This is a genomic window from Chryseobacterium rhizoplanae (assembly GCF_900182655.1).
GTDB classification, from domain to species: domain Bacteria; phylum Bacteroidota; class Bacteroidia; order Flavobacteriales; family Weeksellaceae; genus Chryseobacterium; species Chryseobacterium rhizoplanae.
This window is the reverse complement of the sequence record NZ_FXTC01000011.1, coordinates 1-57,671: the sequence shown is the minus strand read 5'-3', so window position 1 is coordinate 57,671 and position 57,671 is coordinate 1. Positions and strand designations below refer to the sequence as shown.

At 37.0% G+C, this 57,671-nt stretch carries 39 protein-coding genes (1 of these 39 running past the window's edge); 27 read left to right on the top strand and 12 right to left on the bottom strand.

The features are described 5' to 3' along the window. Nucleotides 1-891, top strand: the 3' portion of a protein-coding gene (locus tag FN817_RS19510; RefSeq protein WP_142719392.1) for a glycosyltransferase. Its footprint begins 114 nt before the window's first position; only the last 891 of its 1,005 coding nucleotides appear in the window; its start codon lies off the left edge, out of view; its stop codon occupies nt 889-891. A gap of 374 nt (nt 892-1,265) precedes the next feature. Here the strand turns inward: FN817_RS19510 and FN817_RS19505 are convergent, their stop codons facing one another. Beyond that, nucleotides 1,266-2,495, bottom strand: coding sequence for an aminotransferase class I/II-fold pyridoxal phosphate-dependent enzyme (locus FN817_RS19505; protein WP_142719391.1), 1,230 nt, complete (start codon nt 2,493-2,495; stop codon nt 1,266-1,268). A gap of 157 nt (nt 2,496-2,652) precedes the next feature. Between FN817_RS19505 and FN817_RS19500 the strand changes: the two genes are divergently transcribed. Next, nucleotides 2,653-3,111 (top strand): Lrp/AsnC family transcriptional regulator, encoded by a 459-nt coding sequence (locus FN817_RS19500; protein ID WP_142719390.1) that lies wholly within the window; start codon nt 2,653-2,655, stop codon nt 3,109-3,111. Nucleotides 3,112-3,135: 24 nt separating this feature from the next. Here the strand turns inward: FN817_RS19500 and FN817_RS19495 are convergent, their stop codons facing one another. The 4 genes from FN817_RS19495 to FN817_RS19480 all read right to left on the bottom strand — a co-directional run bounded on the left by FN817_RS19495 (nt 3,136) and on the right by FN817_RS19480 (nt 9,960). Next, a complete protein-coding gene (locus FN817_RS19495) occupies nt 3,136-4,221 on the bottom strand; it encodes a serine hydrolase domain-containing protein (protein ID WP_142719389.1) in 1,086 nt (361 codons plus the stop codon). Between the two features lie 214 nt (nt 4,222-4,435). Then, complete coding sequence (locus tag FN817_RS19490; RefSeq protein ID WP_142719388.1) at nt 4,436-5,464, bottom strand: bestrophin family protein; 1,029 nt, start codon at nt 5,462-5,464, stop codon at nt 4,436-4,438. A 206-nt stretch (nt 5,465-5,670) separates the two neighbouring features. Then, on the bottom strand, nt 5,671-7,743 hold the full coding sequence (locus FN817_RS19485; protein WP_142719387.1) for an alpha-ketoacid dehydrogenase subunit alpha/beta: 2,073 nt from the start codon (nt 7,741-7,743) through the stop codon (nt 5,671-5,673). Between the two features lie 75 nt (nt 7,744-7,818). Continuing rightward, nucleotides 7,819-9,960 carry a S8 family peptidase gene (locus tag FN817_RS19480; protein WP_142719386.1) on the bottom strand — a complete coding sequence of 714 codons (2,142 nt, stop codon included), beginning with the start codon at nt 9,958-9,960 and terminating at the stop codon, nt 7,819-7,821. Between the two features lie 264 nt (nt 9,961-10,224). Here FN817_RS19480 and dnaE point away from each other — a divergent pair, with 264 nt between their 5' ends. The 4 genes from dnaE to FN817_RS19460 all read left to right on the top strand — a co-directional run bounded on the left by dnaE (nt 10,225) and on the right by FN817_RS19460 (nt 24,212). Then, nucleotides 10,225-14,892, top strand: a complete 4,668-nt coding sequence (gene dnaE, locus FN817_RS19475) for a DNA polymerase III subunit alpha (protein ID WP_142719385.1) — start codon at nt 10,225-10,227, stop codon at nt 14,890-14,892. Between the two features lie 335 nt (nt 14,893-15,227). Continuing rightward, entirely contained in the window at nt 15,228-18,776 is a 3,549-nt protein-coding gene (locus FN817_RS19470) for a T9SS type A sorting domain-containing protein (protein WP_142719384.1), read from the top strand. A 127-nt stretch (nt 18,777-18,903) separates the two neighbouring features. Then, nucleotides 18,904-21,717, top strand: coding sequence for a T9SS type A sorting domain-containing protein (locus FN817_RS19465; protein ID WP_142719383.1), 2,814 nt, complete (start codon nt 18,904-18,906; stop codon nt 21,715-21,717). A gap of 170 nt (nt 21,718-21,887) precedes the next feature. Beyond that, nucleotides 21,888-24,212, top strand: coding sequence for a GEVED domain-containing protein (locus FN817_RS19460; protein WP_142719382.1), 2,325 nt, complete (start codon nt 21,888-21,890; stop codon nt 24,210-24,212). 200 nt (nt 24,213-24,412) lie between these two features. On the opposite strand, the gene FN817_RS23240 is transcribed toward FN817_RS19460, so the two are convergent. Continuing rightward, nucleotides 24,413-24,571, bottom strand: coding sequence for a hypothetical protein (locus tag FN817_RS23240; RefSeq protein ID WP_167498900.1), 159 nt, complete (start codon nt 24,569-24,571; stop codon nt 24,413-24,415). Nucleotides 24,572-24,614: 43 nt separating this feature from the next. Further along, nucleotides 24,615-25,442 carry an ion transporter gene (locus FN817_RS19455; protein WP_142719381.1) on the bottom strand — a complete coding sequence of 276 codons (828 nt, stop codon included), beginning with the start codon at nt 25,440-25,442 and terminating at the stop codon, nt 24,615-24,617. Between the two features lie 249 nt (nt 25,443-25,691). Between FN817_RS19455 and FN817_RS19450 the strand changes: the two genes are divergently transcribed. The 3 genes from FN817_RS19450 (at nt 25,692) to FN817_RS19440 (ending at nt 28,547) form a co-directional block, all read left to right on the top strand. Beyond that, a complete protein-coding gene (locus tag FN817_RS19450; RefSeq protein ID WP_228451613.1) occupies nt 25,692-26,540 on the top strand; it encodes a hypothetical protein in 849 nt (282 codons plus the stop codon). Between the two features lie 130 nt (nt 26,541-26,670). After that, nucleotides 26,671-27,768, top strand: a complete 1,098-nt coding sequence (locus FN817_RS19445; RefSeq protein WP_142719379.1) for a Nif3-like dinuclear metal center hexameric protein — start codon at nt 26,671-26,673, stop codon at nt 27,766-27,768. A 2-nt stretch (nt 27,769-27,770) separates the two neighbouring features. Continuing rightward, entirely contained in the window at nt 27,771-28,547 is a 777-nt protein-coding gene (locus FN817_RS19440) for a zinc ribbon domain-containing protein (protein WP_142719378.1), read from the top strand. A gap of 308 nt (nt 28,548-28,855) precedes the next feature. Here the strand turns inward: FN817_RS19440 and FN817_RS19435 are convergent, their stop codons facing one another. Then, nucleotides 28,856-30,637, bottom strand: coding sequence for an AMP-dependent synthetase/ligase (locus FN817_RS19435; protein WP_142719377.1), 1,782 nt, complete (start codon nt 30,635-30,637; stop codon nt 28,856-28,858). A 369-nt stretch (nt 30,638-31,006) separates the two neighbouring features. On the opposite strand from FN817_RS19435, the gene FN817_RS19430 reads away from it, so the two are divergent. Together FN817_RS19430 and FN817_RS19425 are read left to right on the top strand one after the other, a co-directional pair. Next, nucleotides 31,007-32,146 carry an acyl-CoA dehydrogenase family protein gene (locus tag FN817_RS19430; RefSeq protein ID WP_142719376.1) on the top strand — a complete coding sequence of 380 codons (1,140 nt, stop codon included), beginning with the start codon at nt 31,007-31,009 and terminating at the stop codon, nt 32,144-32,146. 22 nt (nt 32,147-32,168) lie between these two features. After that, the gene (locus FN817_RS19425; RefSeq protein ID WP_142719375.1) at nt 32,169-32,534 is read left to right on the top strand and encodes a hypothetical protein; all 366 of its coding nucleotides are present in this window, start codon (nt 32,169-32,171) and stop codon (nt 32,532-32,534) included. 268 nt (nt 32,535-32,802) lie between these two features. On the opposite strand, the gene FN817_RS19420 is transcribed toward FN817_RS19425, so the two are convergent. Next, a complete protein-coding gene (locus FN817_RS19420) occupies nt 32,803-33,747 on the bottom strand; it encodes a DUF4349 domain-containing protein (protein WP_142719374.1) in 945 nt (314 codons plus the stop codon). 338 nt (nt 33,748-34,085) lie between these two features. Next, on the bottom strand, nt 34,086-35,681 hold the full coding sequence (locus tag FN817_RS19415) for a peptide chain release factor 3 (RefSeq protein ID WP_142719373.1): 1,596 nt from the start codon (nt 35,679-35,681) through the stop codon (nt 34,086-34,088). Nucleotides 35,682-35,971: 290 nt separating this feature from the next. On the opposite strand from FN817_RS19415, the gene FN817_RS19410 reads away from it, so the two are divergent. From FN817_RS19410 to FN817_RS19375, 8 genes are all read left to right on the top strand, one after another. Further along, nucleotides 35,972-36,802: a CPBP family intramembrane glutamic endopeptidase gene (locus FN817_RS19410; RefSeq protein ID WP_142719372.1), complete on the top strand. Its 831-nt coding sequence runs from the start codon at nt 35,972-35,974 to the stop codon at nt 36,800-36,802. 41 nt (nt 36,803-36,843) lie between these two features. Next, on the top strand, nt 36,844-37,419 hold the full coding sequence (rdgB, locus tag FN817_RS19405) for an RdgB/HAM1 family non-canonical purine NTP pyrophosphatase (protein WP_394345053.1): 576 nt from the start codon (nt 36,844-36,846) through the stop codon (nt 37,417-37,419). Nucleotides 37,420-37,487: 68 nt separating this feature from the next. Then, nucleotides 37,488-38,402, top strand: a complete 915-nt coding sequence (locus FN817_RS19400; protein ID WP_047381393.1) for a ribonuclease Z — start codon at nt 37,488-37,490, stop codon at nt 38,400-38,402. Nucleotides 38,403-38,410: 8 nt separating this feature from the next. After that, nucleotides 38,411-39,181 carry a TIGR02757 family protein gene (locus tag FN817_RS19395; RefSeq protein WP_394345052.1) on the top strand — a complete coding sequence of 257 codons (771 nt, stop codon included), beginning with the start codon at nt 38,411-38,413 and terminating at the stop codon, nt 39,179-39,181. Nucleotides 39,182-39,192: 11 nt separating this feature from the next. Then, complete coding sequence (locus FN817_RS19390; RefSeq protein WP_142719371.1) at nt 39,193-39,747, top strand: DUF1003 domain-containing protein; 555 nt, start codon at nt 39,193-39,195, stop codon at nt 39,745-39,747. A 204-nt stretch (nt 39,748-39,951) separates the two neighbouring features. Then, complete coding sequence (locus tag FN817_RS19385; protein WP_142719370.1) at nt 39,952-42,312, top strand: choice-of-anchor L domain-containing protein; 2,361 nt, start codon at nt 39,952-39,954, stop codon at nt 42,310-42,312. A gap of 168 nt (nt 42,313-42,480) precedes the next feature. Next, nucleotides 42,481-46,065: a choice-of-anchor L domain-containing protein gene (locus FN817_RS19380; protein ID WP_142719369.1), complete on the top strand. Its 3,585-nt coding sequence runs from the start codon at nt 42,481-42,483 to the stop codon at nt 46,063-46,065. Between the two features lie 285 nt (nt 46,066-46,350). Continuing rightward, nucleotides 46,351-48,708: a choice-of-anchor L domain-containing protein gene (locus FN817_RS19375; protein WP_142719368.1), complete on the top strand. Its 2,358-nt coding sequence runs from the start codon at nt 46,351-46,353 to the stop codon at nt 48,706-48,708. Between the two features lie 131 nt (nt 48,709-48,839). Here the strand turns inward: FN817_RS19375 and rsmA are convergent, their stop codons facing one another. Continuing rightward, complete coding sequence (rsmA, locus tag FN817_RS19370) at nt 48,840-49,610, bottom strand: 16S rRNA (adenine(1518)-N(6)/adenine(1519)-N(6))-dimethyltransferase RsmA (protein ID WP_142719367.1); 771 nt, start codon at nt 49,608-49,610, stop codon at nt 48,840-48,842. Between the two features lie 91 nt (nt 49,611-49,701). On the opposite strand from rsmA, the gene FN817_RS19365 reads away from it, so the two are divergent. From FN817_RS19365 to FN817_RS19335, 7 genes are all read left to right on the top strand, one after another. Then, nucleotides 49,702-50,601 carry a cell division protein FtsX gene (locus tag FN817_RS19365; protein ID WP_047423638.1) on the top strand — a complete coding sequence of 300 codons (900 nt, stop codon included), beginning with the start codon at nt 49,702-49,704 and terminating at the stop codon, nt 50,599-50,601. A 2-nt stretch (nt 50,602-50,603) separates the two neighbouring features. Continuing rightward, nucleotides 50,604-50,900, top strand: a complete 297-nt coding sequence (locus FN817_RS19360) for a DUF3098 domain-containing protein (protein WP_142719366.1) — start codon at nt 50,604-50,606, stop codon at nt 50,898-50,900. A 96-nt stretch (nt 50,901-50,996) separates the two neighbouring features. Next, nucleotides 50,997-51,815: an undecaprenyl-diphosphate phosphatase gene (locus FN817_RS19355; RefSeq protein ID WP_142719365.1), complete on the top strand. Its 819-nt coding sequence runs from the start codon at nt 50,997-50,999 to the stop codon at nt 51,813-51,815. A 24-nt stretch (nt 51,816-51,839) separates the two neighbouring features. Beyond that, complete coding sequence (gene truB, locus FN817_RS19350) at nt 51,840-52,538, top strand: tRNA pseudouridine(55) synthase TruB (protein WP_142719364.1); 699 nt, start codon at nt 51,840-51,842, stop codon at nt 52,536-52,538. Between the two features lie 80 nt (nt 52,539-52,618). Further along, nucleotides 52,619-53,113 carry a hypothetical protein gene (locus FN817_RS19345; RefSeq protein WP_142719363.1) on the top strand — a complete coding sequence of 165 codons (495 nt, stop codon included), beginning with the start codon at nt 52,619-52,621 and terminating at the stop codon, nt 53,111-53,113. Next, nucleotides 53,113-53,835, top strand: coding sequence for a 23S rRNA pseudouridine(2604) synthase RluF (gene rluF, locus FN817_RS19340; RefSeq protein WP_142719362.1), 723 nt, complete (start codon nt 53,113-53,115; stop codon nt 53,833-53,835). Before FN817_RS19345 ends, rluF begins: the two co-directional genes overlap by 1 nt. Before the next feature lie 170 nt (nt 53,836-54,005). Next, complete coding sequence (locus FN817_RS19335) at nt 54,006-55,226, top strand: YncE family protein (RefSeq protein ID WP_142719361.1); 1,221 nt, start codon at nt 54,006-54,008, stop codon at nt 55,224-55,226. Between the two features lie 62 nt (nt 55,227-55,288). Here the strand turns inward: FN817_RS19335 and FN817_RS19330 are convergent, their stop codons facing one another. Next, complete coding sequence (locus tag FN817_RS19330; protein ID WP_142719360.1) at nt 55,289-56,551, bottom strand: helix-hairpin-helix domain-containing protein; 1,263 nt, start codon at nt 56,549-56,551, stop codon at nt 55,289-55,291. A 689-nt stretch (nt 56,552-57,240) separates the two neighbouring features. Here FN817_RS19330 and FN817_RS19325 point away from each other — a divergent pair. Continuing rightward, the gene (locus FN817_RS19325) at nt 57,241-57,465 is read left to right on the top strand and encodes a hypothetical protein (RefSeq protein ID WP_142719359.1); all 225 of its coding nucleotides are present in this window, start codon (nt 57,241-57,243) and stop codon (nt 57,463-57,465) included. Nucleotides 57,466-57,671 lie beyond the last annotated feature (206 nt).

Here is a 57,671-nt window from a genome sequence, read left to right as displayed (position 1 = left end):
GATGATGGTTCTCTGATCGATCTGAAACCTACCATCAGGAACTTTGAACAGGGATTGGATATTAAATATTTCAGAAAAGATAATTCAGGACCGGGACTGACAAGAAATTATGGGGCGGCAAGAGCAGCAAATGAATGGCTGGTATTTGTAGACAGTGATGTCATTGTTGAAAAAGATTATATTGAACATATTAAAAACGATATCCTTACCATTCCTTGTGATGCGTTTGGAGGAGCGGATAAGGCTCATAAAGGATTTAATCTGATGCAGAAGGCTATTTCCTATTCCATGACTTCTGTTTTTACAACCGGAGGAATCAGAGGAAGTAAAAAGGCAGTTTCCAAATTTCAACCCAGAAGTTTTAATATGGGCGTGAAAAAAGAGGTCTTTAGGAAAGTAGGCGGATTTTCTGAAATGAGAATAGGAGAGGATCCGGATCTATCCATGACCCTTTGGGAAAACGGATTTACCACTGCTTTTTTTGATGATATTGCAGTATATCATAAACGTAGAGTTGATTTTGGTAAATTCTCCAAGCAGGTCTATCAGTTTGGCTGTGCAAGACCGATCCTTAATCAGAGACATCCGAATTATGTGAAGATTTCTTTTGCGTTTCCTACCTTATTTATGTTGGGCTATATGATGGGCTTTCTGGAGTATTTTATAATGCATAGAGGGATCATACTGGCCTTCTATGGATTGTACACTTTTTTGGTGTTTTTTCATGCGTTATTATTGACTAAAAATATTAGTATTGCCGGTATGGCGGTTATCTCCACTTATATTCAGATGTTTTCCTACGGATATGGGTTTCTGAAATCCTGGATTTTGCTGAATGTTTTCAGAATGAAACCGGAAGAGGCTTTTCCGCATCATTATTATAAGAAATAATAGGAGCAGCCTGTACAGGTTTTGGCTAAAGCCGTTGAAAGGTTTATTTCTTTGATAAATGGGCTGAAGCCCATTCCTATTGAATTCTTTTATGGTATAAATTAAAACGGAAAATAATAAAACACAACGTTTGTCATTCCGCAGGAATCCAACTCCTTATTTATCATTAATTTATTATCCAAATTAAAAAAAATCAACCTAGATTTCTACGGAATGACAGACTGTATGGATAATCTAAGCGAATAATTTGTATTGAATAAGTGTACATATATACATTCCGCTTTTCATTCCGTAGGAATCTAGACAGGAATCTAGTGAGTTAAACTAAAAATAAAAAAAGGCTGTTTCAATTGGAACAGCCTTTTTACAATAAATTAGGATATGGAAATGTTTTCATGGTGGTTAAGAACACCTACTTTCAGCATACACTCCTTCATTTTATGGTACGTTCTTTTAATATCGTGGTCAAGGCCGATGGAGAATCTGATCAATCCGTCAGAAATCCCTATAGATGCTCGTTCTTCCTCTGGAATTTCAGATGAAGTAGACTTCCCTGAGCATGAGAATAGTGTTTTATAGAAGCCTAAACTTACTGCAAGATAGCCAAGGTTTTCTGCCTGCATCAGCTCCATCAGTTCATTGGCTTTTTCTGTGGTGCCTGCATCCAGAGTCAGTAATCCTCCGTAGCCGTATTCTTCATGAATCATGCTTTTCATTAACTCATGGTTTTTGTGCGATGATAATCCCGGATAAGATACCTTTAAGCCATCTGCCTCAAATCTTTCAGCAAGATACATGGCATTGTGGCTATGCTGTTTTATTCTGATATGTAATGTTCTCAGGTTTTTTAAGATACTTGAAGATCTTAAGCTGTCCATGGTAGGTCCAAGAAGCATACAGGCTCCGGAATTTACATTTTTAGTATCATCAATAAATGCCTGTGTTGCACAATATACACCTCCTACCGTATCACTGCTTCCGTTGATGAACTTTGTTAAACTATGGATCACAACATCTGCCCCGAATAACGTTGGAGAGATTGAAAGAGGAGAGAAGGTATTATCTACAATCAGTTTCAGATTGTGTTTTTTACAGATTTCAGAAAGTTTTCTAAGGTCTGCCACCTCAAGAAGCGGATTGCTTACACTTTCACAGTAGATTACTTTAGTATTGGGAGTGATAGCATTTTCTATAGACTCAAAATTGTTGATATCAACAAAGCTGGTTGCAACATTAAACTGAGGCATGAAGTTTTTAAGAAAAGCATACGTTCCTCCGTAGATGGTTCTGCTTGAAATAATATGGTCACCACTTTTGCACACCTGCATCAAAACCGAAGTAATAGCTCCCATTCCTGATGCTGTAACGTTGGCAGATTCCGTGTTTTCCAACTTGGCAAGAGCCTGCGCCAGATAAAGATTCATCGGGGATGAATGTCTGGAATACAGGTAGCATCCTTCTGCATTTCCTTCGAAAGTATCAAACATGGTCTTTGCAGAAAGGAATGTATAAGTAGAACTATCAGAGATAGAAGGATTTACTCCTCCGAATTCCCCAAAATACTGAAGATCCTGGATCTCGTTGGCTGCGTTAAAGTTTTCCATAAATATTGTTTTTATTTTATTGTTCCAATTTGCACTAATTTGCTAATTATTACAACATAAATTTGAATTTATAGAAAATAAAACTGTAAAATATTGTTTGTTTAGAAAAATTATTTAGTATCTTCGATATTGTTAAACTTTTACCAAAAAAATATCTATGGAACTTGACGAAATTGATAAGAAACTGTTACTTTTTTTGCAGGATGACTGTAAGCAAACCACCAAAGAGCTCTCCGGTAAGCTTGGATTATCTGTTACTGCAGTTTATGAGCGTGTGAAAAAGCTTGAAAATGCGGGTGTCATATCAAAATATGTAGCTTTGTTGGACAAGAGTAAAGTTAAGAAAAATTTTATCGTTTTGTGTCATGTAAAATTAAGCCAGCATAAAAAAGAATTTGTTCTGCAATTTGAAAAAGAAGTCATGGATTTACAGGAAGTTACTGAATGCTTTCATGTGAGCGGAGATTATGATTATATCCTTAAAATAGGGGTGAAAGATATTGAAGACTACCGTAATTTTATGCTGACAAAGCTTACAACGCTGCAGCACATCGCAAGCACACATAGCTCATTTATGATTTCTGAGGTTAAAAATACAACGGCGATTGTATTGTAGATTATTGAAAATTTTCCTGCTTAGCTATTGGTTTTCTTTCGTTATTTTATCAATAAAATAATGAAGTCTTTTAATGTCTGCTCTTCCTTTGTTTTTATCATTTAAAAAGCAGGTCGTCACAATAACCATTTTTAAATCCGGGATGACACAGATGAGCTGACCGCCATAGCCGGTTGCTACAATAGCCTGATGTCCGTTGGTTTTTCTTCGCCACCAATAATAGCCATATCCGTTGGCATTAGGCATTACATCCCATGAATCCAGCTTTACCTGTTCAGAAGTGGATTCCTGAATCCATTTTGGAGAGACAATCTGTTTGCCGCCAAGCTTTCCGTTGTTAAGGATCATGGATCCAAACTTCAGCATATCATCTGGTTTCATAAAAAGTTCTGAGCCAGCAAAATTTCTGTTCATGGAATCTGTGTCCCATCGGGTAACATTCATTTTTAAAGGCCTGAAAAGATTTTCTGTCGCAAATTGTTTCAGATTGGTCTTTACAATTTTTGCCAATGCAGCACCAAAAAGATGAGATTCCCCGCTGTTATAGTTGAATACAGTACCCGGATATTCTTCAAAAGGAAGATCCAGCACAAATTTTACAGGATCACCGGAAAATGACATGGCTGTTGAAATTTTTGAATTTTCAGTCCAGTCGAAACCGCCTTGCATGGTCAGGAGATTTTTTAACGTTAATGTATTTCTGATAGAATCATGAAGAACTTTCCCTTCAATATTGGAAATGTTTTTAAAACTGCTTCTTGAAATATTATATTCCGGAAGGATTTTTAAAACCGGAGTATTGAGATTGGGCAGTATGTTTTTATCTTTTGCTATCCCTGCCAAAACAGAGACGATGCTTTTGGTAACAGACTTTATACTGAAGACTGTTTCTTTATTCGCTCCGTGAAAATACTGCTCATAAATTACCTTGTCATTTTCAGAAACAACAAAAGATCCCAGAGACGGAATGCTGTCATTGATTTCTTTGGTGAATTGGTCTGTGAACTCTTTGGGTAATTCTTTGTTGAAGGCAGTCTGTGCTTTCAATTCAGAACAGAATAGGGTAAGACACAGCATTGTCATAACCTGCAGTATTTGCTTTGATCTCATTGTTTAAAAAAGAAGGGTACATTATTAGTTGGTGAAAAAATACATTAAAATCTGTCCGAAACAGAACTGTAATTCAATTTTGGACAGATTTTAGCTGATGTTTTCAATTCCTCTAAATTATGAAAAACAATGAAGTTTTAAATATGTTTTAAAGAATATTTTTAATTTTTTTAATGATTTCAGGGTGTGAAATAGTCTACTTTTAAGAAAGAAATTAAACCAACACTCCGTTTTTAGAAGAAATAGGATCCGGAAGATCGGTTTCTCCGCTCATCTGAAGGAGGTCAATTTCAATGGTTCTGCAGATGGAAAGCATGGGAACGTCAAACATCAATCCTGCAAAAGGGTTTTCAGAATAATCTCCCACCAGTTCCATAATAATGTAGATCCATCCGATAATGATACAAAATGGAATAGAAGTCCATATTCCCCAATCACCAAGCTTTGCAAACTCATTCACTAGTCCCAACGGGAGAAGCATGATAAAAAGAATATTGAAAACAAAGGCTGTACTGGCAAACTGCCTTGGAGAAGGGAATTTTTTGATTCTTTCGGCCTGTCCCTGGAAATTATAGAATTCATTCAGAGCGTTCTGCAGCTGAGTCTGGTTGAATTCTGTAATCGCACCCATGTTTTTAAGCTCATTGATGTCTTTAGCCTGTTGAGATACCAGGTAGGTGGCGAAGTTTTTGTAATCATCTTTAAGTTCATATTCTTCCTCCGAAAGGTATTTATGGAGGAAAATAGGAGCTCTTCCGTAATCCGGGAATCCAGCTTTGATCAGTCTGTTTCTTCGAAGGTTGATATTCCCGAATTTCTTTTCTGTACTGATATGTTCCCATTCTGTAGGCACCAAAAGCTGTTCACGGAAAGTATATAACCATGCAATATGTCGGAAGACGATTCTTTTTTTACGGTCTTCAAGATCAAAAACGCCAATTCCTTCATTTTTGGTATCAAAAGCATATACCATAGAAGCAAATGAACGGCTTGAATTCACAATACCGCCCCAGATTTTTCTGGCTTCCCAAAGCCTGTCATAAGCCTGGTTATTTTTAAAACCAACAAGGAATGCTTCTGCTGTACCAATCAGTGCCACAGGAACCCACGGAATTGTCATCCAGTGCCAGTTGAAGAAATAAAAGAAAACAGCAATCAATGTACACCAGATAGAGATTAAGACAAGATGTATACCTGCTAGATTGAGAACCTGTTTATAATTGACGTATTTGGTTGTGATCATAAAGATAGATGTGTTTTGCGTGTAGAGACAAAATAAATACCAAACTGTGATGGGTTTTGTTTTGTAATGCCTGTCAGGTAATGGATAATCGGGTTTTCTTGGTTGATAATAGTCTAGGATTGAGATTGATAATCTTAAATAAATGTAGTGAAAAAAATGCATAAAAAAACCTCTAAAAATTTTAGAGGTTTTAATTTTATGTAAAATTAATATTTCAGCAATTCTTCGATCTTACTGCTGAGCTTTTCAGCATTAGGAAGCATTTCTTTTTCCAGTATCAGGTTAATTGGGACAGCTGGAACATCCAGTGATCCCATGGTTTCTACCGGTGCATCAAGATATTTGAAGCAGTTTTTAGAGATACGGTGGGCAAAAGCTTCTGCAAAAGAGTTGTTAAGCTGTTCTTCTGTGAGAACGATACATTTTCCGTGAGCCTTTACTCTTTCAAAAACAAGTTCTTCATCCAGAGGAATTAATGTTCTTAAGTCAATCACTTCAACTCTTCCGTTGAAATTCTTAGCGGCTTCTTTAGCCCAGTAAACTCCCATTCCGTAAGTAACCACTAATAAGGTTCTGCCTTTTTCAGTTTCCTCCTTATCAGCTTCGATGATTACTTTACCTTTTCCAAACGGAAGAACATAATCTTCAGCTGGTTCTATCGTTTTAGCATCTTCGGTTCCCGGAACTTTACTCCAATATAATCCTTTGTGCTCCAGCATTACTACCGGGTTCGGATCGTAATAAGCTGCTTTTAACAGACCTTTAAAGTCTGCTGCATTACTTGGATATGCTATTTTGATTCCTTTAATATTAGCTAAGATACTTTCAACACTTCCGCTGTGGTAAGGACCACCACCGCCATATGCTCCGATAGGAACACGGATGATGTTGCTTACAGGGAATTTTCCGCCACTTAGATAGTTGGATTTTGAAATCTCTGTGATTAGCTGGTTGATTCCCGGATAAATATAGTCAGCAAACTGAACTTCGACAATTGGTTTTAAGCCCACAGCACTCATTCCCGCTGTAGATCCAATGATATAAGCTTCCTGAATGGCTGTGTTGAAAACTCTTTTGCTTCCGAATTTTTTTCCTAAAGTAACCGTTTCACGGAATACGCCACCAATTCTTTCACCTACATCCTGTCCGTAAAGAAGAGCTTCAGGGTGTTTCCACATCAGTTCCTGAATCGCGTGGATGGCAGCATCCACCATTACAATTTTTTCTCCGTTGGCTGGTTCACGTATTCCTGCTTCCTCAGTAATAGGAGTAGGAGCGAAAACGTGCTGCATAACGGTTTCAGGCTTTGGATCTTCTGCATTTTTAGCTTTTTCAAAAGCTTCTTCTGCTTCCAGGCGGGCCTTTTTTGTGATCTGCTTTAAAAGATCTTCATCAGTACCTGTTTCCAGTAAATGTTTTCTAAGGATTTCTCCCGGATCTTTAGCTCTATGTTTAGTTAAATCTTCTTCGTCTCTATAGAATTCTCTTCTTACTCCTGAAGTATGGTGGCCGATCAAAACTGTTTTTGCGCAAACGACTAAAGGTTTTCTTTCGGTTCTTACAAAATCTACGGCTTTCTTCATCGCTTCGAAACTTTCTACGAAATCTGTTCCGTCAACTCTCATTCTGCTCAATCCGGTGAATCCGGCAACAAAATCATAGGCATCACAGGTTCTCGCTTCGTCCTTCGTTACGGAAATTCCCCACTCGTTATCCTGTACAAGGAAGATGATAGGAAGCTGATGTAAAGCGGCAAACTGTAAAGCCTCACTCACTTCACCTTCTGTCACAGAATTGTCTCCAAGGCTGCAGACCACAACAGGATTATTTTCGAACTCCTGCATATTGAAGTCCTGAATGTATTTGATTCCCTGTGCTACTCCTGTAGTAGGGATCGTTTGCATTCCGGTTGCAGAACTCTGGTGAACAATCTTAGGTTTGTTTTCATCTCTGCTTGAAGGATGGGAATAATAAGATCTTCCTCCGGAAAAAGGATCATCGGCTTTAGCCAGTAATTGAAGCATCAACTGATAAGGTTCAAAACCAATTCCTAAAAGAATACTCTCGTCTCTGTAATAAGGAGAAACCCAGTCTTCTTTCTTTAGCTGATAGGCTGTTGCAAGCTGTATTGCTTCGTGGCCTCTTGAAGTACTATGAACGTATTTACAGATATTTCTGTTTTCTTCGTAAATATCAGCCATTGCTTTGGCCAGCATCATATGATTATACGCTTTGAGCAATATATCCTGAGAAACTTTTTCGTGAAGTGCATTTTCCATAGGAAGCAAATATACACAAAAAAACAAAATACTAACAACTGTTAGTATTTTGTATAAAATCTTTGTAGATATAGGTTATTCCTTGATCACTTTTTTAGAAATAACATCTTTGTCTGTTTTTACTTCAATGATGTATATCCCTTTTGTATAAGAAGATAAATCTACTGTTTCCTTCTCATTATTAATAGTACCACTTTGTAATTTCTTACCAGTAAGGTCATATACATTGAATGTAGATTTTTTAGGAGCTTTCAGAATGTTTGTAAAATCTTTCGTTACCGTAGGAGCAATGGCAAGACTGCCAAGAGAGTTTGCAGCATCCTTAGTTCCTAATAACTCAGTAAATCCGGTTACTATGACAGAATAGTTTTGAGGAACATTACCTCCTGTATTGTTTTTCAGTATTCCTTTATTGGTGATCTCTATTTTATAAGTTCTTCCGGCAACCGGAGCATCAATTACAACCTGTTCCACATTATCTACAGTATTGTCTCCTTTGGTAGCGGGAGTCATTGGATTGTTGGCATCCAGTTTCCATGGATAATAAACCGTATTGGTAGTAGTGTCTGTAATTTTCAGATCCAGATCATTAATCAGTTTGGAACTTCTGTTATTGTAAATATTACTCCATTGATTAGTAAAGTTGGTAAACTCAGGATCTATCCATGATATCGTAACTTTTAAGGGTTCAGAGCCGGATGCTTTTACTGTTTTTACATTGGCAACCCCGCTGTTTAATGTTTCATCATTAAAGATAATACTGTTGTTGGATTTCCCTACAAGAAGTTCAGCTCCTTTCTTTGCATCAATAAACCCCCAACCAAATTGTGGATCAGGGCCAATATTTCCTGCTTCTTTCGCTGAGTGTACCATTAAGGTTTTTGCTGATGCTGCATTCAATAAGTTTCCGGAAAACAGTTGTTTGTTAATCTGGGTCCAAAGTCCAACGATCCCTGTTACTACAGGTGCAGAATAAGAAGTCCCATCACCTATACTAATTGTACTGCCTCCAGTGGCGTTATTGTCTGTCCATGCACTGGCAACACTTGTTCCTACAGCGGTAATATCCGGTTTGATACCTCCGTCATCTCTTGGTCCTGCACTGCTATAAACGGAATGGATAACATCTGAAGAGTTTGTATATCTCCCATCATTAGTTGTAATTCTATCCGCTGCTGCTACAACGATAATATTTTTCCCTAAAGAGCCAATTCCTATACAGTCATACCCTTGAGCGCAATTATTGGGAGGTAAAACATCGGTTGCGGTGAATTCAACCAGATTTCCCGAACTATTTTTATAATATTTTTTATAAGTGCTTGTATCAGCACTAGGTCCTTCACCAAATGAATTCCCTGCGGACTTTACAATAATGTATGATGGATTGTTGTATACAATCTGATCATAATCACGGTCATTGGTATGATAAGTTCCCTGAGCATCAAATGTAGTATTGGGGCTTGAAAATGCTCCATTCCATACCCATGAAGGTTCATTATTAATCAGTTGAGGATCTGCCCATCCCTGATTGGTTCCATAGGAATGATTAGAAATATTGGGTTGGGCTGTTGTGATTTTTTGAAATACTGTTTTTTGGGTAGTTTCGCCGTCCAGAACAGAAGTTCCAAAAGCATAAGCATCTATAGTAGAGTTTGGTGCAATCCCTTTGAAATTAACCTGTCTTGTTGTACCATCTGTAAACGTTACAGTGTATGGGTAATCTTTTGCACCTATAAAGCTGGAAACAGCTGTTGCATGATCCCCATAGTTGACAGTGCTGCTTTCTTTGTTCGTTATTCTATTGGGTAAATTATTAAAAAAAACGTGACCAGCAAATACTCTTGCTACTCCGGATGAGGTGCTTCCGTCGAAAATGGTGAACTTAATACCCTCTCCATTAAAGGATCCTGTTAAACCTGTAATAGTTCCTCCCTGTAAAAAATCAGAATTGGAGTTTTTAATCTGGTCCATATCATGAGCTTGAAAAAAATAAGGTCTGTTATCGGGTAAAAATCCTGCCAGATTGGTTCTTTGCTGCTCAATCTCTTTTAAAACTTCAGTTGTTTTATTAGAGCCATATCGTTTAGATACATAAGAATCAAACCTCTCATTGTTGTCTATTCTTTGACGTTCTAATTTTCTAATTAATTCTTCATTATTTTGTGCACTTGTCAATGTAATGATCAATGTGCTGATTAAAAGTAATTGTTTCTTCATTTTTGAGTAATAAATTGTAAAAATTATAGTTGGTCAAATTTATAGCAAAAAGCTGATAACTAGTTGGTTTTGGTAAATAATTCTAATTTTTTTAATAATATTTTAATATTTTATTTTATACTTCTTTGAGTTGTTTATATTTTTAATAAAAACGTATTGATTTTGTTATTGGGAATTATGCTTTATTCTTAATGTTTGGTGTAAATTATTTGGAAAAAATGGAGTAACTTTACATTCTCTTTTATAAAAAAGTTAGAACATTATATGTATTTAATTTTTGACACAGAAACAACAGGTTTACCAAAAAATTTCAACGCTCCGCTTTCAGATTCGGAAAACTGGCCAAGAATGGTTCAGATTGCATGGCAGGTACATGATGATGACGGGAATTTGGTTGAAAACCAGGATTATATAATAAAACCTGAAGGATATGATATTCCCTTCAACGCAGCCCGTATTCACGGAATTACTACGAAAATTGCCAATGAAGAAGGTCGTGACCTTGAAGAAGTTTTAAAAGAATTTGCTGAAGTTTTAGATAGAGTAAGAGTCGTTTCCGGACACAATGTGGAATTCGATTACAATATCGTAGGAGCAGAATTTTACAGAAAAAACCTTAAAGATAATCTGCAGGAAAAACCCAAAGCAGATACCATGATTTTGGGAACCGACTTCTGCCAGTTAGGCGGAGGAAGGGGTGGAAAATACAAATCTCCAAAACTTGAAGAACTTTATGAAAAGCTTTATGGAAGTAAGTTTGATGAAGCCCATAATGCTGCAGCTGACGTAAATGCTACGGCAAGGGCTTTCTTTGAAATGATAAGAATTGGAGTGGTTCCCGCAGAAACATTAAAGATTTCTGAGGATCAGCTGGCGTATTTCAAAAGCCTTTATCCGGATCCGATAAAACCTTTCAATATTGTTATCAGAAGGCAGGTTGCAGATTTTCATAATAAGAAAAAGCAGCAGGATTTCGGAAGAGTTGATGAAATTGATCTGGGCAAATATTTCAATTTTGACAATCACAGTGTTTTCTCAACATTAATGGCAACTTCCAGCATTAATGATTTAATTAAAAAAGCTACGGATGACAATTTCCCTGCCGTTGGAATGGTGGATTTGGGAAATATGATGGGTGCTTTTAAATTTGTTTCAGCAATTGAAGGGGCAAATGCTGACCGTGCAAAAAAGCATAAAGAATATCTGGCGAAAAAGCAGGAAGCAGAGGAAAACGGAGAAGAATTTTATGAGGCTGAGCCTGTTTCAGAACCTTTGATTCCTGTTGTAGGCTGTGAATTTTATATTTCAGACCGTTACGAACAGAAGCAGTTTACCAAAGATGATCCTGACAGAAGAACGCAGGTGGTTTTGCTGGCGAAAGATTTTGAAGGATATAAAAACCTGGCAAAACTTTCAAGTATCGGTTTCTTAAAAGGATTCTATTTTGGAGTTCCTAGGATCAGCAGGGAATTGATTGCTGAGTATAAAAAAGGTTTAATTGCCCTTACTTCCGGAATTCTGGGAGATATTCCGGATGCTATTTTAAATACCGGTGAGCAAAAAGGGGAGGAGCTTTTCAAATGGTGGAAAGATACTTTTGAAGATGACTTTTATGTTCAGATTCAAAATCATAAACTGCCTGAAGAAGAGCATTTAAATGATGTTTTACTGCATTTTGCAGATAAATATAATGTTAAAATCTTAGCCCAAAACGAAACTTTTTATACCAATAAAGACGATTCTAATATTCAGGATATTGTAAGCTGTATCAAAGACGGGGAAAAATTGACAACTCCTGTCGGAAAAGGCTTTGGAAAGAGAAGAGGATTGGCTACCGGAGAATATTACATTAAAAATTCTGACGAAATAAAAGAAGCGTTTTTAGCTTATCCGGATGCTTTTGATGCTTATGAAGAATTCACTGCAAAATTTAAACCTTATACTTTAAAAAGAGACGTTTTACTTCCAAAATTCGATATTCCGGAAGAATTTATTCATCCCGAAGATGAGATTGATGGTGGAAAACGTGGTGAAATGGCATATTTGAGGCATTTAACATATGAAGGAGCGAAAATAAGATATGCAGATACCGGAATAACGGACGAAATTAAAGAACGTCTGGATTTTGAGCTGGAAGTAGTTGCTAATACAGGATATCCGGGTTACTTCCTGATTGTACAGGATTTTTGTAATGAAGCAAGGAAAATGGGTGTTTGGGTTGGCCCGGGCCGTGGTTCTGCTGCAGGTTCTGCTGTGGCATATTGTACAGGAATTACTAACGTAGATCCTATTAAATATGATTTGCTTTTTGAGAGATTTCTGAATCCGGAAAGGGTTTCCATGCCGGATATTGATATTGACTTTGATGATGAGGGACGTGATAAAATCATCAAATGGGTAGTTGAAAAATATGGTAAAAATCAGGTAGCACAGATTATTACGTACTCTGTTTTGGGGGGGAAATCTGCGATAAAAGATGCAGGAAGAGTATTAGATGTTCCTATTCCTGATACGAATAATATTGCAAAATTAATTCCGCCAAGCCCGGGGATGAACATTGCGAAAGCTTTATCCAAATATGATAAGTTAAAACCGGAAGAACAAATGCTTGTTGATGAAATGAGATATGTTCTGAATAGTCCGGATGATGCCCGCCATGATGTACTTGCGAGTGCGAAAAAAATGGAAGGCTGTATCAGAAATACCGGTATTCATGCCTGCGGGGTGATTATTACTCCGGAAGATGTAAGTAATCTTGTGCCCGTTACCATTGCTGCAAAAGATGCGGATATTCTGGTTTCACAGTTTGATAACTCCGTGGCGGAAAGTGCTGGTCTTCTGAAGATGGACTTCCTGGGGTTGAGAACTTTGACGATCATTAAGGATGCATTGAAGCTTGTAAAGGCAAGATATAATATAGATATTGATCCGGATCTTATTCCGCTTGATGATGCCAAAACATATCAGTTGTTTAAAGAAGGACGAACAGTAGGGATTTTTCAGTATGAAAGTCCCGGAATGCAAAAATACATGAGGGAGCTTAAGCCAACGGTTTTTGCTGACCTTATTGCCATGAATGCTTTGTATCGTCCGGGGCCAATCAAATATATTCCAAACTTCATTAACAGAAAGCACGGAATTGAAGAGATTGTTTATGACTTACCGGAAACAGAAGAATATTTAAAAGAAACCTACGGGATTACCGTTTATCAGGAGCAGGTAATGCTTTTGTCCCAGAAATTGGCCAATTTTACAAAAGGTGAAGCCGATACTTTGAGAAAAGCGATGGGTAAAAAGCAGATTGATGTCCTTAATAAAATGTACCCGAAATTCATTGAAGGAGGGAGAAAGAACAACCTGAATGAAGAAAGGCTGGAGAAAATCTGGAATGACTGGAAAGCCTTTGCAGAATATGCCTTCAACAAATCTCACTCTACCTGCTATGCATTTATTGCTTACCAGACAGCCTACCTGAAAGCCAATTATCCTGCAGAGTACATGGCGAGTGTAATGAGTAATAACATTAACAATACGGATTCAATTACCATGTTCATGGAGGATTGTAAAAGTATGGGTGTGGATGTATTAGGACCGGATGTAAATGAATCTCAATATAAATTCTCTGTAAACGAAAAAGGGCAGATCCGTTTCGGGTTGGGAGCAATCAAAGGGATTGGGGAAGGTCCGAGTGAAGGAATTACACGGGAAAGAGCGAATGGAAGATTCAAAAATATTTATGATTTCTTTGAAAGAATTCTGCCTTCGCAAATGAATAAAAGGGTAGCGGAAAGTTTGGTACTTGCGGGAGCTTTTGATGAATTGGATTCTTTCCACAGAGGTCAGTATTTTGATATTGATATGTCTGGAAGAACCAATCTTGAAAGATTGATCAGATACGGACAAAGCTTCCAGGAGAGTAAAAATGAGATGGAGCATTCTCTTTTTGCGGATTTTGCAGAAGAAGTTCAGATTGAGCAGCCGAAACTGCCACCCTGCCCGGAATGGCCAAATATGCATAAGCTTAATAAAGAGAAAGAAACGATTGGATTTTATCTCTCTGCGCATCCTTTGGATGAATTTAAATACCAATATCAATTTATGCAGGGGCAGCTTTCTAAAAAGTCTGTATTGGAAAAAGATGAGGAAAAAGTAGTCATAGATGAAGCGCCGATTCTGGAAAAAGACTCTACTGATGAGGTTGCAGATCTTATAGAAATTGTTTCTGATGACATTGTTGCCGGTGAAGAGGAAGAGATCATAGAAGAAGTTACAAAAAAAGCTGAACCGAAAGGCGTTTTTCATTTTTTGAATCTTGATGAAGTAGATGCTTATAAAGAACAGGCTTTTGCCAATAAACAGGAGGAACTTTTTGAAGAAAAGAAAAAAGACTGGAAAACCCTGCAAAAAGAAAGAGAAAACGGTGGCGGTGGAAAAGAATATACTGTTGCCGGTCTGATCACGGAATATGTGGTGAAAGATGGTTTCAGAAGTGGCGAGAAAGTAGCTTTTGTAACCCTGGAAGATTATTCGGGATCGTATTCATTCAGATTGGGAGACCGGGATTATATGAGGCTGAAGGAAAAGCTGGAAGTTCAGAGGTTTGTTATTTTCAAAATAAAATTCGCTCAGGTGAAAGATGGAAGAGTCTTTGTAAATGTAAATGATGTGATAGAACTTCAGGAAGCATTCGAACGATTTGCGAAGAGTATTTCCTTGGTTATGGATGTTATGGATGTACGGGCTGAAGATCTTGACTTTTTCAGAACGGTTCTTGATAGGAACAAAGGAAATCAAAAGCTGAAGTTTTTTATTAAAAATCTTGAAGATGATTCCCATATTGAAGTACAGTCAATGAAACATTCGGTGGATTTGAATGGGGATTTGATTAAAGAAATTCAGCTTCTTAATAAATATGAGTTTTATTTAAACTAGAAAAATAGACAATAAGTATAGAGAGTGACCAAAAGTCACTCTTTTTTTTGTTTGTGTATTATAAGTTTTGATGAAAATTTATAAATAGTTTTTTATAATAAATAGAAAAATTTTCTACAGTCTATTTTAATGATATACTATATTAATTATTTGATTGTTAGTGCTTTAATCATTTTTCAACAAATTGCGAAATAAATATTTAAATTAAATAAACGTTTGATTTTATTTGATTTTGTGAATGTAATTGGCTATTTATTATTAAAATTTTATGATAATTTTTAATATTTGAAATAATATTTATACATTTATCGCCCTAACTTTTATTATTACTATTTATGAAGAAATTATTACTATTAAGTCTATTTTTAATAGCTTCCATTACCAATGCCCAGATAATGCTGGGAAGCGGGACTACCCAGGGCGGGTATGTTCCTATTGATGTCAACTACGGATACAACTACACACAGCAGATTTTTACTAAAAGTGAAATTAACGCCAACGCTGCGGGTAATATTACCGGGATGAAGTTTTATTTACCGAATAATGCTGATATTACAAAATCAGTAGATTGGGTGGTATATGTAGGTCATACTACTAAAACATCTTTTTCCAGTACTACAGACTGGATTCCTGTATCTGGCCTGTCTCAGGTGTTTTCAGGGACAGTAAGTGCTTCCGGAGGTGAAGTGACTGTAAACTTTACCACACCTTTTGCTTATAACAATACGGATAACCTGGTTGTTGCTGTGGATGAGAATACTACAGACTACACAGCAACGTCAAATAGATTCTATACTTTTACAGGGGCTTCCAATTCAACTTTGTATTATAGAAGTGACGCAACCAATCCGGATCCAGCTTCACCACCTACAGGAACAAGAACAGCAACAAAATCTGTTGCAAGTCTGCTAGGACTTACTCCGGGAATTCCCGCTTGTCCTGTTGTTTCTGCACCTGCGGCCGCGGCAACAGGTGTTTCTGTATTGCCAACCATCAGTTGGGCTGTTGCAAGTTCTGCGTCATCATATAAGATCAGCATCGGAACAACACCGGGAGCAACCAATGTGATGAACATGCAGGATGTAGGAAATGTCACTTCTTATACTCTTACAAATTCTTTGAGTTTCGATACTCAATACTATTATACAGTATATGCTGCCAATTCTATGGGAGTTTCTCCTGCATGTACAGAAAGATCTTTCACTACAATGGCTACCTTGGGATGTCCGTCTGTGAGTGCGCCTACAGCTGCTCAGGTTGGTTTACCAGTGTTAACTACTTTCTCATGGCCTGCAGTGAGTGGAGCGCTGGGATATAACCTAAGCATCGGGACATCTGCAGGTTCATCCAATGTTCTGAGTAATTTTAATATGGGTAATGTTACTACTTATACCCTTACTCCTGCACAGCAGCTGAACCCTACAACACAGTATTATTATACTATTACTGCTTATAACGGCGGTGTTGTATCAACAGGCTGTACTGAAAGAAATTTCACAACTACTATAGTACCTCCGGCAAATGATAATTGTTCTGGTGCTGTAAATTTAACAGTAAATCCTTCTTTGACTTGTACTGCTACAACTCCTGGTAATACATTGGGAGCTACAGAATCTATGGCTGCAGGTACTTGCAGCGGAGCTCCAAATGATGATGTTTGGTATAAATTTACTGCAACAGCTGCAAGTCATGTTGTAGCGCTTTCTAATGTAACTTCTACAGGAACTACAACAGGAACTACGGATATGTATTTCCAGGTATTGTCAGGAAGCTGTGGTGGTACTATGACAAGTATGCTATGTTCTGATCCTGATACGAATATCGTTACCGGTCTTACTCCGGGTCAGACTTATTATATCAGAGTATATACTTACTCATCTACTGTTACTGCCAATGCAAGTTTCAATATCTGTGTAAGTACACCACCGGCACCGCCAGCTAATGACGACTGTGTAAATGCGGTGGCTATTACTATTAATCCTGATATGAGCTGTGCCAGTGTAACAGCAGGGACAACATTGGGAGGAACAAGTTCAGGAGTTGCTCTAGGTTCTTGTTCAGGAACAGCTGACGATGATGTTTGGTATAAATTTACTGCAACATCAACAGGTCATACTTTCCAGCTTAAAAATATAGTTTCTGTAGGAACTGTTTCTACAACATCTTTATATGCTCAGGTATTCAGTGGTGCTTGCGGGGCTTTGGTAAGTACTGCATGTATCAGTTCAAATACAAACTTTACCAACTTAACAGGTCTTACTCCAGGTCAGACGTATTATGTAAGAGTATATACTTACGATTCTAATTCAGGGGCAAGCTTCTATGCTGACTCTTTTGATATCTGTATGGGAACACTTCCTGCAGCTCCTGCTAATGATGAGTGTTCTGCTGCAGTTTCTTTATCTGTGAGCCCTACACTGACATGTGCTTCACCGGTATCTGGAACAACTTTAAGTGCTACTAATTCAGGATTGGCAGTAAGTCCATGTACAGGAACAGCTGATGATGATGTTTGGTATAAATTTACAGCTACAGGTACAGATCATGTAGTATTGCTTTCAAACGTTACTGCGGTTGGAACTTCTACATCTACAAGTGTATATACTCAGGTTTTCAGCGGGGCTTGTGGTGCTTTGACAAGCATTAAATGTGGTACTGCAGTAAATACACCACTTACAGGTCTTACTCCAGGTCAGACTTACTATGTGAGAGTTTATAACTCCAATACAAACGGTAGTACACTATATGCCAATAGCTTCAATATTTGTATTGGTACACCTCCGCCACCGCCTGCAAATGATGATTGTGCAAATGCTGCATCTCTTTCTGTAAGCAGTACAGATGCTTTCCTGAATGCTGTGAATGGTTCTACAGTGAGTGCTACTCAGAGTTCAGGCGTTACGGCACCTACATGTAGTGCATCCGGTATCAATGATGATGTTTGGTATTCATTTACTGCAACAGGTGCTACACATCTTGTACATGTTTTATATACTGATAATGCAACAAGTACACAGATATATTCCGGAACATGTGGGGCTTTAACGGCGATGATTTGTTTTGATGGCGCTTATGGAAATTCAAGTGTATTATTACAAAACCTTGTAGTAGGACAAACATATTATGTTAGAGTATACTCTTCATCAAGTACTGCAACTACAACATCCAATTTCCAGATTGCTGTAACTACTCCTTCGCCTGTAACTAACGATACTTGTGATACAGCTATTGCACTGGCTTGTAATGGAACAGCTCAGGGTGTTAATGCTCTTGCCGGAGATGAAACACTTCCTGCTTCAACGTGTGGTAGCTCTGGAAGTACGGCATCTTATAAAGGTGTTTGGTATACCGTAAAAGCTACTGAAAACGGTCCTATTACTATTGATGCTTGTGGTACACAATATGATGCTTATTTAAGGGTATACACAGGGTCTTGTGGTTCACTTACTTGTTTCAGCAACACTTCAGGTGTAGGATATGCTGATACTGGTTGTGTAAATACTCTTTATAATGCTCCGACATTAACATTTACCGGAGTTGCAGGGACTACTTATTATGTATTGCTTACAGGATATGCTTCAACCAGAATTGGTAATTATAGTATTTCCGTTACGCAAGGATGTTCAGGGCTTGCAACGGCTGAAGTGGAAAAGAAAAACAATGAAATTAAAGCTTACCCTAATCCATTTGTAGACGTTCTGAATATTTCAGATGCTTCTAAAGTGAAATCTGCTTCTGTAGTTGATGCTGCAGGAAGAGTAGTGAAGACTATTGACAATCCTTCTTCTACACTTCACCTGGGAGATCTGAAACAAGGAATGTATTTAGTGGTACTGAATATGAAGGACGGATCTAAACAAACAATTAAAGCAATCAAAAGATAAAATGTATTAATTATATAACATGAAACGACAGCTAAACAGCTGTCGTTTTTTTATTTTTAAACTTTTTAAAAAGGTGTTTTAAATTTATTGTAAATTCGTAGACGTATTAATAACCAAAAACTTATACATGAAGAAAATCTTATTGGTATGCTTACTGATGATGAGCATCGTATTAAGTGCTCAAATCAAATTAGGTGCAGGAAGTACAGACGTGGGTAATGCGCCGGTCAACAGTGGTTTTACCTTCTCTTATTCCCAGCAGATTTATACAAAACAAGAAATCCATGCTGATGCAGCAGGAAATATTACAGGGCTTAAGTTTTACTTAACACCTTCCGCAAATCCCTCTTATTTATCAAATTGGGTGGTTTATTTAGGACACACTACAAAAAACTCTTTAGATTATCAAATTGGGTGGATTCCTGTTGGGGAAATGACTCAGGTTTATTCAGGTACGGTTACTAATGTAAACGGAGTTGTAGAGGTGACATTGGCTACTCCTTTCCCCTATGATAATGTAAGAAACTTAGTTGTTGCGGTAGATGAAAATGGATTTAATTCTAATTCAAATAATCCGTTTTTTGTATACAATACTATGGAGCAGGCTCTTTATACTGAAAGTAATACTGTTAATCCGGACCCTGGAAATCCTCCAATTGGCCATTTTCTACCTTATAAACCCATGGTCAGTCTTATGGGGTTAGTGCCCAATCTGTTACCGGATTGTCCAATAATCAGTTATCCTTCAAACAATGCTTCGAATGTACCGGTTCTGCCTACTTTTACATGGGCTGCTGTACAGGGAGCTACAGGTTACAAAGTTTCTGTGGGAACTACTGCGGGAGGAACAGATATTGTTAATCAACAGTCTGTAACGACAACAAACTTTACTCCGTCATCTCCACTTTTGGCAAGTACAGTTTATTATCTTAAAGTAACAGCAGTGGGATCGGCAGGAGAGTCTTCCGGTTGTGCTAATCAGAAATTTACAACAGTGCCGGGTATACCCTCCAATGATGAGTGTATCAATGCTATAAATCTTACTGTAAATCCAGATGTGAATTGTGTGAGTTTTACCTCTGGGACTACTGTGATGTCAACTGTATCGTCTCCTGCATCATCATGTGGGACGAGTACTGGTGACGTATGGTATAAGTTTACAGCTACTTCTTCTAAGCATACAGTTAATCTGAAGGATGTAACCTCTGTGCCATTAGGAGGTGGTAATGTTTATTTTCAGGTTTTAAAAGGTGATTGTGGTAATTTGACAAGTATATTATGCTCCGGATCTGATTGTGGTTATATGACAAGTGCATCATGTCCTGTTTCTGTTGTTAATAACCTTACTGTAGGAGATACCTATTACATAAAAGTATTTAGCGGATCAGGCTATTCATCTCATAAATTTGATATATGTGTGGGGACAGTTCCACCGCCGCCATCCAATGATAATTGTACCAATGCTATAAATGTTCCTGTGAATTCTGGGATGGATTGTATCAATGTTACTTCCGGAACAACTTTATCATCAACGAAGTCTGCTATATCTTGTGACAATTTCTCCAGATATGATGTATGGTATAAATTTATAGCAACTGATACCAAGCATATCATTAAATTGATTAATAAAGTTGCTGTGGGAGAACCAAACTCTTTGGGAGGATTAAATTTTAATGTGCTTGGTGGCAGTTGTGCTAATCCTGTATGTGTAGGAATAGGAGGAGCTGTTGGGCTTGTTACTGGTTTTACGGTGGGAGAAACTTATTATCTCAGAGTATTTGATGTAGAAGGCATGCCCCAATCGGGTTTCAATTTTGATTTATGTATTACAAAAGATTTGACACCGATTCCGGTAAATGATGAATGTACAAATGCTGTTTCTTTGACTGTTAATCCGGATTTGACCTGTGTTGGGGGACTTGAAGGAAGTACTTTGGGAGCCACAGTTTCAGCGATGTTACCAGCAGCTTCGTGTGCCGGAATCGGGGTTCAGAATGATGTCTGGTTTAAATTTGTTGCCACAGGAACCAGCCACAGAATTAGTTTTAAAAATATTATAGATGTTGGAGTGAGTGGTATGCAGCAAGATATACGATTTGAGGTTTTCAAAGGGAGTTGTGGTGCTTTAACAAGTGTGAAATGTGGTGGAAGTGTTAATCGTTCTAGTTATATTAATAATGTTTCAGGGTTGGTTGCGGGTGAAACCTATTATATAAGGGCATACAGTACAGGTGTTGGTGTTGCAGTTAAATTCAATATTTGCGTGGGAACATTGCAGCCGCCTGTTAATGATGACTGTACTGGTGCTTTGACGGTTTCAAATTTTCCATATACTTATACACAGGTTGATGCTGAGCATACTACCAATAATAACGGATTTATAAATTCTTGTAATTCTGCAATGAATGACGGAACATGGTTTACCTTCGTTGGTGATGGTTTTCTGCATAAGATTACGGTTTCAAGACCTTTGAATAGTACATTTAATTTTGGTATTGGTGCCTATAAAGGAAATTGTGGAAACTTAACGTGTGTAAAAAGAGTAAATTTTACTGGTTCAAGTCCGGTTATAATGGATTTGCCAACCGTTGCTGGAAACGTATATTATATAAATATCGGAGATCGGGATTATGATACTGATACAGTGGAAGGGGTTTTTACCATTACTATAGAAAAGATAACCAGCCTAGGTACTCTTGAAGTTACTGATAAAAAAGAAATTATAGAAGTATACCCAAATCCATTTACAAACGTACTGAATATTGCAAAACCACATAATGTAAAATCAGTTTCCATTCTGGATTCTACCGGAAGATTGATAAAGACTATTGACAATCCTTCTTCTACACTTCACCTGGGAGATCTGAAACAAGGAATGTATTTAGTGATGCTGAATATGAAAGACGGATCTAAACAAACAATTAAAGCAATTAAGAGATAAATAATTTCTTAAAAATAGAAAAGAGGCTGCTCAATTTGAGCGGCCTCTCTTTTTATCAGTGGAATTGTCTTTTATAAAAGGGAAAGTTGAATTCATTGTGATATAATTAAAAAAATATTTTTTTTATTGTTGATTTTCACTAGATTTGAGTAACTAAACTGTTTTTTTATATGAGAAATTTTTTACTTGTTGGTTTCTTAATGGCCGGCTTTTTGTCCTCCGCACAGACTTACTGTACGCCTGCGTTTGCAAGTGGATGTAGTGGCGGAGATGTGATAGATTCCTTTGCAATTCCGGGTGCCGGATTTGATCATCCTAATACGGGGTGCTCTACTGATGCATATGGAGATTACACTTCCATGACGATCAACCTTAGTGCAGGTTTGAGTTATGATTTTAGTGTTAAACATGATTACAGTGATCAGAATGTACGTATTTGGATAGATTTTAATAACGACGGAACTTTTGATGATGCAGCTCCGGAACTTGTAGCGTCTGCAAGCAGTACTCTTGTAGGAGCAAACAATATTACTTCAGGACTTATCACAATTCCTTCTACTGTAACTCCTGGTACTTACAGAATGAGAGTAGGAGACCGGTTCTCCAGTGATCCTATTCCGTGTAATACAGATGGGTACGGAGAAGCTCATGATTATACGGTTGTAATTGGTGCAGTTCCGACCTGTTTTGCACCATCTGCTTTAACGGTATCTGCAGTAACTGCAAATTCAGCTCAGGTTGGATGGACAGCTCCAGCTTCTGCTCCAGGCAGCGGTTATGAATATTACTATTCAACTTCCAGTACATTTCCTACGGCTGCTACTGTAGCTTCCGGAACCAGTACATCTTTAACAGCTAGCTTATCTACACTTGTTCCGGCTACTGTTTATCACGTGTGGGTACGTTCTGTTTGCAGTACTTCCAATAAGAGTGCATGGTCTCAAATGGCAACATTTATGACATCCTGCGTTTCTGTAGGGGTACCATATGCATTGAATTTTGAAAGCATAACTCCACCTGATCTTCCAAGCTGTACTTCAGTAGTAAATGACGGTTCAGGAAATATGTGGGAGACAGGTGATCTGGACGCTCAGGGATTTACGGGAAATGTTCTTGAATATTCATATGACTATGCCAATAATGCTGACACCTGGTTTTTCACTAACGGAATAAACCTTACTGCGGGAGTTACCTATAGAATTAAATATAAATATGCGAATGCAGAAGGAACTGTATATGCTGAAAAATTAAAAGTAGCTTACGGAACTTCAGCTACAAGTGCAGGAATGACCAATACGCTGGCAGACCACCCGAATGTAGTTACCAGTGCAGCAACCAGTACTTTTGTGAATTTCACACCAGCTGCCACAGGGGTTTATTATTTTGGATTCCAGGCATATTCTGATGCTAATATGAATAAGCTGTACGTGGATGATATTAATATAGATGTAGCACCAGCTTGTAGTGAGCCTAATGCATTAGTAATGTCAAATATTACTGCCGGAGGAGCTACAGTTTCATGGACAGCTGCCACCCCTGTACCGGCAAGCGGCTATGATATTTATTACAGCACGACCAATACAGCACCTACAGCTACAACTACACCTAATTTTACAGGAGTTACGACAACTACTTATAATATTCCAGGTTTAGCTGCTTCCACTGTTTATTATGTATGGGTGAGATCTGCATGTAGTGCAGCCAGCAAAAGTATATGGAGTGATCCTGCTACATTTACAACATTGTGCTCAAGTGCGAACCTTCCTTATACAATAGATTTTGAAAATGTTACTGTTCCTGCGCTTCCAGGCTGTACAATGAATGTTAATGCTGGATCTGGGAATAATTGGGAAACAGTAGATCCGCCTTCTGACAGCCAAGGATTTACTACCAATGTATTAAGATATCATTATAATTCTTCCAATTCTGCCAATGCATGGTTCTTTACCCAGGGATTGAACCTGACAGCAGGAACACAATATACCATTAGCTATAAGTATGGGAATAACTCATCTACTTATGCTGAAAAGCTAAAAGTAGCTTACGGAACTTCACCGGCTGCATCTGCAATGACTAATTCAGTGGCAGATTATCCGTCAATCAACGATGAAATGGCCCATACAGAATCTATAACATTTACAGTTGCTGCAACTGGAGTGTATTACTTTGGATTTAATGCCTATTCAGATGCAGACCAATATAACCTGTATGTAGATGATATAAGCATTAATAATGCAAATTTGGCAACATCTGAAGTTTCTGCAGCTAAAAACAGTATCAAAGTATATCCTAATCCATTTACGGATGTGTTGAACATTTCTGATGTGAAAAACGTGAAAAATGTATCCGTAACAGATGTTACAGGAAGATTAGTGAAAACTATTGCAAACCCTGAATCTACGATACACTTAAGAGACTTGATGCAGGGTGTTTACTTGGTAACGTTAGAAATGAAAGACGGATCTAAGCAGACCATCAAAGCCATTAAAAAATAATGTATCATTTAAATAGAAAGAGACGGATCATTAATGATCCGTCCTTTTTATGAAGAAGATATTTACTTTTAAAATCAATAGATCAAAAAAGATGAGCGAAATAATTCACTCATCTTTTTATTTTGTCATATGACTCTTATGTAATAAATTGTCAGGAATTATCCATTACCAATTGCTCATTACTCATTACTCATTACTCATTATTTATTAGGCACCGGCTGGATCTCACCCTTGTTCATGAGGTCAAAAACAGTTGGGAAGAACATTACTAATATAAAATAAATGATGATCATCAGCACCACCAGTGCAAATAGAATGATCACTAAGCTATTCGGTTTGTTTTTCTTTTTTGGTTCCATGATTTTGTGGTATTTGGTGAATAAATTTTACTTATACCAAATATTAAGCTAATTTCTTGCCACATTGCTTGCAATATCTGGCATCATCATCAATATCTTCGTTGCCACAGCGTTCACATACCATTTCCAGGTTTTGTCTTTTATTTCTCATTTCAGCTGTTACAATACCTGTAGGAACAGCAATAATGGAATAACCGGCCAGCATCAGAACAACCGCGAAAAACTTTCCTAAAGGCGTAATAGGAGATACATCACCATATCCTACGGTAGTTACCGTAACCACCGCCCAATAGATAGACTGCGGTATGGTTTCAAAGCCCTGTCGACCGCCTTCCACCATAAACATCAGTGATCCTACAATCACAGAGAATATAATCAGGAATAAAAGGAAAATATAAATCTTTCTCGAGCTGTTTTTCAGAGCCCGCACAATAAGATAGCCGTCATTCATAAAATCCAGCAAATTGAAAATCCTGAAGATTCTCAACATTCTCAGCATTCTGAAAATCAGGAAATATTTAGTGATAGGAAAGAAAAAGCTGAGGTAAAAAGGGACAAGAGCCAGGAAATCTATAATTCCAAAAAAACTGAATATATAATTCCGTTTATTCTTCACCACAGCAATACGCATAGAATACTCAATAGTGAAGAAAATGGAAATCACCCACTCCAGAATCAGGAAGGTATAATGAAATCTTTTATCAAGCTTAGGGACACTTTCCATCATAATGATGGCAGTACTGGCAAGAATTAAAGATAATAAGATGATATCGAACAGTTTTCCGAGCTTCGTATCGGAGCGATAAATGATCCGGTAAAGGAATCTTTTCCAAAGTTTGTCCTCAGGAACAAGATTATGTTCTCTTTCCATTTATATTGGTTATTTCACAGCGAAGTTAATAAATTCTATAGAGTATAGGGTAAAGATATGACTGTTAAAAGAATCCTGCAAATGTTAAAGTATTTTTCATCATTAAAAAGTGAATTATTATAACTTAATTTAATGATTTTCAATGTATTATAATAAGTAAAATACGGATAAAAAATGACATATAAAAATTTATTTTTTAACATAATATTGATTCAAGTTTGTAATTTTATTCAACAAAAGCTTTATATCATGAGAAAAATTTTAACCTTGTTTATTCTGTTTTTTATAAGCAGTTTTGTAGATGCTCAGGTTGGGATTAATACTACAACACCCAATGGTGCTGCAGTACTGGATATAGTCTCCAATCAGAAAGGGATTCTCATTCCTCGTCTTTCAGATACTGACCGGGATACATACCTGGCAGATAATAACGTTTCCACAGTACCACCTGCAGGTGTTGTGAATGCTAACCTTACTGCAGGAACACTTATTTTTAATACGACAACGAATAACTTCCAGTATTGGGATGGTACCCTCTGGAGACAGCTTTTTGTTCCCACATCTTCTCAGGCTGGTAACGACGGTGTCGTTAAAATAAATTCTGGAAACGCAAATGTAAAACCTTCATTCAGTTTAAGTGCAGCAGGAAGCGGGTATGGGCCAAGACAACAGGTTCTTTATGCCACACCGCTGGTCTTTGCTGCAAGTCCTACTACAAGCTGGCCGGAAACCACAGTTCCATTTCCGGGAGTGACTTCCAATATTTATATTGCAGCCAGTGGTAAATGGAGAGAAAATGAAATTTACGGACAAGTACATGTCTGGAGAGCCATTGCTACAATTACCCCAGGGTCCAATTCATCAGGATCAATAAAAGCTACTTTTAAAAATCCTGATTCCGGTTTTGAAATTAACTCTATCCAATTAGTCCCAAGTGGTTCAAGTGGAGCAGGTAACATTCTTACATTCTATTTCTATACCATTGCAGATCCTGCGAGTCTTGATCCGGGAAGAGGCTATCAGCTTTTTATGGAAGCCGATATAAACTGTGGTGTGGTAATGGAGTCCTTTACAAGAGTATCGCTTTTCAAAGATTAACAGTCTATTTATTTTTTTTTAATATCAAATTCAAACCGGCCGATGAAAGCCGGTTTTTTATTGCCGCAGAAATATTCTTTGGAATTTTAGTAAAATTAATATCTTCGCTGTAACTGTAAAATATAAATTAATGAAGCTAAAAACTGTAATTGCAAAGATTGAAGAGGAGATAAGTATCAGACAGGCAGAAGATTTTGATAATGTAGGATTGTTGTGTGGTGTTTATGATCGTGATGTATCCGGGATTCTGGTTTGTCATGATGCATTGGAAAATGTGGTAGATGAAGCTGTTCAAAGAAACTGCAATCTTATTGTATGCTTTCATCCGATTATATTTTCCGGACTTAAATCTTTAACAGGAAAAAACTATGTGGAAAGAGCTGTTTTAAAGGCTATTGAAAATAAAGTGGCGATTTATGCCGTTCATACCGCATTTGATAATGATTTCTTTGGGGTCAACTATGGAATTTGCAGACAGTTGGGATTAAAGAATATGAAAATTCTTCAGCCAAAAGAAAACAATCTAAAACAGCTTACGGTTTTTGTTCCGAAAGAATATTCAGAAAAAGTAAAAGAAGCTATGTTTTCAGCCGGAGCCGGAAATATCGGTTTCTATGACGAATGCAGTTTTACGGTGAATGGTAACGGAACATTCAGACCGGTAGAAGGTTCAAATCCGTTCTCAGGACAGCAGGGTATTCGTGAAAATGCAGATGAAGATATGATTTCCGTGATTTTTGAAGGCTTTAAACAAGGACAGATTGTGAGCGCAATGAAAGCAGTACATCCTTACGAAGAAGTGGCTCATCAGATATACAGCCTTGATAATAAAAACCAACATGCCGGATTGGGAATGTATGGAGACCTGGAAGAGGAAATGGATGAAAAAGATTTTCTGGGGTTTGTAAAAGAAAAGTTTGGTCTTGAAGTCATAAAGCATTCTTCTTTCAACAATAAAAAAATCAAAAGAGTAGGGGTTCTGGGCGGTTCCGGAGCAAGTGGAATAAGATCTGCAGCTTCCAGAAAATGTGATGCTTACCTAACCGGAGATCTTAAATATCACGACTATTTTTTAGCTGAGTCTAAAATGCTGATTTGCGATATTGGCCATTATGAATCAGAACAATTTGTTACTCAACAATTATTTGAAATTTTGTCACAAAAATTTAGTACATTTGCAATTTCAAAATCTATTGAAAAAACAAACCCAGTAAATTATTTCATTTAAATATGGCAAAAACCAACGATATTTCAGTTGAAGAAAAATTAAGAGCTTTATACGATTTACAGATCATTGATTCAAGATTGGATGAAATCCGAAATACTAGAGGAGAATTGCCAATTGAAGTTGAAGATCTTGAAATTGAGATTGAAGGTCTTGAAAAAAGAGCTGAAAAATTTCATGCTGATATCAAAGAACAAGAAGATCAGATCAAAACAAAGCATGAAGTTATTAACCATGCTAAAACTCTAATTGAAAAATACAAATCTCAGCAGGATAATGTAAGAAACAATAAAGAGTTTGAAGCATTAGGAAAGGAAATGGAATTCCAGGATCTGGAAATTCAGCTTGCTGAAAAAAGAATTAAAGAATTCGGAGTTAAAATTGCTCACAAAAACGAAACTTTAAGTGAACTGAATACGAAGATCGAAGATTTGAAAAGCCACTTGAAATTCAAGAAGGAAGAATTAGAAGGTCTTATCTCTGAAACTCAGAAAGAAGAAGAATATCTTTTAGAGCAGTCTAAAGAATTCGCAGGTAAAATCGATGAGAGATTATTAGCTTCTTACAACAGAATCAGAACAAACTCTATCAATGGTCTTGCAGTAGTAGGATTAGAAAGAGGAGCTCCAAAAGGGTCTTTCTTTACAATCCCGCCTCAAAAGCAAATGGAAATTGCTCAGAGAAAGAAAATTATTATTGATGAGCATTCAGGGAAAATCCTTGTTGATGACGAATTGGTAATGGAAGAAAACGAAAGAATGAAATCTGTAATTAAGTTCTAATTATTGATTTTAAATTATACAAAAGCTGTTTCAGAAATGAAGCAGCTTTTTTTGTGTATATTCAATAGGAACGGCTTTAGTCTTTAGCATGATGTTTCTGTCATTCCGCAGGAATCTCAACTCTACTTTTTGATTATAGTATGGATGGATTCCTACGGAATGACAAAGGTTGTGTTGTAATTGGATTAAAAAATTCAATGGTGTGAATCAATAGAAACGGGCTTTAGCCCGTTTAACTAAAAAAATAAATCTTCCTATCGGCTTTAGCCAAAACATAAAAAAACCGCCTCAAAATGAAGCGGTTGATATTATTTATTCATGTGATCATACATCTTATTATATAAAGCAATAAACTTCTCTTTTACAGCCTTTCTTTTCAGTTTTAAAGTGGGAGTAAGCAATCCGCTTTCAATACTCCATACTTCAGGAGTTAGTTCAATCTTTTTGATTTTCTCCCAGTTTCCAAGATGTTCATTGATTCCTTCGATTTCCTTTTCAATTCTTTGCTTCAGCTCAGTACTTTTTGCAATCTCTTCCGGAGTAGAACCTATATTCAGATTGTTTCTCATCGCCCAGCTTTTGGCAAATTCAAAATCAGGCTGTACTAAAGCGCATGGCATTTTTTCACCATCACCTACTACCATGATCTGTTCAATAAATTTAGAAGCTTTTGCTAAATTTTCAATCGTTTGAGGAGCAATATATTTTCCACCGGATGTCTTGAACATTTCTTTCTTACGGTCAGTGATCTGTAAAAATCCGTCACTATCAATATGTCCGATATCTCCGGTTTTGAAAAATCCATCTTCTGTAAAAGCTTCTTTGGTCATTTCTTCGTTTTGAAAATACCCTTTGAAAACAGATGGTCCTTTTACTGTAATTTCACCATCTTCCTGGATCTTTACCTTTAAATTATCCAATGGAACACCTACCGTTCCCACTTTCATTTTCTCAAAACTGTTGACGGAAATTACCGGGGAGGTTTCTGTTAAACCATACCCTTCCAGAATTGGAATTCCTGCATTTTGAAACATTAAGTTAAGTCTTGTAGACAATGCCGCTGATCCTGAAACCAAAGTCACGATTTCGCCACCTAAACCTTCTCTCCATTTAGAAAATACAAGTTTATCAGCAATAATCTCCTGAAGCCCGGATGGTTTTGAGATTACTTTCTTTTTACTGATCAGGTTCAATGCCCAGAAGAATATTTTTGATTTCAATCCTCCGGCAGAAGATCCTGTGTTGTAAATTTTATCATATACCTTTTCTACCAGTCTTGGAACTACGGTCATATAATGAGGTTTCACCTCTTTTACGTTTTCGCCCATTTTCTCGATACTTTCAGCGAAATAAAGAGAAAAACCGTTGTATTGATAAAGATAAAACAGCATTCTTTCAAAGATATGACAGATAGGAAGGAAGCTTAATGCTCTGGCTTCCTTATAATCGAAACCTCTTCTCTTTGGAATCCTTGAAATAGCACCCAATACGTTTGAAACAATGTTATTATGCGTAAGCATTACTCCTTTAGGTCTTCCGGTAGTTCCGGAAGTATAAATAATAGTCGCCAGATCCTCTGTATTGATGGCATTGGAAAGGTCGTCTACTTCAATTTGCGTAGATTCATCTTTACCCAGATCAAGGATTTCTCTCCAGTTGGCAGCACCGCTGATGTTGTCAAAAGTAAATATTCCCTGTAGACTTGGGATGTTATGTTTCACTTTCATTACCTTGGTCAATAGCTCCTTATCAGAAACAAAGCAGTATTGAATTTCAGCATTGTTGAAGATAAATTCATAATCTTCAGATGAAATACTTGGGTAAACGGGTACAGAAACGACTCCGATCTGGGAAAGCCCAAAATCCATAATAGCCCATTCAGTACGGGAATTGGTAGTAATCAAAGCGATTTTATCACCCGGTTTTATGCCCAGCTTCAGTAACCCTCTGGATATCTTATTTCCCTCATTAATAAACTCCTGTGTAGAAGTTTTTTTCCACTCACCCTGATACTTCGTTACAAACATATCCGTTTTAGGATATTTTTCTAAGGCGTAGTGCGGAATATCGAATAATCTCTTGATCGTCATGATTTTTTTTAATAATTTATAAAGAAATTTAAATATAAGCATTTTTTTTAATTGAAAACGTATCAATGTAATAATTAGGAATTAGTTAAATGCTTGCCATAATATATTGAATTAAAAAGGGGACAGGAAGCCTTTAAAGGCTGGTTGTAGTGGCTCATTACGAACTCGGAATATCCTAGTCTGCTATTTTTATTTTTCTTCCTGAATGGTATGGTATTCCCAATTGGCAAATCAGGATGTCATTCACATATACTTTGAACCTTGAAATCTATTTCAACTCCCTTTTTTTATGCGTTTTTCCTGCTTTTAATTTATTTTTTCAGATTTGCTTAAAAAGTGTAAATTTACGGCTATCTAATTATTTTTTTTATGGACTTTAATTTATCGGAAGAACAGCTGATGATTCAGCAGGCAGCAAGAGATTTTGCACAAAACGAACTATTACCTGGAGTGATTGAAAGAGACCGTGACCAGAAATTCCCTACAGAACAGGTGAAAAAAATGGGAGAAATGGGCCTTTTAGGAATGATGGTAGATCCACAATACGGAGGAGCGGGTATGGACAGCGTTTCTTACGTGCTGGCAATGGAGGAGATTGCAAAAGTGGATGCTTCTGCAGCTGTTGTAATGTCTGTAAATAACTCATTGGTTTGTGCCGGTCTTGAAAAATTTGCTTCTGAAGAACAGAAAATAAAATATCTTACTCCACTGGCGAGCGGACAGGTAATCGGAGCTTTTGCATTATCTGAGCCTGAAGCCGGTTCTGATGCAACTTCTCAAAAAACAACTGCTGAAGACAAAGGAGATTACTATCTTTTAAATGGAATCAAAAACTGGATTACCAATGGTGGAACAGCTACATATTATATTGTAATTGCTCAGACAGATCCTGAGAAAAAACACAAAGGGATCAATGCTTTCATCGTAGAAAGAGGATGGGAAGGATTTGAAATCGGGCTAAAAGAAGACAAATTAGGAATCAGAGGAAGTGATACACATTCTTTGATCTTTAATAATGTAAAAGTTCCAAAAGAAAACAGAATTGGTGCTGACGGTTTCGGGTTCAACTTTGCAATGGCAGTATTGAACGGAGGAAGAATCGGTATTGCTTCTCAGGCTTTAGGTATTGCTTCAGGTGCTTACGAACTGGCACTGAAATATGCTAAAACAAGAAAAGCTTTCAAAACTGAGATCATCAACCACCAGGCAATTGCATTCAAATTAGCTGATATGGCGACGCAGATCACGGCAGCAAGAATGCTATGTTTCAAAGCAGCATGTGAAAAAGATGCAGGAAAAGATATCTCTGAAAGTGGAGCTATGGCAAAATTATACTCTTCTCAGGTAGCAATGGATACTACTATTGAAGCAGTACAAATCCACGGTGGATACGGATACGTGAAAGAATACCACGTAGAAAGATTAATGAGAGATGCGAAAATCACTCAGATCTACGAAGGAACTTCTGAAATTCAGAAAATCGTGATCTCAAGAAGCATTGCAAAATAACATTTTATAAAACACACTACTTATGAAAAAATCTTTGTGGATCACCCTCGGTGTTGTATTGTTGTTACTAGGCGTATTTGTCTGGTATAAGTACTATTTTGTTTTTGGAGAAGGCGTGAAATCCGGATACCTGAACTATGCCATGAAAAAAGGTTATATCTTCAAAACCTATGAAGGTAAACTGATTCAGGAAGGCTTCGGGAGAGGAAAAACAGGAACCATTACAAGCTACGAGTTTGAGTTTTCTGTAGATGACCCTGAAATTTTCAAGCAATTGGAAACCAACAGCGGAAAAAGCTTTGATCTGCATTACAAAGAATACAACGGTGCTCTTCCGTGGAGAGGAAATACAAAGTTTGTCGTAGACAAAGTAGTGAATATGAAATAAAAACAAATAAGGCTCTCAATATGAGGGCCTTATTTTACACCAAATCACAAAATATTAATATATGAAATAAAAATTTCCAGTTTTGTGGTGAATCCTGTTGTAATAACAAAGATTCATTATTTTTATCTACACTTAAAGTTAAGAGGAATTTTCCTAATAAACAAGCTGTTTTTATTAATGTTATAAAATTAAGCATAAGAATTAATCTTACCTTCTAAACCTCATTAAAAAAACATTAAAAAATCCACCATGAGGATGGATTTTAAATCTAATGAAGATCGTTATTAGGAACGTTCTTGTTTCTCTTTTGATAAAAGTAATACCCAATACCGGCAATAAGAAATAAAGGCCACAACGGAAGAATAAAAAGGAAAATAGAAGTGATCACCTCCCAGCCTGATTCAATAGCTGCCAATGATTTTCCACCGAAAGTTTTAGGTTCTTTTTCTGTTTGAGCCTTGTCGCTGATACTTACATTGATTGTACAGATGGTATTATCTGCGTAATTACGCCCTGAAACCTGAATATCTTTAGTGTCAATATCTCTAACATTGTCGTTGATAGCATCCATTAAACCATCAAAATGCTGTATAGGAACTTTGATATCAAGGCTGTATACTTTTTGATTCTCTCCATAAGGGCTGGCAGATTCCACATAAGAAAGATTTTCACTTTTGATATAACCGTTGTTTTTATGGGCTTCTTCTCTGATTATTTCTTTCACCGTTTCCGAATTGTCTGCTTTTATCACAAGATATCCTGATTTTACCATTTTATCTTTTGGGATATTCAGTTCATAGCTGTCGTTTTTAGGTTGGTTTTTATAAATGATTTTGGTTTCTTTAATAACCTTTGGAGCCGGAGACTTTACAGCAATTTTTTCAGATTTTTTTTCAACGGAATCTTTTTTCTCTATTTTGGATTCCAGTTTTGTAGTAGCGATTTTTTCAGATAAAGAATCTACCATTTTGGAAGTGTTCTCTATTTTTTGCTGAATATCACTTTTAGTATTTTCAAAATCTTTTATTTTAATACTGGCAGAATCCATTACCTGGTTTGCTGCTTTACTGGCATTGTCAATGGTTTCTGTAGCAACAGTAGCTGCGCTGTCAGCTTTATGGATTACTTCATTAATTTCATCCTGTGTAGCTCCTGCTTTTTTACACATAATGAAAGTGCCTGATAAAGCAACGAGTAATATGAACTTTTTCATAACATTAATTTTTTTGATGAAGTAAAATTAGGAGGGAAGTTCTTGTAAAGATTGTAAATGGAATGTATTGTGCTGGTAAAATGCTAACCGTTATATTTTCAGTGTTTTGTATTTATTTTACAAAAGATTTACAAAGTGTTTTTCTTTATTGGAAGCACTAAATTTCTTTAAAAGCTATTGTTTTTTTTCGAATAACAAATTGGAAATCTAAAAATTCTCCTCCTCTTGAGGGGGGGCGAAAATTCAAAGAATTTTTGACGGGGTGGTTTTAAGATATATCATAAAAAAATCCGTAGAAATTTTCTACGGATCTGTATGATAAGCAATTTATCTTTTAATTAATGTTCCTGGAATTCACTAATGAAGTGTAATTTCACATTCGGGAATTTCTCCTGTGTCATATGAATCGTGAAAGATGAGTCTGCAAGAAATACCAGTTGATTGTATTTATCCCTTGCCAGGAATCTCTGCTTTAATCTTGCAAATTCTTTGAACTCTTCAGATTTCTCGTCCGCTTCTACCCAGCATGCTTTGTGCATGGATAGTGGCTCATAAGTACATTTTGCACCATATTCATGTTCCAGACGATATTGGATAACTTCATACTGAAGGGCACCTACCGTTCCGATGATCTTTCTTCCATTCATTTCCAAGGTAAACAGCTGTGCAACTCCTTCATCCATCAACTGATCAATACCTTTTGCCAATTGCTTGGCTTTTAACGGATCATTGTTGTTGATATAACGGAAATGCTCAGGAGAGAAGCTAGGAATACCTTTGAAGCTCAATTTTTCTCCACCAGTCAATGTGTCTCCGATTCTGAAACTTCCGGTATCATGCAAACCTACAATATCACCCGGGAAGCTTTCTTCCACCACTTCTTTTTTATCTGCAAAGAATGCGTTAGGAGAGGAGAATTTCATCTTTTTACCTTCTCTTACCAATAAGTAATTTTCGTTTCTTTTGAACGTTCCTGAAACAATCTTTACGAAAGCAAGTCTGTCTCTGTGTTTAGGATCCATATTCGCATGGATTTTGAAAACAAATCCTGTGAATGCACTTTCTTCAGGTTTTACCAAACGGGTATCACTTTCTTTTGGCTGTGGCATGGGAGCAATATCAATGAAAGCATCCAATAATTCACGAACACCAAAGTTATTTAAAGCTGAACCGAAGAATACAGGCTGAAGATCACCTTTCATATAATCCTCACGGTTAAATTCAGGGTAAACAGATTGAATAAGGTCAAGTTCTTCTCTTAAAGTTTTTGCTGCTTTTTCACCAATTACTTCATCAATAGAAGTATCATTGATGTCATCAAACTTGATAGAATCTCCAACTTTCTGCTTTTTCTCCTCTAAGAATAACTGAATATTGTTTTCCCAGATATTATAAATTCCCTGAAAGTCACTTCCCATACCAATTGGTAAAGATAGTGGGCAAACAGTTAATCCCAATTTTTGTTCTACTTCATCCAACAGATCGAAGGCATCTTTACCCTCACGGTCAAGCTTATTGATGAAAACCAACATAGGAATGTTTCTCATTCTGCAAACCTTAACCAGTTTCTCTGTTTGTTCCTCAACCCCTTTTGCAACGTCAATTACGACAATTACAGAATCTACAGCAGTTAATGTTCTGTAAGTATCTTCCGCAAAGTCTTTGTGACCCGGAGTATCGAGGATGTTGATTTTATGGTCTCTATATTCAAATGCCAATACAGAAGTCGCTACAGAGATCCCTCTCTGTCTTTCGATTTCCATAAAGTCGGAGGTAGCTCCTTTTTTTATTTTATTGGATTTTACCGCACCCGCTTCCTGGATAGCACCCCCGAAAAGAAGTAGCTTTTCCGTAAGAGTTGTTTTTCCGGCATCCGGGTGGGAAATGATCCCGAAGGTCTTTCTTTTTTGTATTTCTTTGATTAAGTCTGACATATCGTATTTTGAAGTTGCAAAAATCGTGATTTTTTACGAGGTTTTCAAATTATATTACGACAATGTTGGTTAGGCTGGAGAGAAGAGATTGAGAGTGTGGGGCAGTAAGTAATTTTATCATATGAGTTGCAAATTTGTTTATTGCAGTCTCAATCCTCTGAAACGGAGATTCTGTATTCATTTTGTGGTGTTCATGGATAAAAGAGCCAAAATAAGAAAATCCTTTTTTAGTTGCCTGTAGCAGTCAAAAAAATTATCTTTGTTTCTAATAAACTTTTTACAGAGAAAGGATGGAAAATAGCAAATATCCGAAGTTTACGTTCACATGGTTTGGCGGTGTAGTTTTGGTGGTTGGATTATTCGTGGGAACAATGGCTGTTTCTTTATTCAGCACCCTTTGGAAAGTTGTTTTCAGGGAAAATATTGAATTGAAAGACTGGTTTCTGATGGTAGCAAATTCTGTAGGATTCCTTACGGCTATTGCCTTTTTTGATTTTTTCATTGTAAGGCGTACCACCCAAAAGAAGCTTAACTTCAATCTATCATCCGTTAACTTCTCTACTTATCTCCTTATTTTTCCAATGATGGCGGGGATGATGTTTATTTCAGAGTTTATTGCCGCCCAGATTCCTATTACAGGACCTTTTTTTGGTGATTTTTACGAGTATTTTACCCGGTTGATGAGCCAGTTGACCGATAATCCTGTGGTAATGATCATTATGACAGTAATTATGGCCCCGATTTTCGAGGAAATTATATTTCGAGGAATTATCCAGAAAGGTTTGATCAATAAAGGAGTAGAACCATGGAAAGCAATTTTGTATGCTTCCATTATTTTTGGAGTGGTTCACGGAAATCCATGGCAGTTTATCAGCGCAGTGATGCTGGGCTGTGTGCTGGGATTGGTCTATCAAAAAACAAAATCTTTACTGATGCCTATACTGTTACACGCGTTCAATAATTTAACCCTGTCGCTGTTGGTCTTGTATGGTAAAGATGAAAGTTTTGCAAAAGTTCTTCATGTTTCAGAATGGCTTGTACTGGCCGTAGGAATTGTACTTTTCTCTTTATTCTATTATCTTTTTATGAAGAAGTATAAAGTGCATTATGCTGAAATGTAAGTATCCAGGCTAAAAAAGTAAAATTGAAAATGAATATAGAAATGGAATTATTAGTAGCTACACACAACGAACATAAAAAAGAAGAAATCCAACAGATCCTGGGAAGTGATTGCGTTGTGAAAAGTCTTACCGATTACAATATTCACGAAGAAATTGTGGAAGATGGAGACTCTTTTCATGCTAATGCCCTGATTAAGGCAAAATACTGCTTTGAAAAAACAGGCATCCCAAGTTTGGGAGATGACAGCGGCCTGGTAGTAGAATCTTTGGATGGAAGACCTGGTATCTTCTCTGCGCGTTATGCCGGAGACCATGATTTCGCAAAAAATATCGAAAAGGTGTTGGAAGAGATGCAGAGAATAGAAAACAGAAAAGCGTATTTCGTTACCGTTCTCTGCTACTATGATGAAAAAGGAGCTCAATATTTTGAAGGCAGAGTGCACGGAAATTTACTGACAGAAAATAAAGGCTTTAAAGGATTCGGATATGATCCTATTTTTGTTCCTGCAGGGCATGACAGAACCTTTGCAGAGATGAATCCGGAAGATAAAAACAAAATCAGCCACCGCAAGCAGGCCTTAGATTTATTTATGGATTTTTTAAAAGTGACTGATTAAGTTTAAATATCAGGGTGAACTGACCATTTAGATTTTCTATCGTACATTTGTTATAATAAATTATTGATTTGAGTACTTATTTAACAATATTAGGTTTTAATTCAGCGATTCCAACCATCAATACATCACCCACAGCCCAGCTGCTGGAAATGGAAGAAAGACTCTTCCTCATTGATTGTGGAGAGGGAACGCAGGTGCAGCTGAGAAAAGCAAAAGCAAGATTTTCAAAAATCAATCATATTTTTATCTCCCATCTTCATGGGGATCATTGTTTCGGGCTTCCGGGACTTATTGCTTCTTTCCGTCTTTTAGGAAGAGATACTCCGCTGCATGTTTATGGCCCGAAAGGGATTAAGAAGATGCTGGAAACCATTTTCCAGATTACAGAAACGCATCGTGGTTTTGAAGTGGTCTATCATGAGTTGGATAAAGATTATTCCGAAAAAATATATGAGGACAACAGAGTAGAAGTATATACGATTCCATTGGATCACAGGATTTACTGTAATGGTTACCTTTTTAAGGAAAAGCCGAAAGACAGGCATTTGAATATGAAAGAAATTGCGAAATACAGCGAAATTGAAACCTGTGATTACCACAATATAAAAGCAGGAAAAGATTTTGTACTGAGCGATGGCTATGTTCTTAAAAACGAAATTCTCACTCTTGAGCCTGTTCCGCCGGTATCCTACGCGTTTTGCAGTGATACCCGCTACCTTGAAAGTGTTATTCCGATTATTAAAAATGCTACCGTTCTCTATCATGAATCCACATTTTTACATGACCTGAAGGAAATGGCTGATTATACTGGGCATACCACGGCATTGGAAGCGGCAACTATTGCTCAGAAAGCTCAGGTTGAAAAACTGATTTTAGGACATTTTTCCAACAGATATGGTGATCTGACGGTATTTACTGATGAAGCAAGAAATATTTTCCCCAATACATTTTTACCAAAAGCATTGGAAAGTGTAAAGATTTAAAAATGAATATGCTGAAATTTGAAGAACTCAGAGATTTTCTCAACGAAAAGGCAGATCAGTACAATGCTCCTGATTTTATTGAAAATGATCCCATACAGATTCCTCATCGTTTTTCTTTAAAACAGGATATTGAAATTGCAGGATTTCTGGCGGCTACAATTTCCTGGGGGAATAGAAAATCGATCATCAATTCTGCGAATAAGATGCTCGATATTATGGGAAACTCTCCCTATGATTTTGTGATGAATTATTCAGAAAAGGATCTGGAAGCTATTCAGGATAAAAGTATTCACAGAACTTTCAATGGACAGGATTTTTCCTATTTCATCAGACAGTTCAACAGAATTTATAAAGAAAATGAAAGCCTGGAAAACCTGTTTGAAGTAAAAGAACCGGAGAATAATTTTCTCCACGCGATAGAACGATTCAGAAACGGATTTCTGGAAACAGAAAAGCACAGAAGCCATAAGCACATCAGTTCGCCCTACAAAAACTCTTCAGCCAAAAGGATTATTATGTTTTTGCGGTGGATGGTGCGTAAAGATAAACGGGGAGTGGATTTTGGAATCTGGGAAAATATAGATCAGAAAAACCTTTCCATTCCTTTGGATGTGCATACCGGAAATATCTCCAGAAAACTGGGATTGGTTTCCAGAACACAGAATGACTGGAAAACGGTGGAAGAACTGGATGCTGCCATTAGAAAATTTGATGAAGCAGATCCTGCAAAATATGATTTTGCCTTGTTTGGATTAGGCGTTACCAAAGAACTGTTGTAAAAATATAAAGGATGAAAAAATATAACGAAAAAACAGAAGTTCTTGAAAAAATAGCGGACAGCATTACATCATGGATAGGGTCTATTCAGTCTCTGATTGTACATACTCTGCTGTTTCTAACTTCGTTTGTGCTTCCGATGCTGCATATCGTAGATTTTGATAAGATGCTGCTGATTCTTACTACAGTGCTTTCTCTGGAAGCTATTTATCTGGCTATTTTTATCCAGATGTCAGTGAATAAAAGTCACGAGAAAATTGAAGATATCCAGGAGGATATTGAAGAGATCAGTGAAGATATTGAAGACATTCAGGAGGATATCGAAGAGATCAGTGAGGATATTGAAGAGATCAGCGAAGATATTGAAGAGATCAATGAAGATATAGAAGATATCCAGGAAGACATTGAAGAGATCAATGAAGAAGAGGAAGAAGAAGATCACAATGAAAGAGCAAAAAATGTAATATTGAGGAGTAATGTCAACTCTAATAAAAACGAAATAAAGGCTTTAAAAGATATTATCTCTCAACTGCAAAATGAAATCGAGCAATTGAAAAAAGAAGAATAATTGCAACTGAATTATGACAATAAAATATAAACAGATCAATACAATTGGTCTGTTTTTTTATAAATTTCTGTTCCATAATGATTTACGGAAAATGTAATGATAAGAAAAAAATCTTATGAATCTAGGTGTTTATTTGAAAAATAGTAACATTCAAGGCTGATTTGTTATTATTATTTTTGCTACATTTGAACAAATGAAAACAAAATGTTAATCTATAGACTAAAAAACTATTTTTTCCTTTTTTCTTTTTTATTGATTTCTGTTTCTGCATTTTCTCAAACGAGACCAGTCAGAAAATCAGAGAAGATAAAGCCTTCTGCTGCCAGTCTCAGGGCCGGAGCATTCATAGATGTGAATGTACCTCCTTACGTCCCTTCAAATTATACACCTGAGCAATTGGTGAAGAATATTTTGATCAATGGTGGTACCAATTGTACAACAGCCAATGTTACCAATGTTACAGTATCTCCTGATCAGGATGTGACTAACAACAACAGATTTTGGGGGTATTTTCATAAAGGAACAACAAATTTTCCTTTTACTGATGGTATTGTCCTGACAACGGGATATGCTTCGGAAGCTGGTAATAATTATATATCAGCTGTTGGGCAATCTACAGGAACCGGGAGTGATGCAGACCTTGTTGCCGCTACAGGAGCTAACGTTAGTTTAACGGATGCCGTGGCGCTTGAATTTGATTTTGTCCCGAATTCCAACCAGGTAAAGTTCAACTATATATTTGCTTCCGATGAGTATACTTCGAATTATCCATGTCTGGGTTATTCTGATGCTTTTGCATTATTGCTGAAGAAAGTGGGGGATCCTACCTATACTAATCTTGCGGTGTTACCGGGAAGTGCAGGCCCGGTAAGTGCAACCAATATTGTTCCTGCAGGCAATGGATTTAGTTGTGGACCTATCAATGCAACTTATTTTGGAGGATTGGCAAACCCGCATCTGCTTATTAATTATTTTGGAAGAACAACACCTTTAACAGCTATAGCAGACGTAATTCCGGGACAAACATACCATTTTAAAATGGTGTTGGCAGATGCAAAAGATTCTACCCATGATTCAGCTGTATTCCTGGAAGGAGGATCTTTTGATGTCGGAATTAAAATTGTAGATGAAGCCGGAGCAGTTTTACCTGGCAGTATCAACATGTGTGACAATACACCAAAGCAATTGAAAGCACAGGTAGCAGCCATTCCGGGAATGACGTATCAGTGGTATAAAGACGGAGTTGCTATTCCGGGAGCAACCAGCGCTATTTATGTTGCCACCCAGCCAGGAGTATATACTGTGAAAGTAATGGTTCCGGGCAATCAGTGTCCTAGTGAAGCAACCGTTACCATTATCGGAGGAACGAGTCCTACAGTACAGAATGCTGTGCTTAAGCTCTGTACAACACCTGCACTCAGTACATTTGATTTAGAAGCAGCAAAACCCCTGATCAGTACAACACAGGGAGCGGTATTCCGTTTTTATGCTAATCAGGCTGATGCACAGGCTCAAAATAATAGTTATATTACCAATCTGACAACCTATAACGGTACAGATGGACAGATATTATATGTACTGGTTTCCAATGGAGCTTTCTGTAGTAAAATTGCAACTTTAACATTAAGAAAAGAAGAAACTCCAACAGCATTGCTTACAGCACCTAGATTAAAAATCTGTGCAGGGGAATCCGTGTTATTAACAGCTTCGGGTGGAGTGACATACCAATGGGGTGATTCTGCAGCCACTACAGGTGGAATAAGAACTGTAAGCCCTACCCAGACAACAACATATACCGTATATGCTATCGGAGCACAGGGGTGTAAATCTCTTCAGCCGGCACGTATTACAATAGAAGTAGTACCGGCTATCGTTTCAAACTTGAAAGGAGGACATATCTGCCAGGGAGATAAAATCATTCTGGATGCAGGTTCAGGTCCTGGGTATACCTATCAGTGGAGTAATGGAGAAACAGGTCAGAGTATTACGGTTTCTACTCCGGGAGAATATTCAGTAATGATAAGCAATGGGGTGTGCTCAAAAGAGTTTAAAGCACAGGTTATTAAAGCAGTAATTCCTGAAGTAATAAAAGTAGACTATAATGAAAATGGGGTAATGATCATTACAGCGAGCAATCCAAGTAATGGTACTCTTGAATATTCGGTGGATAACGGAGTTACATGGCGGTCTTCCAATGTATTTAACAATGTCCCTAAAAATAAAATCATTTCAATCAGGGTGAGAGTTAAATTCACAAGCTGTGTAGGTTTCCTTGAATTCTTTACATTCGTTATGAAAAATGTAATCACTCCAAATGGGGATAATATTAATGATATTATTGATTTCAGCGGAGTGGTCAACTATAAAGATTTCAGCGGGCAGGTTTTTGACCGATACGGAAGAGAAGTCTTCAAAGCTGAAAAGATAAGACCATATTGGGATGGATATTTCCAGGGTAAAAAACTACCTACTTCCACCTACTGGTATCAGGTAACCTTTGAAGATCCTGCGAGTAAAGAAGTTACAGTGAAAACAGGATGGATATTACTTAAAAATATAGAATAATTAAAACTATAATTGAAAGACTGACTATTTTGTCAGTCTTTTTTTATTATATTAAAATAAATAGAGTTGATATCCTAACATAAATAAATTTGCGTTAGTAATAATGTAAATTGTGTTAACTTGAATTTCAATTAAAAAAAATAGTATTTTTGTTTAAAATAATATAAAATGTTAAATAGGAGGAGAGGAAATTTATTTTTAGCGTTATTTTTAGTTTTCATAGGCAACTTTATTTTGGCTCAAAATAGAGGAAGGGTAGAAATTGCGAGAAAACCCAGTGCTGCTTCCTTGAGAGCAGGTGCTTTTATAGATGTGAATGCACCAAGTTACCCGGAATCAGGCTATCCTATAACCCAGCTGATCAATGATGTTCTTATCTCAGGAGGTACTACCTGTACCAGCTCAAGTGTAAGCAATGTAACGGTGTCTCCAAACCTGCCGGCTTCCAATCAGAACCGAAGCTGGGGATATTTTAATAAATCAAATACCAATTTTCCGTTTAGCAAAGGAATTATACTTTCTACCGGATATGCCAATAAAGCAGGAAATACTCTTCAGGGAACTTTAAGTGATGACCTGGGAACAGGAGGAGATGTAGATCTGGCAAACGCCTTGGGAATAGGTAATAATAACCTGACCAATGCTACCTCTATTGAGTTTGACTTTGTTGCAGCTTCTACTGAAATTACTTTCAGATATTTATTTGCTTCAAAAGAATATCAGCAGAACTTTCCATGTACCATCACCGATGGTTTTGCCTTGCTTCTAAAAAAGGCATCTGATCCTACTTATACCAATCTTGCAGTGCTTCCGGCAGGAGCAGGCCCTGTAAGTGTAACGAATATCCACCCGCAGTATCAAAACTGCGGACCTAAAAATGAGGCCTATTACGGAGGTACCAATACCGCACAGATTGAAACCAATTTTAACGGCCGTACCATTCCTCTTACAGCAAAAGCAACTGTAGTCCCAGGGCAAACGTATCATTTTAAAATTGTTCTTGCCGACTATCAGGATCCCAACTTCGATTCTGCAGTATTTTTGGAAGCAGGATCTTTCGATATTGGAGTGAAAATTTTAGACCCTGCCGGAGCGCAGCTGCCTGCATCAGTAAATATGTGTGATAATACACCACAGACTTTTACAGCTTCTGTTCAGGGACCCAATATAACCTATCAGTGGTATTTGGGAACCAATCCGATTGCTGGGGCTACCAATGCAAGTTATACAGCAACAGCGCCAGGAGTTTATACTGTTAAGGTTTTTATTCAGGGAAACAGCTGTCCGGGAGAAGCTACCATTACAGTAGTAGGAGGGACATCTCCAACAGTACAGAATGCGACGTTAACGGCCTGTTATGCTGCCGGCAATGCTACATTTAATTTAACATCAGCACAAGCTTCAATAAGTACCACTCCGGGAGCCGTGTTTTCATATTATGCTACCTTGGCAGACGCTAATGCAGGAAATACAAATACAATTCCAAATCCCACAGCTCATCAGAGTGCAGGAGGAACGGTGTATGTAAGAGTAGCAAACGGTTTCTGTGCAAAAGTGGCACAGCTTCAATTGGTGAAAGCACCACAAATGATCCCTACTATTGCCCCTCCGGCAGTACTTACCTGTGCTAACTCTCAGACTACACTGGATGCATCAGCTTCCGTTTATCCGGCAGGTGCTACATTCAACTGGACCACTACAGGAGGAAATATTGTTTCAGGAGGAACTACCTTAAACCCTGTTATCAATGCTGCGGGAACCTATACTTTAACCATAACAAAAGTGTACCAGCCAGGAAATATTACTTGTACAGCAGTAGGTAACGTAACGGTAACAGGAAACAGTGCCCCACCGGTGACTGGACTTACTGCAAGCAAAATAAAAATCTGTAAAGGCGGGTCCACAACACTTACCGCAACAGGAGGTGCTACCTATAACTGGGGCAATGGCCTTACCGGAAACGGAAATACACAGGTGGTTTCACCTACCGTTACAACTACTTATACTGTAACAGCAGTAGGTGCTAATGGCTGTGTGTCTCAAAATCCTGCCACTATAACAATTGAAGTGTCAGAACCTTTTACAGCACAGAACGCAATACTACATAAATGTTATCAGCCGGGATTAACTTATAATCTTACAGAAGCTCAGCCTCAGATCACAACTACAGGTGGAGTTACTTTCACTTATTATATAAATCAGGCTGATGCCAATGCTGCTAACGGAAACTTTATCGTAACCCCTACAGCATATACGCCGCCGGGAGGAAGCCAGACGATTTATGTTTTAGCAAGTAATGGAGGTTGTAGCTATGTAGTATCTCTGCAATTATTAAGCACGGCTCAAACTACTCTTACAATTGCTGCACCGCAAACAATTACCTGTACAACTCCTCAGATTACAATTAATGCTTCCGCATCAGTTGTACCAGCAGGATCTACTATTGCATGGACAACAACCGGAGGAACTATCGTCTCAGGAGGCAATACCCTTACCCCTGTTGTAAGTGCAGGCGGTACCTATACTTTAACCGTTACAAATGTATCACAGCCAGGAAATCTGAGCTGTCCCTATACTTCAACAGTAACAGTACAGGAAGATAAAGTACAACCGGTTGCAGCTGTTGTTTCGTCAGTACCTCGTATTTGTATAGGTGAATCAGTAACATTAACAGCTTCAGGAGGAGTAACCTATAACTGGGGGAATGGTCTTACAGGGAACGGAAATACTCAGGTAGTTTCACCTACTGTGACTACGACATATACAGTATTTGCCGTTGGGGCTAATGGATGTATTTCTGCAACGCCAGCATCAGTTACAGTTCAGGTTGGTCCGCCTATCGCAGGACTTACCGCATCTAAATTGAAGATTTGTGAAGGGGAATCTGTAACATTGACGGCTACCGGAGGTATTACTTATAACTGGATAGGACTTACCGGAAATGGAAATACACAGGTTGTTACTCCTACCACAACAACAGAATATTCAGTATTTGCATTGGGAGGAAACGGATGTAGCTCTGTAAATCCGGCTAAAGTTACCATCGTAGTAGTTCCGGCAATTGTTTCTACATTGAAGGATGTATTTGTTTGCGCTGGAGATAAAGGAACTCTTGATGCAGGTCCGGGACCCAATTATACATATTTATGGAATACAGGAGCAACTACCCAGACAATAACAACTAATGTTGCGGGTGCTTATTCTGTAATAATCAGTAATGGAGTCTGTTCCAAAACATTCTCTGCCCAGCTGATTAATCCTGATCTGCCACAATTTACCAATGTTGTATATGATAACCACATTCTTACCCTTACGGCAAGTAACCCGACGGGAGGTGTTTTAGAATTTTCAATTGATGGAGGATTAACATGGCAGTCATCGAATATATTTACCGGTATCCTGAATAATACAATGTATACTCTTATGGTAAGAGTAAAAGGAGCTAAATGCGGTACTTCACTGGACTATTTTACATTCGTGATCAGCAATGCTATTACTCCTAATATGGATGGTGTAAATGATACCATCGATTTCACAGGAATCAGCGGATACAAAGATTTTGCAGCTTCTATCTTTGACAGATATGGGGCAGAGGTATTCAAAGCTTCAAAAGGCGATGTTATCTGGACAGGATCATTAAAAGGAATTAACCTTTCTACAGGGACATACTGGTATAGAGTACAGTGGGAAAACCCGGCCAGTAAGAAAATGGAACAGCGCTCGGGCTGGATTCTCTTAAAAAACAGAAACTAGAATTTATTAAAATAAAATAGACAACAAAATCTTTCAGCAATGAAAGATTTTGTTGTTTTATATAGGAAATGTTATTGTGTTTTGTGAATTATTTAAAATAGAAGATAAATATGTTAAAACAATTTGTAACACGATGCTACCACATTGTTTATGGTTTGTACGAATAGGGATTGATTAACGAAAATTTACTTTAAAAGGTTGATGTATTGTTTTTTTATGGTAAAAAATATAAATATGTATGTGAGATATTTAAAAAAAAATTAAATTTGTTGAAACAAAAATATTATGAGAAGATATCTACCGCTTTGTTTATTTTTTTTAGTCATCTCGACTTTTTTATTTTCACAAGATCTACCACCCAGGAAACACGTAAAGGAAATTCCTACAGCAGCCTCCAGAAGAGCAGGTGTTTTTATTGACGTTAATGCTCCGCAGTATCCTGAAACTACTTACACTATTGAAAAAATGGTAAAAGATGTATTGATCTCATCCGGAACCAATACTTGTCTTACTCCCAATGTAACCAATGTGAAAATTACTCCTAATCATGCTGCAAGTAATGCAGACAGAGCATGGGGATATTTTCATAAGGCAACAACCAATTTCCCTTTTAAAGACGGGCTTATTCTTTCTACAGGGTATGCGAGAAGAGCAGGTAACACTTTTGAAGGAGGACTGAGTGACGTCAACGGTGGAGGTTCAGATGCTGATCTTGCACAGGTGATTGGAGTAGTGGAAAGCAGATTGAATGATGCTGTTCTTTTGGAATTTGACTTCGTTCCAACAACAAGCCAGATTAAATTTAACTATCTGATTGCATCCGAAGAATATACAGGTTCATTCCCTTGTACTTTTGCAGATGCATTTGCGATCTTATTGAGACCTACCTCGGGCGGACCTTATGTGAATATGGCTGTACTTCCCGGAGGTGCTGGACCTGTAAGTATTACGAATATCCACCCTGAAGTACCAGGCAGCTGTGGAGCGGTAAATGAACAATATTTTGCCGGTTACAACACAGGTAACGTCGAAACCAATTTTAACGGAAGAACAATTCCATTGACTGCTACAGCAACTGTAGTAGCAGGGCAGGAATACCACTTCAAAATGGTAATTGCCGATTATAGTGACCACAGTTATGACTCTGCAGTATTTCTGGAAGGAGGATCTTTCAATATTGGGGTAGATCTTTTAGACCCTGCAGGAACAAAATTACCTTCTGATATCAATGTTTGTGATAATGTACCTCAGGTAATCACGGCTTCTGTAAATGATCCTAACCTTGTATATCAGTGGTATTATAACGGAGCACCGGTTCCTAATGCTACAACCAATACAATTACGGCTGTACAGCCAGGTACTTATACTATCGAAGTAAGTGTTCCGGGGAATCCATGTCCGGGTAAAGCTACTATTCAGATTCATGGGGGAACAACTCCGCAGGCTCAGGATGCTACATTACTGCTTTGTACTACACCGGATATTACCACTTTTGATTTAAGCACAATTACCTCTACCATCAGCCCGACACCAGGAGCTATTTTTAAGTTCTATGTAAATCAGGCGGATGCAATTGCACAGAACGGTAATTATATTCAGACTCCATTAAACTATAACGGTAACGATGGTCAGATTCTGTATGTTGTAGTTTCCAATGGAGGATTCTGTAGTAAAATGGTAGAATTGACATTGCATAAAGAAGTAACCCCAACAGCTAAAGTAAAAGCTTCCAGAATAAAAATATGTCCGGGAGAATCTGTAACCCTTACTGCTGAAGGAGGAGATACTTACCTATGGAGCAATTTCATGGGAACAGGAAATATGCAGACTGTTACTTTATATCAGACAACTACATTTACAGTGTATGCAATTGGTGCACAAGGTTGTAAATCTCTTAATCCGGCAACAATAAGAATTGAAGTTACTCCGGAAATCACTTCCCCATTAAAAGATGTTGAAATGTGTGTCGGTGATAAAGTGACTCTTGATGCAGGTGCGGGACAAGGCTTTAAATACCTTTGGAGTACAGGGGCAACAACACAGAAAATTGATGTAGACCAATGGGGTATCTATTCCGTAGAAGTTGATAACGGAATTTGTAAGAAAGTTTTTGAAGCTAAAGTAATGGGTGCAGCTACGCCTTTTGTGACTGGATTAAACTATGAAAGCATCAAGAAAACAGTAACAATTACAGCTGAAAATCCTCCGATGAACAATATGCCAAGTACTTTGGAATATTCTATTGATAACGGAATCACCTGGCAGGATTCAAACGTGTTTAGCAATCTTTTAGACAATACAAATTATACTGTTTTGGTAAGAAGAGTAGGGACGCACTGTGTAGGATCTCTTGAATTCTTTACCCTGCAGATCAACAACATTATTACTCCGAACGAAGACGGAATCAATGATGTACTGGACCTTAAAGCTCTTGGAGACTTTAAAAACTTTACAGGTTCTGTGTATGATAGATATGGAGTGGAAATGTTCAGATTCTCAAAAGAAAAACCTATCTGGGACGGAACAGTTGGAGGTAAGAGACTTCCTACAGCAACATACTGGTATAAGTTCAATTTTGAGTATCCGAAATCAAAAGCTCAGATGAACTGGTCAGGATGGATCATGCTGAAAAACAGAAACTAGAATTGATAATGTAATATAAAAAGAAAGCCTTTCAGATTTATTTTGAAAGGCTTTCTGCTTTTTAGAAGTAAATTTACGATCACTTAATCCAACACAAAAGCTCCTTTATCAGGAGCCTTTTTTATTGAAGTTTATTGATTTTGTTTCCAGAGATTGGCGAAATGTATAAAATCTGCTACACTAAGTTCTTCCGCTCTTTTATCTAAAAATTCATGGCCTTTTAAAGCTTCCGGAATATTTAAGGATTTCAATGCATTAGACAGTTTTTTTCTTCTCTGGTTGAATCCTGTTTTTACAATCTGCTTAAAAAGAATTTCATTGCCTGCAAGACCTTCCTTTGGATTTCTGGTAAGTCGGATGACTCCGGATTTTACTTTTGGCGGTGGATTAAATACATTTTCATGTACTGTAAACATATAAGATACATCATAATAAGCCTGTATCAGGACAGAAAGAATACCGTAATCTTTAGTTCTCGGAACGGCAGCCGTTCTCTCAGCCACCTCCTTCTGAAACATTCCTACCATTTCCGGAATCAGTTGATAATGATCTACAATCTGAAACAAGATCTGTGATGAAATATTATAGGGGAAATTTCCAATGATAGCAATCTGATCATCTTTGATAAAACTGAAGTCCTGTTTCAGGAAATCTCCCACAAAAGTCTCTTCAGTAACCTTTGTATAATTTTTTTTCAGGTATTCGATAGACTCTGTATCGATCTCAGCAAGATAAATGTTCTGATCTTTTTCAAGAAGATATTTGGTAAGAACTCCCATTCCGGGACCTACTTCCATGATGTTATTATAGTTCTCAAAACTAAGACCTTCTACGATTTTTCTTGCGATGTTTTCATCTGTCAGGAAGTGCTGTCCAAGATGTTTTTTTGCTTTTACACTCAAGGTTTTTTATGATTTTATTAACAATGATTTTCTTTATTTCGTCCCAAATTTCGGAAGTTTTTTTCTATTTTAGCCAAAAATTTTAATATTAATGGCTAAATCTGTAGATGAATTTAATAAGAAAAGGCTTCGGTCCAGCAATATTACAGTAGTGATAAGTATTGCCTTAGTGTTATTTTTGTTAGGATTAATGGGGCTTATTTTAATTAATGCCCAGAAGTATTCTGACTATATCAAAGAACAGTTGGTGGTGAACGCCTACTTTGATGAAAATTATGATGCTAAAGATTCTGTAAAAATTGCAAAACTGGAGGAAGAAACTTTTAAAAAGGTACAGACACTAGCTCCGGTAAAAAAAGCAACCTATATTTCAAGAGACATGGCTGCAAAAGAAGCCAAGAAAAGTATGGGAATTGACAGTGATGCATTGTTTGAAGAAAATATCTTCCCATCTTCTATTGAAGTTGCTCTAAAACCTGAATTCGTAGATCCGGCAAAAATTGATGAGGCTATTAAAGAGATCAAATCAGTTCCAGGAATTATCGATGTTAAAAATGACAGTACTTTAATGGTAGATGTTTACAATAACCTGAGCAGAATCTTAAAGTGGATTTTCGGATTCTCAATTCTGTTCCTTGTATTGGCTGTTGTATTGATCAACAACTCTATCCGTCTGAAAATATTCTCAAAAAGATTTATTATTAAAACAATGCAGCTGGTAGGAGCGAAAAGGAGATTCATCCTTAAGCCTTTCATTATAGAAGCAATCATTTTAGGGGCTATTGGCTCTGTAATTGGTCTTATTGCTTTGGGTGGTGTCTGGTATTATTTCACAAGCCAGATTGGTTCTGCTTTCGTACAGGACAACAACCAGTATTTCTGGTTAGTGATCCTGGTATTGGGAGTAGGAGTCTTTATCTCTGTCTTAAGTACAATTTTCGCTACATGGAGGTTCTTAAAATCAAACGTTGACGATTTATATTACTCTTAACAATGAGCAAAAAAACAAATAAATTTTCCGCTTCAGACTTTGGACATGAAGCTGAAGTACCACAACAAAACGCTTTCTATTTCGGACCACAGAATTTCAAGTGGATGCTGATAGGACTGGCATTTATTGTCGTAGGATTTCTATTGATGATGGGCCCGGACGCCAATACGGTGGATGGTAAATTTGACCCGAACTCATGGAATGATGATATCTTTTCTATCAGAAGAATCAGGATAGCACCTCTGTTTGTTGTTATTGGATTTGTAATAGAAGTATACGCTATCTTAAAGAGAAAATAAATAAATTTTTATATTTTGAGATTAAGAGATTAAGAAATTGAGAGTAATGCATTCTGAATTTCCGGATCTCTTAATCTTTTAATTTTTTAAAAGAATATGGATTTAATCAAAGCAATTATTATTGCCATTGTAGAAGGGTTAACGGAATATCTTCCGATTTCTTCTACCGCACACATGGGATTTACAGCCAACCTTATGGGGCTTGAAGAAACAGAATTTTTAAAAATGTTTCAGGTATCCATTCAATTTGGAGCCATTTTATCAGTGGTAGTGGCCTACTGGAAAAAGTTTTTTGACTTAAACAATATTCAGTTCTATTTTAAACTTGCTTTTGCTGTAGTTCCTGCTCTGGTTTTAGGATATTTATTCGATGATAAAATTGAAGCTGTGCTGGGGAATCAGATCGCTATTTCTTCAGTGTTGGTGTTAGGAGGTGTTGTTTTACTGTTTGCAGACAAATGGTTTAAAAACCCTAAAATAGACGACGAAAAAGGAATTACCATCAAAAAAGCAGTGACCATTGGTTTCTGGCAATGTCTTGCAATGATGCCTGGAACCAGCCGTAGTGCGGCTTCTATTATTGGAGGAATGACACAGGGACTTACCAGAAAAGCTGCTGCAGAATTCTCTTTCTTCCTTGCTGTACCTACCATGCTGGCAGTAACGGTATATTCAGTTTTTGTTAAAACCTGGGGAAAAGAAACGGCAAATCCACAGAAAGGATATGAAATGATTATGGCATCACAGGATCACATTATGATCTTTGTAGTAGGAAATGTTGTCGCGTTTATCGTAGCACTTATCGCTATCAAAGCATTTATTGGAGTGCTTAATAAATACGGATTTAAACCTTGGGGCTGGTACCGTATTTTTGTTGGAATTGCTCTGTTGATTTATTTTTATTTCTTTAAATAAGAAATCACTCATTTATACCCATTCATGACTGCTGAAGAACTGAAATCAGGATACATTTTTTTATTGGATAAGCCTTTGGACTGGACTTCCTTCCAGGCTGTCAATAAAATGAAATATAAGCTTAAAAGGGAATTTGATCTTCCTAAAAAATTTAAAATCGGGCATGCAGGAACTTTAGATCCCAGAGCAACAGGGCTTCTGATTGTCTGCTGCGGAAAATTCACCAAGAAAATTCCTGAAATTCAGGATGCTCCCAAAGAATACTGGACGGAGATTAAGATCGGAGTACAGACAGAATCCTACGATACTGAGAAACCTGAAATCCTTCATCAGGATATCTCTCATATTACTGAAGAACAGGTAAAAGAAGTACTTGAAAAGTTTATTGGAGAAATTGAACAGAAACCACCCGTTTATTCAGCCATTAAAATTGATGGTGAAAGAGCTTACAATCTTGCAAGAGCTGGGGAAGAAGTAGAAATGAAGGCCAGAAAAACCACCATTCATTATATTAAAGATGTTAAGATAGATTTTCCTTTAGTAAGTTTCATGGTTGGCTGTTCAAAAGGAACCTATATCAGAAGTCTTGCACACGATATAGGTCAGGAATTAGGAGTAGGAGCCTATCTGACTCAATTAAGACGTACTAAAATCGGTGACTATGCTATTGAAAACGCTACAGATCAGTTTTTAAATAACGAGTACAGATTTGAAAGTCTATGAAAATAAAATTATCCTTTTTAATATTTATCTTCGCTTTTTTTAAGACATTTTCTCAGGATACAGAATCTGGAAAATCAAAAATGGATTTTTATTTTAATCCTTCCCTTAATATCGGATTTAATATTAAGAAGAAAGACCAGATCACCAATTCGCAGTATATTGAAAACAGATCCTCATTAGGAAATCTGACTTATGGTGTTACTGCTATCGGAGGATATAATTTTCTTCCTAACTTTGCACTAGGAACCGGAATCAAATATAGCTTTATACAAGATAATTATCATCTGGTGTATTGGGTTATTCAGCCGAAGATCATTTTTGCTCCGGGAGAAAGACCATTTTACATTGATATTAATTATGGAAAACAGCTTAATCACTCCGCTGTTTCAGATACTGAATTCTGGGGTGGCAGACTGGGAATGCAGGTTTCTTATTCAAAAAGATTGAGTCAGGAAGGAGGAATTGTTTTTGAATCACATAAACTCAAAGATAGAGCTGATGGATTTTTCATAGGGTTAAGTTATGGAATTACAATTTTCAGCAATAAAAATTATACCAGCTACGGAAAAGACTAATGGAAAAAACACGCATCAATAAATATTTATCAGAAGTAGGGTACTGTTCAAGAAGAGCGGCAGATAAACTTTTAGAAGAGGGTAGGATCAAAATAAACGGAAAAATTCCTGAGATGGGAACAAAAGTTTCCGATGAAGATCTTGTGGAGGTAGACGGTAAAGCTATCAGAGAACCTCAGGAAAAACCTGTATATATCGTTTTTAATAAGCCGGTAGGAATTGTGTGTACTACGGATACAAAACGTGAAAAAAATAATATCGTAGATTATATCAACCACCCGAAAAGGATTTTTCCTATCGGAAGATTAGATAAACCAAGTGAGGGACTGATCTTACTGACAAGTGATGGTGATATCGTCAATAAGATTCTGAGAGCCCGTAATAATCACGAAAAAGAATATATTGTTCGTGTAGATAAGCCGATCAATCCTAGATTTTTAGAAAAAATGCGAAACGGAGTTCCTATTCTGGATACCGTAACCAAAAAATGTGAGGTAGAAAAGATTGATGATATGAATTTCAGAATTGTTCTTACCCAGGGACTCAACAGACAAATCCGAAGAATGTGCGAATATCTCGGATACGAAGTGAAAAAACTGAAACGAATCCGTATCATGAATATCAAACTAGACCTCCCGATTGGAAAATGGAGAGATCTTACCGAAGATGAACTGAATGCATTGAATGCTATGCTCACCGATTCCAGTAAAACATTCGACTAAAACTTATACAATACTTTAACGGTTTTCCTCCTATATTTTCCGGTATAAGTTACTGGAAACACGATTGGATTATTTTTATTTCATTATTTTTCACATATTGGTGTAATATATTTTATTTTTCATAGAAAATATATTATATTTATAACAATAACACTTATAACCTGAAAATCATGAAATTAAAATTTATTGCAGCCTTTTTATTTGTGACTTTGATAACTTTTACGGGTTGTCTGAATGAGCACGATCCGGATCATTCACATGATTCTTCCTTTTATATTGATTACAGAAGCTTAAAAGGATTACCAGACGGAATTGCCGTTATAGAACTCGATCCAGAAGCCCCGGATTTTGGAAATATCAGCAGCAGACTTGAATTGGGTATTGGGGTATTGCCCCATCATATTTATTACAACCAGAATGCAAAAAAAATGTTCACAACGGCTTTGGGTGGCAGTTATCTCTATGAGATAAGAACGGGAGAAGATCAAAATGGATTGCCAAAATTAATTGATGCAACGCCTATTGATACTGGTGAGAATACGGTAGGAGAAAATTTATTTTTCACAACTGACGGAAGATATTTTATGACCTTTATGGGAGGAGCAGGAGGCCCGAAGGATGGCAGCATAGGTGTTTTTAATGCTAATAATAATCAGCTGATCAAAACTATTAAAGCGCCAATTCAGGCTAATCCCAATCAGTTTATAATGTATCCGCATGGTATTTCAATTAATGAAGAAAAAGGACTAATGATGGTCAGTTCAACCATTCATCCGGACCTCACTACGGGAATGGGCAATACCTGTACTTTATTAGATCTGAACACTTATGAAATAAAGGAAACCTATCAGGTAGCAGACTCCCCAACTGATTTATCTGCTCCTGTGGAAGTATTACTATTGCGCGGAAAGTTTCCACAGTATGCACTTGCTACAACCATGCTTGGCGGAGATATCTGGATTGCTCCATACAATACTGCCACTAAAAAATATGATGCCTTTACTAAGATCTTTGACGGAAGCACAAAAGGTTTAGGCTGGGCACTCGAAATGTATATTGATGATTCAAACAAACTGTATGTAAGTTTTGCAGATCCTGGGAAGATACTTGTCTTTGATATAAATAATCTCCCCCAATTAAAGCTTTTAAAGACTTTTGATGCTGATAAAGGGGCACACCATATGGCTTTCTTTAAAACCAAGTCAGGAAAAGAAGTGGTAGCAGTACAAAATAACCTGTTGGATCTCCCTAATCTGAACTCAGGAACCGTTAGTGTAATTGACATCAACACAGGAAAAACCTTAGGTACAGTCGATTTGCGCAACCGCTATGGAATATTGCCGGAATCCATTGAAGGCACCAATGGACCAAGCAGTTATATGCATCATTAAATTCGGGGATAATATTTCAGATGAGAAACGATTCCAAAATATTATTTTGGAATCGTTTTAAGTTATTTTACATACAATCTCATTCTTTCTTCATACTCAGGTTGCAGTTTTAAAAGTTTCCATATTTTTCTGTCATCAGGATTACTGATCCGGTAGAAAATGATTTTGTCTGCAGAATATTTGAAATAGGGGTGGTTTTTAAGCCATTCTTCGGGGGCATCCACTAATGAATATCTGGTGACATCTGAGGAATTTAGTGGCGCAATTGAGATCAGCTTTTGAATAAGATCCTGATCAATATTGTATGTACTTAAAATCTGTTGCTTATTGATAAAGCCCCCTAACTTTTTTCTGAAACCGATAATAGAACCTGCGCTTTTTTCATCCAAACCAAATTCTATAAGTTGTCTGAAAGTAATGGTATTGAGATCTGTTTTTGAAAAATCAGTTTTTTCCTGCTGCTTCTCCTGGAGTTTGATATAAGGTTTCATTTCCTGAAATTTCTCAGCAGAAATCACAAAACATTTCTGCAGATCGTTCAGGCTTTTAAAGCTTCCCCGTAGATTTCTATCCCGGTAATTAATGATGGTAATGGCTTGCTTTTCTGAAAATCCAAAGGTTTTCCAACCCTCCAGATCCAGTTGGTTAGGATCAAAAGAATGGTATTGAATTTTGGTTTTGGCCATACTATTCTTTGCTGAATTTTGAAAAGTTTCGGGAGTTTTTGCAGGTAAAAGCAAATAAGGTTCAAGCTTGCTGTAATTTTCCGGAGAGATGATAAAACATTCTTTAAACTTCTCCTTACTGATAAAGCTTCCTCCCAGATAATTTCTGTATTTTAAAATAGCTTCTGCCTGTCTTTCACTGAAACCCATTTTGAGCCAGCCATTAGCAGAAAGCCGATCAGGATTGAATTTCCCTGAAATCGTAATTTCTTTCTTTCCATACGCATTCAATCCTTTTGGCTTCCCATTCTCTGTTATTTCAGGAAGTAAAATGAATGATTCCAATTCCCTGAATTTCTCGTCAGAAATTGCGTAACATTTTTTCAACTGTTCTTTTGACATAAACTTTCCCCCTACAATATCTTTATATTTAAGAATTGTAGCAGTCTGCTTCTCTGAAAAGCCAAGTTTCTGCCATTGCTCTTTGTCCAGAGTATTGGGATCAAAATCGGATAGATTCGCAGAGTTTGAAGTACTGGTAATAAACTTTACATCAGGAAAAGGTTCTTTTTCCCGGCTGGTGTACTTTTGATAGGCTAATAAAATAGTCAGCAATGTGACCATAAATGCCAGTTTCTGGTAATAGCTTTTTCTCATCATACGGTAAAAATATCAATAAAAATAAAGTGTGTCAATGATTGATAATGAAATGATTAAATATTATATAAATATGATAAACTTATTGTTTAAAAGATAATAGAAATCTTGATTTTTAGGTAATGTAATTCCGTAATTATGGCTGGATGTCTGAGTTGAATTGTGTTTTTTGATCCTTAAGTTTGGAATTTTAGGTTTCAGATATATAGGTTTCGGTTCTGAAGTAATATTTTACAGTTCTAAAGCACTTCTTTAACATCTTGAAGTACTCTCCGGAGGTCTTTAGGGGGCCTAATAGATTCGGGATACAGAATTTCCCGGTTGGAGGACTCATAAAATAAGGGTTTTTTATAGATTCGATTAGGTTGGGAACCTCAAGATACTCTTCCAGAACCCATATATCCAGAGGACGATAACAGAATTTAAATAGAAAATGGTACTAATATTACTGTCTTCTTGAAGGCTATTAGCAAAGAATTCATTTCTGACCAGATAGGCAGCTTAGATGATTTACCTTTACGAAAAGAATTAGCTAAAATACTTAGAATATGGAATAAAGGATGCTGGATGCAAAGCATAGAAAAAGTCTTAATTAAAATAATCACTATTTATAAGAAGTGTGGCGGCTTGTTTCTCTTCAAACGGCTTGGTTTTTGTAATTTTTTATTATACTAATCCTATTGATATTAAATATGAAATACACTGAGGCATTGAAATACAAGGAAGATGCATTAAAAAAAGCCGACAGTACAGTAGTTGACAATTACCATATTGTCATAGTTCCTGCTGATACATCTGAAAGCACCAGATATATCGAAGAATACACCAAAAAACCTGAAAATTTTAAAGATGATAGCTGTAAGAAATATTGTTCAAACGGAGACTATTTGGTGGTGAGTTTTAAGAAAGAAGAATAATCTTGAAAAGAAATCAACATTTACCCATTACCTTCTGTAGATGCGAGTATATCAATAAAAACTCCGCTGAACACTGGACTGCCCCCAAAAAGTTAGACACTTTTTAGGGGCATTTTTTTATGTATAGAAAAGAAAAATTTAGCGTTGCTTTCAAATTAGAATGTATTAACCTTCACAAAAATTCTCATCGTTCAATTAAATCTATA

Coding starts and splice junctions, on each gene's coding strand:
- FN817_RS19505 (WP_142719391.1), bottom strand. CDS start 2,495: ATGGAAAACTTTAACGCAGCCAACGAGATCCAGGATCTTCAGTATTTT.
- FN817_RS19500 (WP_142719390.1), top strand. CDS start 2,653: ATGGAACTTGACGAAATTGATAAGAAACTGTTACTTTTTTTGCAGGAT.
- FN817_RS19495 (WP_142719389.1), bottom strand. CDS start 4,221: ATGAGATCAAAGCAAATACTGCAGGTTATGACAATGCTGTGTCTTACC.
- FN817_RS19490 (WP_142719388.1), bottom strand. CDS start 5,464: ATGATCACAACCAAATACGTCAATTATAAACAGGTTCTCAATCTAGCA.
- FN817_RS19485 (WP_142719387.1), bottom strand. CDS start 7,743: ATGGAAAATGCACTTCACGAAAAAGTTTCTCAGGATATATTGCTCAAA.
- FN817_RS19480 (WP_142719386.1), bottom strand. CDS start 9,960: ATGAAGAAACAATTACTTTTAATCAGCACATTGATCATTACATTGACA.
- dnaE (WP_142719385.1), top strand. CDS start 10,225: ATGTATTTAATTTTTGACACAGAAACAACAGGTTTACCAAAAAATTTC.
- FN817_RS19470 (WP_142719384.1), top strand. CDS start 15,228: ATGAAGAAATTATTACTATTAAGTCTATTTTTAATAGCTTCCATTACC.
- FN817_RS19465 (WP_142719383.1), top strand. CDS start 18,904: ATGAAGAAAATCTTATTGGTATGCTTACTGATGATGAGCATCGTATTA.
- FN817_RS19460 (WP_142719382.1), top strand. CDS start 21,888: ATGAGAAATTTTTTACTTGTTGGTTTCTTAATGGCCGGCTTTTTGTCC.
- FN817_RS23240 (WP_167498900.1), bottom strand. CDS start 24,571: ATGGAACCAAAAAAGAAAAACAAACCGAATAGCTTAGTGATCATTCTA.
- FN817_RS19455 (WP_142719381.1), bottom strand. CDS start 25,442: ATGGAAAGAGAACATAATCTTGTTCCTGAGGACAAACTTTGGAAAAGA.
- FN817_RS19450 (WP_228451613.1), top strand. CDS start 25,692: ATGAGAAAAATTTTAACCTTGTTTATTCTGTTTTTTATAAGCAGTTTT.
- FN817_RS19445 (WP_142719379.1), top strand. CDS start 26,671: ATGAAGCTAAAAACTGTAATTGCAAAGATTGAAGAGGAGATAAGTATC.
- FN817_RS19440 (WP_142719378.1), top strand. CDS start 27,771: ATGGCAAAAACCAACGATATTTCAGTTGAAGAAAAATTAAGAGCTTTA.
- FN817_RS19435 (WP_142719377.1), bottom strand. CDS start 30,637: ATGACGATCAAGAGATTATTCGATATTCCGCACTACGCCTTAGAAAAA.
- FN817_RS19430 (WP_142719376.1), top strand. CDS start 31,007: ATGGACTTTAATTTATCGGAAGAACAGCTGATGATTCAGCAGGCAGCA.
- FN817_RS19425 (WP_142719375.1), top strand. CDS start 32,169: ATGAAAAAATCTTTGTGGATCACCCTCGGTGTTGTATTGTTGTTACTA.
- FN817_RS19420 (WP_142719374.1), bottom strand. CDS start 33,747: ATGAAAAAGTTCATATTACTCGTTGCTTTATCAGGCACTTTCATTATG.
- FN817_RS19415 (WP_142719373.1), bottom strand. CDS start 35,681: ATGTCAGACTTAATCAAAGAAATACAAAAAAGAAAGACCTTCGGGATC.
- FN817_RS19410 (WP_142719372.1), top strand. CDS start 35,972: ATGGAAAATAGCAAATATCCGAAGTTTACGTTCACATGGTTTGGCGGT.
- rdgB (WP_394345053.1), top strand. CDS start 36,844: ATGGAATTATTAGTAGCTACACACAACGAACATAAAAAAGAAGAAATC.
- FN817_RS19395 (WP_394345052.1), top strand. CDS start 38,411: ATGCTGAAATTTGAAGAACTCAGAGATTTTCTCAACGAAAAGGCAGAT.
- FN817_RS19390 (WP_142719371.1), top strand. CDS start 39,193: ATGAAAAAATATAACGAAAAAACAGAAGTTCTTGAAAAAATAGCGGAC.
- FN817_RS19385 (WP_142719370.1), top strand. CDS start 39,952: ATGTTAATCTATAGACTAAAAAACTATTTTTTCCTTTTTTCTTTTTTA.
- FN817_RS19380 (WP_142719369.1), top strand. CDS start 42,481: ATGTTAAATAGGAGGAGAGGAAATTTATTTTTAGCGTTATTTTTAGTT.
- FN817_RS19375 (WP_142719368.1), top strand. CDS start 46,351: ATGAGAAGATATCTACCGCTTTGTTTATTTTTTTTAGTCATCTCGACT.
- FN817_RS19365 (WP_047423638.1), top strand. CDS start 49,702: ATGGCTAAATCTGTAGATGAATTTAATAAGAAAAGGCTTCGGTCCAGC.
- FN817_RS19360 (WP_142719366.1), top strand. CDS start 50,604: ATGAGCAAAAAAACAAATAAATTTTCCGCTTCAGACTTTGGACATGAA.
- FN817_RS19355 (WP_142719365.1), top strand. CDS start 50,997: ATGGATTTAATCAAAGCAATTATTATTGCCATTGTAGAAGGGTTAACG.
- truB (WP_142719364.1), top strand. CDS start 51,840: ATGACTGCTGAAGAACTGAAATCAGGATACATTTTTTTATTGGATAAG.
- FN817_RS19345 (WP_142719363.1), top strand. CDS start 52,619: ATGGATTTTTATTTTAATCCTTCCCTTAATATCGGATTTAATATTAAG.
- rluF (WP_142719362.1), top strand. CDS start 53,113: ATGGAAAAAACACGCATCAATAAATATTTATCAGAAGTAGGGTACTGT.
- FN817_RS19335 (WP_142719361.1), top strand. CDS start 54,006: ATGAAATTAAAATTTATTGCAGCCTTTTTATTTGTGACTTTGATAACT.
- FN817_RS19330 (WP_142719360.1), bottom strand. CDS start 56,551: ATGATGAGAAAAAGCTATTACCAGAAACTGGCATTTATGGTCACATTG.
- FN817_RS19325 (WP_142719359.1), top strand. CDS start 57,241: ATGAAATACACTGAGGCATTGAAATACAAGGAAGATGCATTAAAAAAA.